Here is a 57,671-nt window from a genome sequence, read left to right on the forward strand (position 1 = left end):
TTGATTTAAGTTTTTAGTCAGCCTTTCTTGCTTGTGCTTCGTTTTAAAATCCTGCTTTAGAACTTAGTCAGGAAGGAAAGTTCCTCTTTAGAAAAGAAAGACTTAGGGAGATTGAGAAAGCAATAAAGCAATTAAATCGCTGCCAGTACACTCACCATGACTGGTGCTAACAGTGACAAAATAAATCCACTGACCATAGCATGCGGAATAAAATCGTGACCGCATGCCTGCTTAACCATCGGTAAAGTCACATCCATTGCAGTTGCACCCGCTGCGGAAATGGCCGATCTTGGATATCTCCAGCCCATACAATACATCAGTAAGATGGCAAAAATTTCTCTAAACAGGTCATTCATTAGTGCAATGCTGCCAAGTTCTGCATTTCTGAGTTCTGTCACGACAACGCCTGACATTGAGTAAAATCCATAGCCTTGTGACAGCATGATCAAATCTTTCAGGCCAATCTGTGTGTTCCAGAATGAATACAGCATAACTGCGAATAATGAACCGAAGATGCAACCGCTCGGAACAAGAAGAATTTTGATATTTAACCAGGAACGATCCAGTGGCGAATAAGCCAGATCTAAACCAATGAAAAACATAAATATCAGTAACAAATGCCAGGTGCTAATGTGCAAGGACAGATCAAACAGACTCAAGCCAGCATGTAAAAAGTATCCGCCTGCGAGTGCCAAAAAAGCATAACTCATATTCACTAAGGATTTAATTACCAGATCAAGGGATACTCTGCCTGAACTGGGAAGAAAACCAGCCCACTTGAACAGCAAATAGCAAATAGCAAAAGCGCCGAGTGATGTCAGAAAGGCAATGCTGATGGATGTACTCAGAATCTGTAGGGGATGCTGTAATTCATCCACAAGCTGTGAGAATTCAAAGGCAATCGCAATCAGTAACACATAGCTAAAATAAGGTAAGAGCTTGAAACAGATTTTAATCAGCGATACTGGAATCCGTTTCGCCAAAGCAAAACCGAGTGCCAAACAGAGAAGAAGCTGAAAGATGAGCCAAAGCGATTGCATAAGTTTAATAGATTGAAAAAATTATCTTTAAATTATGCCATCGCTTGATGCTAGATGGTGAAAAGCTTTTAGCTAACTTTATTGAATAATCGATAATCTGCGGTATTGGGTTTCTTGGTTTTCAGCCAGTATTTCCAGGTATAAGTCGGCCATAGGGCAAAATTCTTGCCACCTTCCTGCTGATACCAGCTGACACAGCCAGATTGCCATACGGTCTGTTCAAACATATGTTGCACCTGCTGATTAAATGTATCTTGCGCCTGCTCTTTGACCATAATGGCATCGCTATGTGATTGATCGACCCGCTGCATGAGCTGCAAGATATAGTCAACTTGTGCCTCAATCATAAAAATCACAGAGTTGTGTGCCAATAGGGTATTTGGGCCCAGTAATTGAAACAGGTTTGGGAAACCTTTCATGCAAATTCCATAATAACTTTCAGCCCCCTGTTTCCAGACCTCATTGAGCTGTAGATTATCCAGCCCAGTACATTGAAAATTCTTCATATAGATGCGTGGATCGGTAATGAACCCGGTGCCATAAATCAGACAGTCAATTGGCCGCTCCTGACCATCTTGGGTAATGATGCTATTTTCAGTAAGTTCCTGAATCTTTTCAGTCACCAGTTCTACATTCCTGCGGTTAAAAGTCGGGAAATAGCTATTGGAAACCAGAATACGTTTACAACCCATGATGTAATCCGGAGTGAGTTTTTGAGCTAACTCAGGATCTTTAATCTGGTATTTGATGAACAGTTCTGCCAGTTTCTGGGTGTATTTCATGATTCCGGGTTTAACGATGGGGATGACCCGCGATTCATTTGACCAATATAAGCGGGCACGGTGCAGTTTTCGGAACCAGTCATATTTTTCAAATAGTGTCTTTTCGAGAGGGTGATAGACACGTTCATCGCGAGGAATGATCCAGGCTGCAGTACGTTGCATGACATAGAGTTGTTTGCATTGTGGGGCAATTTCCGGAACATATTGAATGGCGCTGCCACCTGTGCCAATCGATGCGACATTTTTGCCATTTAAATCATAAGCATGATCCCATTGTGCAGAATGAAAGACTTTCCCTTGAAACTTCTCAATACCGGGGATAGGTGGAATCTGGGGAATATGTAAAGGCCCTGAAGCAAATATGACAAATTGGGCTTCCAGGATACTTTGATCTTGTAACTGCAATTGCCACAGACAGCGCTCTGCCTGGTAATGCGCTGAAAGGACTTCAGTATTTAAGCGGCAGAACGCACGCAGCTTATAATCGTTTACCAGATCCTGAATATAGGAAAATATCTCGGGTGCTTCGGCATAGCGTTTTGACCAGTTACTTTTCGGAGCGAATGAGAGGGAATATAAATGTGACTGCACATCACAGGCTGCGCCAGGGTACTGGTTGTCTCGCCAGGTTCCACCAAATTCATGGCCTTTTTCCAGCAGAATAAAATCATGGATGCCTTGCTGCTGTAAACGTATTGCCATGGCAATACCGCCAAAACCGGCGCCAATAATGGCGACTTTGGTAAAGGGTGGCGAGCGGGTGGCACTTGTATTTTCCAGCATCATTGCATTCCTTGCTTATTTTAATAAGAGATTATTATCATCATTCACTGATAAAAGATTAGACCTAAAATTGATCTAAACGGCAATAGCAGTACACTTATTTTTATAGTACAACTAAGACTATCACATTGTATTTGTATGGTTATGAAACGTTCTGTTCTCAGTCTGATGTATTTGATTCAAGGTATGCGCAAGGCGGGCATAGACGTCGATCAGAAGCTGCAAAACATTGGACTGCGTGTCGATGCCTTTGATCCTGGCTCGATTATTCATCCGAGTCTGGAACATGATGTACTTAAGGTGGTAGGGCAGGAAATCGAAGCTGAGCAGGGATTATTGATTGGCCAGCATTATGCATTGGCAGGTTATGGTCCGTTGTTGATGTTACTGGTTACCAGTCCGACGGTACGTGATGCGCTGCATCAGGTGATCCGCTTTCAACAGTTGACGCATTTGACAGGACAATTGGGTTTGCAACAAAGCGAGCATCATAGCGCGTTGTGTTATCGACCGAAAAATCTGGAAGATGGTCTGGGTGTGTTGCTGGCACAGGCGGAGATTTCGGGAACTTTCAAGTTTATCCGTGATATCTACAAAATGATGGGCCTGTCCAAACCTGATTTACGGATCGAGTTACCATTTGCCCATCCGCAAGAGCCGAATACCTTAAAGGTCTATCATGATTATTATGGGACACAGGTTCAGTTCGATGCACCAAGTGCGGCATTCTGGTTTGATGAAGCAGTTCTGGATATTAAAATTCCGTCTGCGGATACGGTGACCTTTGCGCTGTATGAAGCCAAGTGTTTTGCTGAATTGCAACGTTTGCAACAGGATGAGCAGACACCGACAGTGGTGCAGCGCGTTCAGGATTATCTGGAAATACAAAGTGGTTTGATGCCGAGCATGGCCGAAACTGCGCAGGCGCTAAATATTCCGGAGCGAACCTTGCGGCATCAGTTACAGCAGTGTGATACCAGTTATAAACAGATTCGCGAAGACATTATTAAAGATAAAGCTTTGCGATTGATTGAATATAAACAGTATTCAATTGAAATGATTGCTGAGTTGTTGGGCTATTCCGAGCCGGCTGCTTTTAACCATGCCTTTAAACGCTGGTTTGGGCAAAGCCCTCGGCAATATGTGAAATAGCCTAAGCTTGTTTATGCCAAAGTGTTATAGTGTGTTGATTAAACTCCGCTATAATTAAATTGATCCCAAATAGTACGAAACTCTATGTCCGATTTTAATTCACAGCACAGCACCGCCTTTAGTCCGATTTCTCCTGCAGAACGTTATGCACAAGCGATATCTTCGGGACAGTTTATGCCTGATGATGCACAGGCAATGGCAGTACATGAACTGAATCGTGTCTGGCTGGAATTGATTCAGCGTTTTAAGGCCTCGAAAAAAGCCTTTCGCCGTTTTCGCCGTCAGACTTCTCCCAATGGCGTGTATATGTGGGGTGGTGTCGGTCGTGGCAAAACCTGGTTAATGGATCAGTTTTATGATTCGATTCCATTTCGCCGTAAAACCCGGATGCATTTTCACCACTTTATGCAGCATGTGCATCGTGAATTAAATAAGCTCTCTGGGCAGCGTAATCCGCTGGATCTGGTCGCGGATCAGATTTATAAAGACGCGGTGATTATCTGTTTCGATGAGTTCTTTGTATCCAATGTCACCGATGCCATGATTCTGAGTGATCTGTTCCAGAAACTGTTTGAACGCGGGATTACTTTGGTTGCAACTTCGAACATTGCCCCAGATGGTTTGTATAAAAACGGGATTCATCGTGACCGTTTCCTGCCGACGATTGAACTGGTCAAGAAAAACTGTGTGGTGTTAAACGTCGATGCCGGCGTCGATTACCGTTTACGCGTATTAAAACAGGCGCAGTTATTCAAATTCCCATTAACCCATGATCATAAAAACTGGATTGCGCAACGTTTCAGCGCTTTGACTCAGACGCAAACCTGCTCTGAAGAGCCGATTATCATCAATAACCGTATTGTGGAAACTGTGTCACATACCGAAGATGTATTGTGGTGCGAGTTTTCTGAGCTGTGTCTGAAACCACGTAGCCCGGCTGACTTTATTGAAATTGCCAATATTTATAATACGGTTTTAGTCAGTAATGTGCCGCACCTGACCGATTTCCTCAATGATGGGACGCGCCGTTTTATTTATCTGGTCGATGAGTTCTATGACCGTGGTGTCAAACTGTTATTGACCTCGGAAGACAATATTGTTGATATTTACCAGGGTGAAAAACTGGTCTTTGAAATTGAACGGACGCGTTCACGTTTGCTGGAAATGCAGTCGGATGAATATCTGAATTCTGAACATCGTCAGATTCAGAAAACTATCTCGAGTGAGTAGGAAGCAGAATAAAAGCGCTGGTCATTGACCGGCGCTTTTTTATAAAAATAAGCAGGTAAATGATCGACAATTAGGGCCAAACATGGCTTAATCTTGATCTAAATATGATCGTGTATAACTAGAATGCATAATTTTTACTCGAAAATCTGAACTTAAGTCTAATTTCTACATTTCGAAAACTTTATACACTGTCATTAGGGTATTTAGCAGAATGATATCTCAATGCGGCTGAGCGACGTCTGATATGTTTATGAGGGTACTCATATTATGAAAAATGCTCAGTATTTAGCAATTTGATAATACTATTCAGCTAGATTTTAATCGGTATACTAGAATCTCTTGTATAAAAAGTAGCAATATCAGGAAAGACAATGACTGCACGTATTCAAAAAGGCAAGTTAGCGATTGCTAAAGAACTTTACGATTTTATCGAAAATGAAGCACTACCAGGTTCTGGTTTGGATAGTGAAACTTACTGGAAAAACTTTGAACAAGTCGTTGTTGATCTTAGCCCTAAAAATAAAGCACTTTTGGCTAAGCGTAATGACATTCAAGCGAAAATCGATGAATGGCACCGCAATAACACATTTGAATTACAAGCTTACAAAGCTTTCTTGACTGAAATTGGCTACTTGTTACCAGAAGTAGAAGATTTTCAAATCAGCACTGAAAATGTAGACGAAGAAATTGCCGTATTGGCCGGCCCACAGCTGGTGGTACCGGTACGTAATGCACGTTACTGCCTCAACGCAGCCAACGCACGTTGGGGTTCTCTCTACGATGCACTTTATGGTTTCGACGTGATCTCTGAAGAAGATGGCGCGGAAAAAGGTAAAGGCTATAACCCGAAACGTGGTGAGAAAGTTGTCGCATTTGCGAAAAACTTCCTTGACGAAACTTTCCCATTGGCACAAGGTTCACACGCAGACGCAACTCAATATGCAGTTGATGGCAACGCACTGGTTGTAACATTAAAAGATGGTTCTACAACGACTGTTGCGGATAGCGCTAAATTTGTTGGCTTCAATGGCGAAGCGTCAGCACCGACTGAAATCGTATTTAAAAATAACGGTCTGCACGTTATTGTGCAAATTGATGCAACGAGCCCGATTGGCCAGACTGATGCCGCTGGCGTAAAAGACGTAGTTCTTGAAGCTGCAGTTACCACCATTCAGGATTTGGAAGACTCGATTGCAGCGGTTGATGCTGAAGAAAAAGTGGAAGGCTATCGTAACTGGTTAGGTCTGATGAAAGGCACTTTAGAAGAGTCCATTCAGAAAAATGGTAAAACAGTTACCCGTACACTGAATGCAGACCGTACTTTCAAAAATGTGGAAGGTGGTGAAACCAAGGTTCATGGTCGTTCATTGATGTTGCTGCGTAATGTCGGTCATTTGATGACAAACCCTGCCATTTTGGTCGATGGTGCAGAGATTTTTGAGGGCATCATGGATGCCTTGATTACACCATTGTTGTCTTTTGCCGACATCAAAGGTGAAAATACCATCAAGAACTCGCGTCAAGGTTCAATGTATATCGTTAAACCAAAAATGCATGGTCCTGAAGAAGTGGGATTTGCCGTTGAATTGTTTGAACGTGCGGAACAGGTACTGGGTTTGCCTGCAAAAACTTTAAAAATCGGGATTATGGATGAAGAGCGCCGTACTTCTGTAAACCTGAAGAACTGTATTGCACAAGCCAAAGACCGTACTATTTTCATCAATACAGGCTTCATGGACCGTACCGGTGACGAAATCCATACCTTTATGGAAGCAGGCCCATTCGTACGTAAAGGCGAAGTCAAAGGTCAGATCTGGTTCCCGGCTTATGAAAACCGTAACGTGATGATCGGTCTGCAAGCAGGTTTACGTGGCAAAGCGCAAATCGGTAAAGGCATGTGGCCAAAACCAGATATGTTGCTCGACATGTATAAAACCAAAACTGAACATCCGGAAGCAGGTGCGAGCTGTGCATGGGTGCCATCACCAACAGGTGCGGTAATTCACGCGATTCACTATCATCAGATTAATGTTGCGGATCGTCAGCAAGAGTTATTGGCAACTGAAGCCTTGTCACTAGATGACTTGTTAACGCCACCATTAGCAACAGACACTAACTGGTCTGAAGAAGAGAAAACCAAAGAACTTGAAAATAACTGTCAGGGGATCTTGGGTTATGTGGTTCGCTGGGTAGACTTAGGTGTAGGTTGTTCTAAAGTACTCGATATCAACGATGTCGGGTTAATGGAAGACCGTGCGACTCTACGTATTTCTTCACAGCACGTGGCGAACTGGTTGCGTCATGGTGTGGTAAGCCGTGAGCAAGTAGAAGAAGTGATGCAGCGTATGGCGAAAATTGTAGATCAGCAAAATGCCAATGATCCGTTGTATACGCCAATGTCTGCAGACTTTGCCAACAATATTGCATTCCAGGCAGCGTCTGACCTGATCTTTAAAGGTGGTGAACAGCCATCAGGTTATACCGAGCCACTTTTACATGCAGCACGTTTAAAGTTAAAAGGTTATACAGGTGACTAATCCCGTCTAACTTAAAAAAGCCTCTTCGGAGGCTTTTTTATTGTCTAATGGTAAGCGGCTGTCTTTCTGACTAGAAATTTTTCAGTTGAACTCTTAAAGTGGAGCAAAGCTTGCGAGGAACAATAAAATGATGACGGTATATCAGGACTTAGACCAGCAGTTTATTCATGGTCAGTGGCAACATGGAACTTCAACCAAAATCATAAAAAATATCAATCCTTTTACCCAAACCGAAATTATGAGTCTTGCAGCTGCCAGCTCTGTCGATGTAGACAGTGCGTATACGGCAGCAGAACAGGCTTTTCAACAGGGTGTTTTGAATTCCATTGAAGTCCGTAAAACAGTATTGCAAAATTTAATTAATATTATTCAGCAGCGCCGTGCAGAAATCATTGACTGGCTGATTATTGAATCAGGCAGTACGCGCATTAAAGCCGGCCTTGAGGTAGATGCTGCCTTGGGGATTATTCACGAAAGTCTGGCATTTCCAGATCAGCTGAAAACTGAACAGCTCGAAAGCAAAGATCCAGTACGGAAAAGTTTGGTCTTGCGTAAACCTTTAGGCGTGATTGCAGTCATCAGCCCATGGAACTTTCCATTTCATCTGTCCTTGCGTTCAGTGGCGACAGCGATTGCCTGTGGCAATACGGTTGTCTTGAAACCAGCCAGTGATACGCCGGTGACTGGCGGTACATTAATCGGGAAATTATTTGAAGAAGCCGGTTTGCCTCCGGGTGCATTGAATATTATTGCCGGTGCTGGCAGTGAAATCGGGGATTATTTTGTCGAGCATTCAGTGCCAAAAATGATTTCATTTACCGGCTCGACTGAAGTGGGGAAAAGTGTCGGCAGTAAAGCTCTGGCCAGTTCCAGAATCAAACGTTTGGCACTGGAACTGGGCGGCAATGCACCCTTGGTGATTCTGGATGATGCCGACCTTGATCTGGCGGTTGAACTGACCTTGATGGGGCGTTTTATGCATCAGGGACAAATTTGCATGAGCACCAATCGGGTTGTTATCGATGCATCTATTCATGATGCTTATGTGGATAAGCTTCTGGATCGGGTCAAAATGATTCCAGTGGGCGATCCGAATCTGGAAGATACCATCATCGGGCCGATCATTAATCGGAGTCAGGTCAAAAAGCATCAACAGATCATTCAGACAGGCAGCGAGCAGGGCGCACAGCTGGTATATGAGGGCGGAATTGAAGGAAATCTGGTCTATCCGCATATTTTCATTAACGTCGCAGCCGATTCTGATTTAGCACAACAAGAAAGCTTCGGTCCGATTTTACCGATCTTAAAAGCACGTGATGAGGCCCATGCTTTAAATCTGGCCAATGCAACAGAGTTCGGTTTGTCCAGTGCAGTCTGTACATCAAATATCGAACGCGGCAGCGCTTTTGCGGCACAACTGGATATTGGCATGACCCATATTAACGGGATCAGTGTTGCAGATCAGTCTAATGCACCCTTTGGCGGCGAGAAAAACTCAGGACTCGGACGTTTTAATGGTCGCTGGATTTTTGAGGAATTTACCCGGACACACTGGTTGACTATACCGAATTCATGATACTCAAATCTATATCAATATTACAGGTTTGGCTCAGACATCAGGTTATAATCGAGTGGTCGAATGATTTACATTAATCCGCCATGTGTGCCAACTTTAAACCTTTAAGCTTAGAACAATTGCATAATCTGGGGTTGCCCGAAATTCCCTTTGAATATCCGGAAGAGGTCTATCCCAATTATGCTACACCGCTGTTATTTCATTCAGCTCAAGGACTGGAATGGCGGTTGGTAAATTTTGGCCTGATTCCAAAATGGGCAGAAGATAAAAGTATAGCTACCAAGACCTATAACGCCAGAAATGAAACTTTATTGCAAAAGCCAACCTTTACTGAAGCCACTGCCAAATGTCATTTTGGGGTCATTCCTGTTGCCGAGTTTTATGAGTCCAAATATTTTGACAATAAACCACAGCGTTGGGGTATAAGACGTCAAGATGGTCAGGCGACTTTTATTGCGGCAGTATATGAGATTACACGAGTACAAGGGGAAATTGTACGATCTGCCAGCATGATCACCATGGATGCCATTGACCATCCGATGATGAAAGAATTTCATGAGCCTGGAAATATCAAACGTTCGGTGATCGTAATTCCGCATGAGCGACTACAAGAATGGCTGACACTGAGTCATCCGGATATTCGGAGTTTTGTACACGGCTTTCCGGAAGAAGAGTTTGAATGTTCACATGTCCCCAAAGAAAAAATCAAAAAAGCCAGCCCACAACTGAACTTTTTTGATTCTTAGAAAGCTCCGGTGAATTATTTATTATTGAAAGTATGCCAATTCGCCAGCGTCTATTTAAAAATAAAAAGTAGGGCTTTTAACGAGCCAGGTTTTTAAAAATATGACGTAAACTTTCCATGGTTTTTTCAATTTGCAAAGGCGTCAAGCCTTCAAATGACTGCTCTAGTACTATATTGGTCAGATCATTGATCTTATGTGTCATTTGCATGCCTTTTTCGGTCAAAAATACCCGGGTAATTCGTGCATCATCTTCACATGAATAAGTCTCAACCAGACCCTCATCTTTTAAGCGATAAACAATTTTAGTGGTGGTCGACATTTTAGATACGACCATCTCTGATAAGTCGGATACACTCGCATGCGGTTTGGATTTTAAGGCAAGAAGGATACGGCGGCGCGAATTGTCGACACCATATTTTTTAAGTGCGTGATCGACATTAAGTACATATTGAGCATGAACCTGAGTAACCCAATAATAGGGAAAGTTTTCTAAATTAAATTCTTCCGTACACGGTAAAAATTTTGCATATTTCTTAGTCATGAAATGTTCCTTGTATTTATTTTTCTAGGGCCCGTCCATTTTATGAAAAAGTTTATGCATGTTTCAACCTTTATTTTAAAAATGTTAAAGAGATTGTACTTTTTAGTTTTTCTTAATAGCCTCAGAAGTCGAGCAGTTCTGCATATGCGCTGATTCAGGACAGAGAATGGCCATTTTAAATCGGATGAAAGGCAATAATATTTTGTGTAAAATTAATACTTAATTGTATATTTCTGAGGCGGAATCATTTTCCGCAATGGTTTGTCATTCGACAGCATGATTCGCTTATCGGCCAAAATGCAATCACTCTGATTTTAATCAACCAGACAATTTTGCTGATGGATCTATGCAGTTATGCGGAGGAATTTCCCCATCAAAAAATTCAAGCCCTATTTTAACTGATTGCTTTTTTAATCGGTATATATTTGATGGCTGAATTTTTAGTTCACTTTAAAAGTGGTTGAGCTAATGAATGGTAATTACTGCATATTTTTAATTAAAGTAAAATAATTTGTGAAGAAAAAATTAAGTTTAATGCGTTTTATACACACTGATTAATGAAAAAAGTCTAAGGAAAATCATAATCATGTAATTTTTTTATAAATTAATACATTACAAAATACTCAGTTTATGCATAATGGAATGGTCTTAAGTTACATAGGTTAAATTTAATGGATCCCTCGCCGTGCGTTGATCTTCCATCTCTATTTCTAGCTTACTCGAACGGGGTAGTTCTCTAATGGAATTTTTATTAGATCCCGGAATTTGGGTAGGTTTAATTACTCTTATTATTCTTGAAATCGTTTTAGGTATTGATAACCTAGTCTTTATTGCCATTCTGGCTGAAAAACTTCCTCCTGAACAACGTGATAAAGCTCGTGTCATCGGTCTTTCACTCGCATTATTGATGCGTCTGGGCCTGTTGTTTGCCATTGCTTGGCTGGTCACTTTGACTCAGCCGCTGATCACCCTGTTTGACTGGACCTTCTCTGGTCGGGACTTGATCTTGTTATTTGGTGGCTTGTTCTTGGTGTATAAAGCCGTCACAGAGTTACATGAAAAGATAGAAGGTAAGCCTGAAGTCAAATTGACCACTAAGGTGGTTTATGCAAGTTTCACTGCTGTTGTTGCCCAAATTGTGGTTTTAGATGCTGTATTTTCTTTAGATTCAGTGATTACTGCAATTGGTATGGTCGACAATATTTACGTCATGATGGCTGCAATGATTGTTGCGATGGGTGTAATGCTACTGGCATCGAAACCATTGACCAATTTTGTAAACCGTCATCCAACCGTGGTGATTCTGTGTCTAAGCTTCCTGCTTTTGATTGGTATCAGTCTGATTGCAGAAGGTTTTGGTTTCCACATTCCAAAAGGCTATATCTATTCGGGTATTGGTGTCGCGATCTTGATCGAAGCGTTCAACCAGTTCGGCCAGCGTAATGCAGCAAAGCATGAATCTAAGATTCCTTTGCGTCATCGTACGGCTGATTCCATTTTGAAGTTAATGGGCGGCAAGCTGGAAACCACTGATACTGACAAAAATGAAGCTCAAGAAGCCTTTGCAGATGAAGAACGTTACATGATTGGCGGGGTATTGACCCTTGCAGAGCGTTCAGTCGCTTCGATCATGACACCGCGCAGTCAGATTTCATGGGTCGATCTAGAGGATAGCCCGGAACAGATCCGTGAAAGAATTCTATCTGTTCCCCACAGCCTGTTTCCGGTATGTCGTGGCAGCCTGGATAAGGTGATTAGCATCGTACGTGCCAAGGAATTACTGGATGTGCTGGAAGAACCGGAAGAGTTAAAAGCCCTGATCAAACGCCATCGTCCAATTTATATCTTTGAAAAGATGAAAGTTATTGATGCGATCAATACTTTGCGTACCTCTAAAGGCTCTTTGGTCTTGGTGAGCGACGAGTTTGGTAATGTACAGGGTCTGATCTCACCACTAGATGTATTTGAAGCCATTGCCGGTGAGTTCCCGGATGCAGACGAACAACTTGATTTGGTCAGAATTGACGATTCCCACTGGATCGCTTCAGGTATGCTGGATCTGTATCAGCTTGAGCTTGAACTCGGCATGATTGATCTGATTGATGAAGATGCTGGTTATATCAGTGTTGCGGGTCTGATTCTGGATAAAACCAACAGTGTGGTCGAAGTCGGTACTGAATTGGATTATCAAGGTGTACAGTTCAAAGTCACTGAAATTGAAAGCAATCGTATCAAATCAGTCAGTATTCATTACGCGGCTTAAACACTTGCTTTGTTCAAATCTTGAAGGTCAGTTGCTCTAGTGGCAGCTGACTTTTTTTAATGCATCTTTTCTCAATTGTCCTTATTAAAACAAAGTGAGGTCATTGTTCAGACAGATTTTTTATCATTCGATGCAGACTATCCTTCAAGTTGGATATTGAGCTGAATGGCTTGATATTGCACTAGAGTTTTAAGTCTAAAAGCCAGATTCGTAATGTAGCATAAGCAGAATCACATACTGGATATTGATCAATAGAGCCTGTTAATTAAAGCTTAAAAGTAACATTCAAATCCTGCTGGATAATTAAATTATAATTCACATGATTTCAGTTGGATCATGCAAAAACAGATCAAACAAAATTTTGATCTCTTTGGCGGAAATCGGTAGATAAATTACATTAAGTTATATGAAGCCTGTTCAGTTAACCACCGATTATGCTCAAAATAGTTTCAGCGTAGGATTCAGAAACAACCTATCTCTTCAGAGATTAGTAGAAAATGTGAGCGATGTACAGCTAAAAGTGGGGTGTCAGGTCTATGCAAACCTGCAAACACCCCTTAAAGCTGCTAGCAAACTAAACTGCTCCCGGCAAAATTTGAAAGTTGGCGTATTGTCGGATGCTTTCAGTATTAAGTTGATGGACTTCATCCAAAAAAGCCACATTAAAACTGCTAAGCTGTGGCGCACGTTCAAAAGCCCGTTGACCTGCAATTGCAAAATGCACATGTGCAGCGAGTGCTGCGATTGCGGGAGAACTTACAGCACTATAGGCTGCAATCAGTGCACCAAGTGCACAACCGGTGGCCGTGACTCGCGGTTGTAAATATGATCCGCCTGATACCTGTATTACCGGATAATCTCTGGAAATGATGTAATCAGATTCACCGGAAATCGCGACACAGTCACAATGCGCCAATAAGCTTTGTGCCTGTAAATAAACATCGGCACTATTGATGGTACTGTCCACACCTTTGGATTCGATCCGCTTGCCAGCCAAAGCACCAATTTCAGAGGCATTGCCCCGTAAAATTGTCGGATGGGAATTGAGCAACTGATCTACCGTATTCGAGCGCCAATGCAGTACCGTTCCATAACCAACCGGATCCAGTACCCATGGTTTTTTCAGACGATGTGCCGTTTCTGCAGCAATATGCATGGCCTGTACTTGTTCGGTGGTCGGCGTACCCAGGTTGAGATTGATCGCAGCTGCAATTTTGGCAAAGCTTTCGGCCTCAAAAGGATTATCGATCATGGCGGGGGAAGCATTGGCAGCCAGCACCACATTGGCCACATAATTACTGGCCACGGCATTGGTCATGATATGCACCAATGGCTGATGTTGCTGTAACTTTAACCATGCCTCGCAGATTTGATCCAGAAGCGTGTGCTGTAGTGCTTGCGTAGAAGTATTCATAATGATCATCTGTCAAAAAGGAATCTAAGTCGTATCTTCGCTCAGCGGGTAAAATAATGGTCCTGATGCTTACAGCTACGGCAGAACAGGCTGACATAGTCACTGGCATCATAATCCACCGAAAGCTCCTGTGAACCGCAGTGCATACAACGTTTCTGCGAATAAAATTTCAGGCGCGGTTCAATTTTATGCCATGAGCGCCAGACCGGCTGAAAGAAAATATTCTCATCATAACCCAGGAAGCGATAAAACAGGATTTCACTCATCTTGCTGAAGGCCAGTTGTGGCGGGCGTGGCAGGGTAGAGGTTTCCCATTTTTCCGTGACAGAACGTTCCCGATACTGTTGTAAGGTTTTTTTCAGCAGATTGGTATTAATAAAATTTTCATTGCGTGGCTTAAGCGCTTTTTGCTTATATAGATATTCCAGTGCGGTCTGTACCAGATAATAAATCTGTCCCACTGCCAAGACATCTAAAAGGCGATAGCAAAAGGTCTGAAAGCTCTGATTTCCGGCAATCTGCACATTCCAGCTACGACAGTAAAATTGCGCAAACTGAATGATCTCCTCATATAGCAGACAATACAGGGCATCTTTGACTTCATCTGCACTTTTAAAGGGCACACCTTGACTCAGGTTCTGATAAAACCAGTTGCGTAGTTGCTGGGTAATGCTGAACAGGCTCGGTTCAGAATAGCCATCCAGACGTACATTAATATAATAGTGCTGATTTTCCTGTTGCACATCTTTGGGAATTAAAATCTGTTCTCTGAGCATATTTTTGATCAGACCATGTTGAAACAGATAATTCGGACTGATGGAAAAATAGCGAATATGATGCCAGTCGATATATTCGCGGTGCTGGCTATATTCCTGTACTTGTTCATCTAAAATCGAAAGTAAAAACAGTTTATTGATAAAACTGAGCTGATTGAGCTCAGGAACCGGCCGGTCCTGTTTTTTATGATAGAGACGATTTTCCTGTAAACGGACTTCCTTGAGCATGCGTTTACGCTGGGCCAGACACTGTGCGCAATAACAATTATTTTTTTGATCCGGATGAAGCTGATGCTGGCAATGGCTGCATTCATGGTAACTCATCTCCTGATCATACTGTTCCGCCTCAATCCAATACATCGATGCCTTACATAGCGGGCAGTGGGTGCTTTCATCAAGCTGTTTTTGCAGAACACTGAATACCATGGGCGCGAGCAACTTTAGAATGGACGGGCATTTGATTATACACCGCTGATGCGAGGCAAATGTAGTTGACTGATGCTATTTTACGTCAGCAAAAAATATACGCGCACATGAAAAGAGCTACCGAAGTAGCTCTGATCTTAAAAACATGAAATGACGGGTTTTAGACTGGGCATGGTAAGGTTTCGTCTTGCTGTCCGCGATGTTTGGCGTGAATTAAGGCCTGAACTTTTTTAGAGGGCACTTTCTTGGTACCGAGTGCATCGTAGCTGTTGAGAATGGCAGTCACTTCATGGGCCTGAAGCGGAATACCTTCACAGCTCATCAACAGTGCAATGACTTTATGGTCAATATTGGCCTGATCCAGTGTTTGCAGGGTTTTGATATTTTCCATTCGTACAATATGTTTTTTTAAGTACATGGCTCACCTCATGGCTATCATTATTCTTTAATTTTAAGTGCGGAGAAATACAGCTTCACTCTAGCAAGAAGTATGCTTATTTTTTAATCTGTATTTGTGAAGTATAATTTGGATATCAATATATATCATCAAATCAGATATTTATAAAAATGTAAGAAATTATGATTCTGGCTGTTTATTTGGCATAGATATTTCTTAAGCTTAATCGAATGCTGCGCAATTAGGCAAAATGCATTGAAAGTGGTGCGTACAATGCCCATATTAGAGCGAACAATACAAATGCACAGACAGCGTTTCAAACTTGGCGTATGATTTTGACATGAACAATGTCGAACAAGATAAAGATTAGGACAGGACATGAATATTGCGGCAAACCCGGTGATCGAAGCGGATCAAACCATTTATTTAAAAGACTACCAAAAACCCTCCTTTATCGTCGATTCTATCGAGCTGAATATTCAGGTCTATGCGGATCATACGCTGGTCAGCAGCAAACTGCAGATGCAGCGTCAAACTGCCGGTGATCTGGTCTTGCTCGGACGAGATCTGGAACTGCAATCGATTCAGTTAAATGGTCAACAACTCAATGCCAGTGATTACAACCTGGATGCTGAGCAACTGCTGATTGCCAATACACCTGATCAGGTATTGCTTGAAATCGTGGTGAAAATTCATCCGGAAAGCAATACTATGCTGGAAGGTCTGTATCAGGCCAGTTCAGATCTGTTTGTAACCCAAAATGAGCCAGAAGGTTTCCGTAAAATTACCTTCTATCCAGATCGTCCGGATGTGTTGTCGGTCTTTACCACGCGTGTCGAAGCAGACAAGAAATATCCTGTTTTACTTGCCAATGGTAACCTGCTGGAAACCGGGGAAGTCGATGCCAACCGTCACTATGCCATCTGGCAGGACCCGACCAAAAAGCCAAGTTATTTGTTCGCCTGTGTCATTGGTGACTTGGCGGTGATGAAAGATTCCTATGTCACGTCAGAAGGCCGTAATGTGGCACTGGAAATCTATGCAGAAGAAAAAGATATTCCAAAATGCAAGATTGCCATGGAAGCGCTTAAACATTCCATGCGTTGGGATGAAGAGCATTATGGCCTGCCATATGACCTTGACAATTACATGATCGTGGCCACCAGTGCATTTAATATGGGTGCCATGGAAAACAAAGGTCTGAATATCTTCAATACCTCATGTGTGCTCGCCGATGAAGAATTTACCACTGATGCTGCGATCATGCGGGTACAGTCGGTGATTGCCCATGAATATTTTCATAACTGGACTGGTAACCGGATTACCTGCCGTGACTGGTTCCAGCTCTGCTTGAAAGAAGGCTTGACCGTGTTCCGTGACCAGTCTTTCTCGGAAGATTTACAGTCGGCTGCGGTACAGCGTATTGATGATGTGGCGGTTCTGAAGGCACATCAGTTCCCGGAAGATTCTGGCCCGCTATCCCATCCACCACGCCCGGATCATTTTGTCGAAATTAACAACTTCTATACCGCAACCGTCTATGAAAAAGGGGCGGAAATTAACCGCATGATGGCGACCTTGCTGGGCAAGGAAAAATTCCGCCAAGGTACCGATGAGTATTTCCGCCGTCATGATGGTCAGGCGGTAACGGTGGAAGACTGGGTATCTGCACTCACCGCAGGTTCAGGGGTGGATCTATCCAACTTCCTGACCTGGTATAACCAGCCGGGTACGCCTAAACTTGAAGCAAAAGCTGAATATGATATAGAGACACAAATTTATCGTCTCAGCTTGAAGCAAAGCCTGAAAACCCATGCCAAATATCCGAATCTGAAAGCGGTACCTATTCCAGTGGCTTTGGCGCTGTTTGATGCCGAAACCGGTGAGCAGTTGAAGCTAAACTCTGAAGCACTCTTTGAAAATGGCGTCAAAGATGGGGTGTATCTGTTTGATCAGGAACAAGCCACGATTGAATTTAGTGGGGTAACAGCAAAACCGGTGGTATCCTTGCTGCGTAATTTTTCTGCGCCAGTCAATCTGGACTTTGACTATTCAGAACAAGAATTGGCCTTCCTGCTGCAATATGAGACCAATGGTTTTAACCAGTGGCAAGCCACTCAAACGTTATTAGAGCGTATCTTGCTGGATGATCAGCCTGCGGATATTTATATCGCGGCGATGTTGAATACCTTGCCGGGTGTGATTGAAAAAGATCCGCTGTTGGCATCACGTCTGTTTGATGTGCCGTCTGAAGGTTATTTGGGCAGCCGTATTGATCAGGACTATAATCCGGTCATGATTCAGGAAAAGCGTGAGGCTTTGCTGCATACGCTGGCACGTGCCTTTGGTGAAACAGCCAAAGAGACGTATCTTGATCTGGATCCTGATCTGCAATCTGAATTCTCGCAAGCGATGGGTGTACGTGCTTTAAGAAACATCATGTTGACGATGATCGCCCGTCAGGGAGATGCATCTGCCTTTGATTTGGCTTATGAGCAATATCACACAGGTAATATGTCTGAACGTTTGGGCGCCCTGAAAGTTCTGGTCTGGAACGATGCACCACAAGCAGAAGAAGCTTTGGCAGACTTTTATAGCCGCTTTGAAGACGAAGCTCTGTCTTTAGATCAATGGTTTATGGTGCAGGCAGCGCATCCAAAAGCAACCGATGCAACCATTGCCTATCTGACCCAGCATCCTGATTATGATCTGGCTGTACCAAACCGGATCCGTGCTGTGAGCGGCGGTCTGAATGCCAATCCGGTGAATACCTGGAGCTTTGGTGTGCAGCATTTTATTGGTCTGGCGAAATATCTAGATCAGAAAAACCCAATTGTGGGCTCACGTCTGCTGCAAGTATTGTCACGCTGGTACACCCTTGCTGAGCCGCAACGCAGTGAAGTCAAGGCGCAACTTGAAGTATTGAAGCCACTGGTCAAATCTAAAAATGTGTCTGAGACATTAAATAGTATGCTAAGTATATAAAATTCAGTCTCTATCAAAAAACCGGATCATCAAGATCCGGTTTTTTATCTGTTTTGATTTTAAATGGCCGGTTTAGATACATTTGAAATACGCTGATGCACTATGTGGCAACCAAAGCGTGTACAGTATTGCTATACGGACAAGAGTACTGATTTATTAAGCTGTAAGCAGGGTAAAAGGATCTTAGAGATCCACTTACTGGAGGTCATTTAAGATATGTTAGTGAAAATTGAAGATGGTTTTTATTTAAATAGCCAGCATATTATTGCCGTACATGTCAGCAAGAATCCTGAAAATGGCTTACTTGAAATCTCGATTCAATATACACCTCATTCTGTTCAGCAGGTCGGGGAATACAAGAAAGTATTTCAAAGCCAGCTTGATGCAGAAATCTTCTTGAGTGAGCTGAATCAAAAGCTTCGCTAAAAGCCTGCTCAGCTCAGGCTTTCATCAATACCTGTTATTGTCTGACCACCAGTACTGGAATATCAGAAAGTGCCAGCACATTTTGCGCCACACTGCCCAGCATGAGTTTTTGCAAACCTTTACGGCCATGTGAACCCATAATAATGACATCAGTCGGTGATTCATTTGCAGCCTGTAAGATTCCTTCTGAAGGTGCCATACCATGCAGGATTTTTGTCGTGACCTGTATGCCTTCACGAACAAAGCTCTGTTTCAGGTCATTTAAGCGATCAAGCGCATTTTGTTCTGCATGCATAAAGTAATCTGTGACTGCTGGAGCAACTTTATAAAAATCTACGCCCTTAAAAGGGTCAACCGCAATGACACTGAGTAAGGTGACATGGCTATGAAATACTTTGGCCAGTTCGAGGGCATGTTCTGCGGCAGCATAGGAAATCGAGGACTCATCGAGTGCTACGAGAAGATGATCATAATTATTCATGGTGCTTCCTGATATTTATTATTGCAGTAAGGAGAATAGGGGTTAGGTGGGTGAATCTCCATAACGTACGGTTTGGTTTGAAATCAAATATAGAAAACCGAGTAATGCGCACCTTGAAGATGCGCAAAGCTTTGATTATTTTTTCACGATCAGAACCGGAATTTCACTGGCACCTAAAACATCCTGTGCAAAGCTGCCCAGAATCATTTTCTGGAAGCCTTTACGGCCATGAGAACCCATAACAATCAGATCTGCTTTTACTTCATCAGCAGTTTTGGCAATGTGTTCGGCATTGACCAGACCTGTGACGATCCGTGACTGAGCTTCAATACCTTCAGTCGCTGCAATCGCAGTGGCTTCTTTCAGGGCATTTTTGGCATTGGCATGCGCCTGTACAAAATATTCCTTCATGATAGATGAGCTGTAATAGAAATCAGCTTCAGTAAAAGGATCTTCTGCAATCAGGCTGATCAGGGAAAGCTGGCCACCAAATGCTTTGGCAATTTTTGCAGCATGTCGTACTGCGGAAAAAGAAATTTCTGAGCCGTCTACCGGAACTAAAATATGCTGATAGGCCATGATTTTTTTACTCCAAATGTTTATTGTTCGCTTCTGATTCATTGATAGCACAGTGACTCTACAGGTGCAATTGCAAAACCTAAAAAAATGAAAAAACTCATTAAATTACAACTATTATTCACATAAAACTGTAAAGAAATGGGCAAATAAATCCGAGCAAAAAACTGGGGATTTTCACCTCTGCTGCCAGAACGAACTGGATTAAGTTTTTGGTTTTTGAGCATTTCAGTTAAACTGCCTGCGCTTGATTTTTGTCAATATAGGGAAATTGAAATTGTGAGATATATCGCGGTAAATCTTGTGCTGGTCAGCTCGATGATGTTAGCGGGCTGTCAGAATACCGTACAAAATAGCAGGCTAATTGCCAGTGCCTTCAATATGACCACGGGCCTACAACAAAAAGTGATGGATCGTTATGCTCCTGAAACTGTTCGGGTACAGAACAATATCGTGTACCAGCCGCTACAGGATTTAAGCTTCGATCTATATCAACCGCAGAATATTCAGAATCTAGGCCCGAGACCGACCATTGTCTGGATTCATGGCGGTGGCTGGATTTCAGGTTCCAAGGCACATGCCCGCGGCTATTTTAAGCTATTGGCAGCGCAAGGCTATAACGTGATTTCTGTACAATATCAGTTTGCGCCTCAGGCGACTTATCCGAGTCAACTTCAGCAAATTAATCAGGCGTTGGCATTTATCAACACGCATGCCGAGAACTACCACATTGATGCAGCACAACTGTATTTAGCCGGAGATTCTGCCGGTGCCAATCTGGCCAGTCATTATGCCGCATTGTTGACCAATCCAGAGTTTTCACAACAATCCAATTTCAGTCCAAATATTCAGCCAATGCAGCTCAAAGGCTTGATTTTGCATTGTGGTATTTACGATCTACAGGCCTTTGTGCAAAAAGCACCGGATGAAATCAAAATGGTCGAATGGGGCGTTTATAATCTGGTACAGGCTTATACGGGCGAGCAGAAAGATGATGTCGAATTTTTAAAGCAGATTTCCCCGATCCAGCATATTTCAAATGCTTATCCGCCGGTGTTCATCAGTGGCGGTAATAAAGACTTTCTGACCGATACTCAGTCCTTACCTTTTGTAGAGACACTCAAGGCCCGGAATATTGCAGTGACCGAGGTATTTTATCCGGAATCTAAGGCCTGGCTGATTCATGAATACCAGTTTTTTATGGGCAAAAAAGAGAGTCAGCAAACCTTTATTCGCACCCTTGATTTTCTGCACCAGCATTCATTGTAAAATAAGCATTATTTAAAGTTTAATTTTCTATTTTAATTGGCTTGTTATTCAAAGCATGAATACTGAAATTTTGGAGATGGAAAAATGAATCCTGTATCGTGGGCCTACCTGTTACTGGCACTGGCGATTGTCGCCGAAGTCACAGGCTCTACATTTTTAGTAAAATCTGAAGGCTTTAGCAAATTATGGCCGTCTTTGGCAGTCGTGGTTTTATTCTGTATGGCTTTGTTGCATAAAGGTTTGAAAGGCTGAACTCCTCTAAGTAATCCAAATTTAAGAGACAACTTGGGTATGCGGGCGACCTAATTCTGTGAATTTATTCAAGACTGCCATGCGTGCATGGATCTCATTCACCTGACTTGGAAAACTCCGCGCTGTTAATTTATCGCCTAATAATTTGATGCAATGCATCTTGGTTTCAACCAAACTTCGACGGTGATAACCAGACCACTTTTTCCAAAGCGATCTGCCTAGCCGTTTGACTGTCTTTAATAATTCGTTCCGCTCTATAGACCTCGCTTGCTGATCCTTCCAAGGCTTTGCATTCTTTCTAGGTGGAATGATCGCATGTGCATCTCGATCTAAAATGACTTGTCGGCAGTGCTTTGTGTCATAAGCACCATCTGTATAAACAGAATCAATTGGTTCATCCAAGGGAATTTGAGCAAGTAAATCTTCGAGTACTTGAGAATCACTGACATTATTTGTGGTGAGTTGTACTGCACGTATTTGCAGGGTTTTAGCATCTATAGCAATGTGAAGCTTACGCCATTGGCGACGATATTCAGCCCCATGTTTCTTGCGTTTCCATTCACCTTCACCAAGAAACTTCGAACCAGTAGAGTCTACGAGTAGATGCAGTCCATCACTACTTTTTTGATAGCTAATCGCAATATCAATATGCTTTTGTCTACGACAAAGGGTGGAATAATCCGGAGCTGTCCAATCTAATCCAGAGAGTTTAATCAGACTTTGAACAAAACCTGTGACCATACGTAAAGAGAGTCGGAATAGTAATTTGATCATTAAGCAGCATTGAATCGCTGTATCGGAGTAGGTTTGATTTCGACCTTGCTTGCCTTGTGATTGTGCATACCACTGAGTCTTTGGACCAAACCAAATGGAAATATTACCTCGGTTAATTAAGGCTCGGTTATAGGATGATCAATTGGTTGTACGGTAGATTTTAGAGGCAGGCTTATTCATTTTGAAATTATATTGCTGAATAAGCCTTCCATGCTGGCTTTATGCAACAAAGCCATTCTGTATTGCATTTTATTTATTGTCGCAAGTGATTAAAGTCATTCCATTGGGAATCGCTTATGCCATCTGGGCCGGTGTGGGAATTGTTCTGACTGCAATTGTGGGTTATGTACTTTTCAAGCAGACGCTCGATGTGCCTGCACTTATTGGCATTGCACTGATTATTTCCGGTGTACTCGTCATCAACCTTTTTTCCCAGACCGCAGGACATTCATAAAAGGCAGACATGATCGCTGCTCTTATTTGTCATTTTATTCTAATGATCAGTCATCAATTTTAAGTGACTTGAGGCTTGAGCTTAAATAGAAAATGAACCATTAATCCCAGTAATAGGCCCCAAAAGGCTGAACCAATCCCGAAAAACTGAATATTGGATGCGCTGAATAAAAAGGTCATCAGTGCCGCTTCACGTTCATGGCTTTGCTGAAAAGCCAGCGCGATGTTATGCCCAATGGTGCCGAATAAGGCAATTCCGGCCAGAATAGTAATCAGGATTGCTGGAAATGCCATCAGGACACTGGTCAAGGTCGCTGCAAATAGTCCCATCAAAATATAAAACAGCCCACAACTCATGCCTGCAATATAGCGTTTCTGTGGGTCGGGATGAGCTTGAGTATCCAGACTCACTGCCGCACTGATCGCAGCAAGATTGACACTAAAGCAGCCAAAAGGTGCCAGTATCGCCTGACTTATACCGGTCCAGCCTAAAATACCGTTTACCTTGGGTGGATAGCCATAGCTTTTAATTACTGCCAGTCCGGGTAGATATTGCGAAGCCAGATTGATCACCAACAGTGGTAAAGCCAGCCCTAGAACAGCTTGTAGACTAAATTCAGGTTGGATCCAGACCGGCTGGGCCATACTCCAGTTTAAACTCGGGATTGTAAAATCGATAAAGAAAGGGCAGAGCGCAATTGCGGTAAATACGGTAATCACGATGCTATAGCGTGTGCTGATTTTTTTTGAGATCAGATAAATGGCCAGGACACTGAGTACAAATTTCCAGGACTGTTGCAGGCTACCAAATACTGAAATACCAAATTTTAGCAATACTCCAGCCAGCATGGCACTGGTTAAACTTTGTGGAATAAAATGAAAAATACGCTCAAAAATTCCTAAGAATCCCAGCGCAGCAGTCAACAGTCCACAAATCAGAAACGCACCAATCGCTTCACCGAGGCTGTAATGACCCGCAGACGCAATGATCAAAGCTAGTCCCGCCGTTGACCAGGCAGTAGAAACAGGATACTGATATTTCCAGGACAGCCACACACCAGAGATACCTATGCCGATTCCCAGTGCCCATAACCAGGAACTGATTTGTGCCGCATTGGCGCCTAAGCTTTGTGCAGCTTCAATCACCAGTACAGCAGAAACACTAATGCCAATCAGGCAGGTAATCAGGCCGGCAATGACCGCAGTAAGAGACAGATCTTGTAATAGTTTTGGCATCGTCCATGACACAATTTTAAAAAGCGTTTAAATCATACGCTTTTCACGTATTTAGACAATATCTGTTTCAAGCTTTTATAAGGTAGAGCTGGCTAGCTTCATCCCAAAACCACAGAATAAAATGCCGACTATGGCCACACAACTGGCTGTCAGTTTGTAATGCTGGTTGAAATAGGAGGCCAGTTTTACCCCTGAGAAAATCAGAATGGACAGATAGGTCATGCTAATCAATTGCAAGATCAAAGCCAATAGAATGAAAGTCAATGCCGGATAAGGATAGCGAGGATCAACAAATTGCACAAAAAATGACAGATAAAACAGAATCGCTTTTGGATTTAAAATACTGATGGTCAATGCAGTACGAAATGGCTGAATAGACGAAGCTTTAGCATCAGCCGCATTCATCTGCGGAATCGTCACTTTTTCTGTTGGACGAATGGTTTTATAGGCGGCAATTAATAACTTCATCCCCAGATAACTCAGGTAGATGGCGCCGATAATCTTCAAAGTAATAAACAGGATTGGAAAAGCATGCAATAAAGATGCAGCCCCCAAAGCAGTACATAAAATCAGAATCATGTCACCGGTATACACTCCCAGAGCACCTAAATAACCTGTCTTGATACCAAAACGTGAGGCAATGGACATGACATAAAGGGAATTGGGGCCGGGCAAGAGCACAATTAAGGTGGTACCAATGATAAAGGTACTGAGATCTGTAATACCAAACACGAAGAATTCGCACAAGAAAAAGCCGATGCGGCATTATAGCAACATCGGCTGGTAAAATTTCTAAGATTTTAGCTTAGCTTTCAACGGGATTGAGAAAGGTTTGACCTAATAGCGCAGCCAGTTGCTCACGCGCTTTGATGAAACCCTGAATACCGCCTTGTAACAGTTCACTGGCCATTTGATCCTGCTTCAGCTGTTCCAGAAATGCTGCCTGACTGATCGGACTCAGTTCACCCTGCACAGTAATAGCTGTCGCTGAAAGTTGCGGCTGAACTTTACGTTGATCATGGTTCAGTTCTGCCAGTAGATTTGGTGCAACGGTAAGAAGGTCACAACCGCTCAAGCCCAAGACCTGATCGATACTGCGGAAGCTGGCGCCCATAATTTCGGTTTGAATGCCATGGGCTTTATAAAACTCATAAATACTTTTAACCGATAACACGCCAGGATCTTTTTCGATTGGATAAGCATCCACACCTTCAGCCTTCTTGTACCAGTCCAGAATCCGGCCAACAAAAGGTGAAATTAAAGTAACTTTGGCATCAGCGCAGGCATGGGCCTGATGCTGGCCAAATAACAGGGTCAGGTTGGTATGAATGCCTTCTTCTTCTAAGGTTCTTGCGGCCTGAATGCCTTCCCAGGTTGATGCAATCTTGATCAGGATGCGATCGGAGTCAATCCCATACTGCGCATATAGTGCCAGTAACTCTTTGGCTTTTGCGATGGTGGCAGCAGTATCAAAAGACAGGGAAGCATCGACTTCAGTCGAAACACGCCCTTCAATTAATTTCAAGATTTCAACGCCGAATTTGACGGTCAAAATATCAATGGTACGTTCAATTAGGGCATCATCCGCATAGCCTTCCTGCTGCGCCTGCTGATAGGCCGCTTCAATCAGGGCCTTGTTCTCAACTTGACTGGCCGCTGCTGTAATCAGTGATGGATTGGTGGTTGCATCCAGAGGACGAAATTTTTCAATTGCGCTCAAGTCACTGCTATCCGCCACAATTGTGGTCAAGTTTTTTAATTGGTCTAATGCGGTTAATGTCATTACGATCTAGTTCTATGGTTATTGCTTATGCATACTTTTATATCATAAACCCTGTATTTACCAAGTAGACTGAAGTGGTGTTTCTGTGATTATTTGCTACTTTTACGCTGATTTCGCAGATGATTAATCAAAAAATGAGCAGCTGTGCCCAAGTTGCTTTCCCGACTCCAGACCAGATCGATAAAATATTCAAACTTTGGGGTGAAATCGAGCAGATTCAGCACTTGCAGATTTTGCTGTAAATTCGGCTGTTTTTTTAGCATTTCCTGCGGGAGAACACCCCAACCCAAACCCTGTTGAATCATGCTACAGGCAGAATGATGATTGTCAGTGCGCCAGTAATGACGGGAATATAATAATTCAGGTTTAATATTACGGTCACGGCTCGCCACCACAATTTGACGGCTATTTAGAATTTGTTCAAAGCTGACCTGATCGTATTGACTCAGTACATGCTGCTTGGCTGCGACAGGAATCAAGACTTCACGCTTTAATTCCACAAACTGTTCACGTGCATCGAGTTGTTCCCGCTCAAACATTAATGCCAGTTGTGCGCTACCATCCAAGAGCATCTGTTGCGCATCTTCCTGAGGTGCACCAAAGACATTAATCTGAAGCTCGGGAAATTGCTGTTCCACCAGAACGACATAATCAGTCCAGCGCGTATGCAGTAATTCAGAAACGATGACGATATTCAGTTCAGACTCCAGGCCTGAACTTAGGGCAAGCGCATGCTGTTTCCACTGATTCATTTCGATTAACAGCTGTTCTGTTCTTTCATACAGTGTCTGTGCCTGCTCCGTTGGCACAGGTTCACGCCCAATACGCTGGAACAGTTGCAGATTCAGATCAATTTCTAAATTCGCAATTGACATGCTAATGGCAGAGGGAACTTTTCCCAATTTTCGTGCAGCTGCAGAGAATGAACCGGTTTCCATCACAGTTTTAAATACAGTGAGTTGTTCCTGATTAATATTCATGTAATCTTATCTATCAATTTTATTGAAATATTCTAACTCGATTAATCAGTTTAAAGAACATAATATGCGCGATTATTGATAAAAAACCGAGTAATGAAAATGTTGATTTCCAAAAGACGACTTGTGCATGCGCTTAGCTATGAAGTCATCCTGTTGGTGATCATTGCGATAGCTTTGAGTCTTATTTTTAATATGCCGCTAGAAGTCACAGGTGCACTGGGAATTGTGATGGCCGTGACCTCTGTCATCTGGAATATGCTGTTTAATCATTATTTCGAAAAATTTGAAGCGAAACGTCAACTGAAACGAACGATTCGAGTGCGTATTTTACATGCGATTGGCTTTGAAGGTGGTTTAATGCTCGCCACCATTCCAATGGTGGCCTATGCGATGAACATGGGACTATGGCAGGCGATTGTGCTCGATTTTAGCCTGACCTTGTGTATTCTGGTATATACCTTCATTTTTCAGTGGTGTTATGATTCGATAGAAGAAATGCTTGGATATCAGCCTGAGCATCGAAAAATATAATAAGAAAAGCATAGAAAAAAATAAAGCACAGCTAATGTTACTTGTGCTTTATGTGGGGAATCTAGTAAACAGCAGTATTTCTTTGACACATAGCACACTTATTCGACTTTGTATTCATCTTAAACCCCTTTATAAGAGCAGAAGTTTTTATGCATTTGCATCTAAGGGGAATTATGAAGTTAAAATATAGCTTGTTGAGTTTAAGCATTGCCTTACTCATGACTGCTTGTGGCGGTGGTGGTGGTGAGAATGACAGCCATGCATCTAAGCCTGGGTCAGGTACGGTTGGCTCTAATCCATCAACAGGAAATAATGCTCAATTTACCAAAATTTCAGAATTTAAAGTCTTGGATGTGGGTTCGGAACTTACTGCTCAAGATTTCGGTTTAAGTACATGGAATCCTACAGCCCTGGTACGAACTGGTGATGTATTGTATATCGCCAATAGCCAATCAGAATCAAAAATTTTACGTTATGATTTAAAACAAAAACGTGCGCTGAGTGCAATTGACCCATTAAAAATTGAAGGCTTAGCAAAAAAATGGGACAGTCTTGCAGATATCGAAATCCATGCAGAACGCTTATATGTGGCCAGTTATGGTTCTAACCGTGTCGATATTCTAGATATTTCACAGCCTCAACCGAGCTTTGTGATGGCGCTAGGAACTGGCGTTTGGTGGGGCGATACAGTGAACCATGCTTTAGTTCACAGTAATGCTGTTACCGCAGATGACCGCTATATCTATGTCCCCGATATCGAAGGTCGTATTAATGTCTGGCGTCAAAGCGATGCTATTGCACAAAACCATTTAAAAGCGAAAAAGTTTGCTCGGCTCAGTCTTCCTGATTGTGGTCGTAACTGTAATGCACGTATGGAAGTCATGCGAGATCATCTGTATACCAGCCTTCCAAACGGTAAAACTTATGTGCATGACATTAACCAAATTCGTGAAAATGACACTCACATTGCACCTATTTTGACAGAGTCAAATCTTGCGACCCTTTTACACCGTCATGATGACGGTACTGTGTATACCGCAAGGAATGATGGTTCGATAGCAACATATCCTACTCAGGAATTTGGCTTAAAATCAATTCTGCCAAAGCACAATATCGACCAATTCAAAAAATATATCCTGAAAGGGCAAGCTGAAAGCAGTCATATCGAAAGAGCAGGTGATGTTGCGGTGTATGGCCAACAGTTGATTCATTTGTCTAATCAAAGGGTTAAGCTCTTGCCAATGGTCACATTACAGCAAAATAAGACCAAACAGCTGAGTTCTGCATTATTGTTGACTGAATCTAAAGCACAAAATCAAACACTTGTATTGCAAGATGGTGAATCTTGGGAGGCGCTGACCAATAGTGCTGAACGTCATGTGTATATGAATCGGATTTTATCGGCAGAGCTGAGTAGCAACGCTTTAACGCTTAAAAGTTATAGCGCTGTTCCTGTTCGAAATTTACAAATTCGCGCCAAAATCCGTCATTCAGATGATTGGGTTATACTTGCAGATTTAGATGAGCTTACGCCATTTTCCACTGCAAAATTTAATATTAAATTGAATGATCAATCCCGCTTCCCGCTTGCAGATGGCAGTGGTTCAATTCAGTTGGCAGGTTTAAGTCAGACCACGCTGATACCAAGTGATATTTTCGATTTACATGTGACTTCTGAAACAGACGAGCATGTGAAAAAGCTCAATAAAATTCAGGCAAAATGGAAAATCTATTTTGGTAAATATGACGAACCAGGCAAATGGTGTCGAGTAACGCCTGTCTATGCGCGTGAATGGGTCATCATGATGACGAACTTAGCATACATGCTCAGTACCCCTGAATTTGAAAACCTCTGGTTTAATCATAAAGCAGTGATGGGCCATGATTTCTTTGGTAATGCAGGTCAAGTCGATGGGCCAAACGGTATTTATATGCCTGAAGACTATGTTCGTATCTACAAAGAGATTTTAAATCGTAACGAGATTAATCTTGGTATTACCAATATGGGTGGTGGTCTTGGTGGCGGTACCGTGCTGGGTGTCGATACTTGGCTATTCTATGGTCACTATCGTTTATCAGGTTTTCGTATTATTGCGCATGAATTGGGACATCATTGGGGGGGACATAATAGCGCATGGGCGATGTCATCACATGGCTTCGAGCCGATGGTGGATTGGTTGAACTTCTACTTCCAGCGCCGTCCTGGTTCACTGCCTTATATGGATCCAAATGTTAACGCATTCCACCTCACTCCCGATGCAGCGCTATGCCAGGGGGTTAATCAAAACATTGTGAGGGGGGTAGCATCAACAGCACCTTGGAATAAAGTTGACGAATACTTTAAAAATAATCCAATGCCAATACAGTAGGTAAAAGGTATAAAAAAAGCTCCTCAATCGAGGAGCTTTTTTGAATCAAGGTAGCAGCTTATTTTTCAATAATCGCTGTAACACCCTGACCACCGGCAGCACAGATCGATACCAGTACACGACCTGAACCTTTTTGAGCAATCAGTTTGGCTGCCGTCGCAATAATACGACCACCAGTTGCTGCAAAGGGATGACCGGCTGCAAGTGATGAGCCTTTCACGTTCAGTTTTGCACGGTCAATTGAACCGAGTGGCGCATCCAGACCTAAACGCTCTTTACAGAATGCTGGATCTTCCCATGCCTTTAAAGTAGACAGCACTTGAGAAGCAAATGCTTCATGAATTTCATAATAGTCGAAGTCCTGAAGTTTTAGGCCCGCACGTTCCAGCATGCGAGGAACAGCATAAGCAGGTGCCATCAATAAACCTTCTTTCTTCTCGACGAAATCAACTGCTGCAGTTTCCTGAAAAGTCAGATAAGCCAAAACTTCATGACCATTGGCTTTTGCCCATTCTTCAGACGCTAGCAGAATGCAAGAAGCACCATCTGTCAGTGGGGTAGAGTTACCCGCAGTCATGGTACGCGCATCGCCCTTACCAAATGCAGGTTTAAGCTTCGCCAGTTTCTCCACTGAAGAATCAGCACGCAGGTTATTGTCACGCTCTAAACCCAGGAATGGCGTGATCAGATCATCAAAGAAACCTTCTTCATAAGCTGCTGCCATTTTCTGGTGTGAAGATGCAGCAAGTTCATCTTGCGCTTCACGGGAAATACCCCATTCTAGTGTGGTAATCGCCTGATGATCACCCATAGACAAGCCAGTACGTGGCTCACCATTTTTAGGTGCGTCCATCAATTCTTTGATATTAATTTTGGTCAAGGCTTTTAAACGGTCTTTGGCAGTTTTGGCAATGTTCAATTCAAGCAGCGCTTTACGTAAACCGTCACCAAATGCAATGGGCGCATCAGAGGTGGTATCTACACCACCGGCAATTCCTACTTCAATTTGGCCCAGTGCAATTTTGTTTGCCACTAAAAATGCAGCTTGTAAACCCGTACCACACGCCTGCTGGATATCATAAGCTGGGGTTTCTGGTGCCAGTGCCGTATCCAGAACACATTCACGAGTCAGGTTAAAGTCACGGCTATGCTTCAGGACAGCACCTGCAACCACTTCACCGACACGTTGACCTTGCAGATTAAAGCGCTCTACCAGACCATTTAATGCTGCGGTCAGCATGTCCGAGTTAGAGGCAGTAAAATAGGCACCATTCGAACGTGCAAATGGAATACGGTTGCCACCAAGAATAGCAACGCGGCGAACTGTGTTTTGGCTCATATTATTATCCTGTTGAACAGAAGGCTGTGTTTTTGAAACTGAATCTGTTTGAGTTGATGTCGTCTGACTGCTACTGCTCGCTGTACGACGGGTACGCGGAGTTTTAGCCGGACTTTTAGCTGCAGCAGCGGCTGTATCCGTGTTTTTAGTGCTACGCTTAGCACGCGTTGATGATTTTGACACAGCTGGAGATGCGGAATTCTCGACTGCTGGATTTTCTTGAGTTGTTTTGCTCATAAGGCTTTTCCAAGCAAATTGATCGTCTTCTTGTGGCTTACATTAGCATAGATGAGTATATGCTGTATTGACTACAATGACATTGCAGACTGCGCTCAGGTCAAGTCATCTGCCAGATATCTCAAGTATGATTGGGTAGAATCTGGTAGATCTATTGCAATATAAGTATCTGGCATTATATTGAAGTTAAAGGATAACTTTAGATCGATCAAAAATTAATTTGTATGAGAGATAATAAACATGACTGATCAGTACCAAACTTTCGCAAAATCTCCTATTGGTAAATTTGTCATTAAAAATCTGGGCCTGCCATCCCCAATTTCCCTAGACCGTTTCGAGTCTTCAACGCCAGTGGTAAAAGGCGCTGTGTTATTCGGTGCTGCACCTGCGAGTGTATTGACCGGTTCCATTGCTCAGGTGCTGGCAAATATTCATGCCAATAGCTATGCAGGCAATAATGCGGAACTGCAACAGGCAGCGGCGAAATCGGGTCTGAACCTGAATGCATTTAATACTGGCGATAAAGAATCCAGGTTTAAAGTGGTTATTTTTGATGCTTCTGGTATTGAAAATTCAGAGCAGTTGAAATCACTTTATGAATTCTTTAATCCGATTGCGCGTCAGATTCAAAGTTCTGGTCGTGTGGTCGTGATCGGCACAACACCTGAATCTGCAAAATCTGTGAGTCAGGCCATTGCACAACGTGCGCTCGAAGGTTTTGTCAAATCTGTGGGCAAAGAATTTAAAAAGGGTATTGCAGCCAACCTGATTTATGTCGATGCAGGTGCCGAAGCCAATCTTGAGTCTGTGCTACGTTTTGCAATTTCTCCACGCTCTGCCTATGTGTCTGGTCAGGTTATTCGTGTATCGGCAGCAGCACAAGTAGACTTGGACTGGAGTAAGCCACTGGCAGGAAAAACGGCAGTAGTAACTGGAGCAAGCCGTGGTATTGGTGAGGCGATTGCTCATGTGCTGGCACGTGATGGCGCACATGTGATTTGTCTGGATGTCCCACAACAGCAGGCGGATCTGGATCGTGTCGCTGGTGAAATTGGCGGCTCTACACTAGCGATTGACATTACTGCAGCCGATGCGGGTGAGAAAATCAAACAGGCGGCAGCGGCGCAGGGTGGTCTGGATATTATCGTGCATAATGCCGGGATTACCCGCGACAAGACTTTGGCCAATATGAAGCCTGAGCTTTGGGATCTGGTCATTAACATCAACCTGTCAGCAATTGAACGCGTCAATGATTACTTGCTCTGCAACGATGGTCTAAATGCAAATGGCCGTATTATCTGTGTATCTTCTATTTCAGGTATTGCAGGTAATCTGGGTCAAACCAACTATGCAGCCTCTAAAGCAGGTGTAATTGGTGTGGTGAAATTCACAGCACCGACATTAAAAAATGGTATAACCATTAATGCTGTGGCACCGGGTTTTATTGAAACGCAAATGACAGCAGCAATTCCATTTGCCATCCGTGAAGCTGGACGCCGTATGAACTCCATGAGTCAGGGTGGTCATCCTGCTGATGTGGCAGAAGCGATTGCGATGTTTGCCTCGACTGCCTCTTCAGGTTTGAATGGCAATGTGGTGCGTGTGTGTGGTCAGAGCTTGTTAGGGGCTTAATTTAGAATCCCCCTAAATCCCTCTTTGCAAAAGAGGGGACTACTCCTCCCTTTGTTAAAGGGAGGTTGGGAGGGATTTATTTAAAAAGATATTCTTCCTTCTTTTAAAAAGAAGGACGTCATAAAGATAAATATTCCAAAGGTTCAGTATGAATACTCGCCATTTTAGTCAACTTCCAAAACCTTATTTAGCCTATCCAAAAGTGATTCAGGGCTTGATTTTTAAAAAGCTAAAAGCTGAAAAAGTTCTACCGCAAGTTGAATATGTGGTGGATTCATTCAAGGTCGATCAAAAGCATCTGAAAGCCTATAATGAAGTTTGTGGTTTTAAAAATAATGGCTATATTCCAGCCATTTATCTAACAGTTCTTTCACAAAGCCTGCAAATGCATATGATGACGGCTGAAGCTTTTCCTTTTCCGGTTCTCGGTCTGGTGCATATCCGCAATCAGGTCAAACAGTATCGTAAAATCGGAGTCAATGAATCTCTCACATTGTCTTGCAAGTTTGGTGAATTGCAGCCGCACGATAAAGGTGTACAGTTTGATTTCATCACCACAGTAAAAGTCGGTGATGAAGTGGTGGTGGAAGCCTTGACCACTTATCTGTCCCGTCAAAAGAGTAAAGGCAAAGCTGCAGCCAAAATCGTCGAAAACAAGACACCCGATTATGAGCTGAATGCTGAATGGGAAATTCTAGAAAATACGGGTCGCCGTTATGCCATGACATCCGGCGACTTTAACCTGATTCATATTCATGCCCTAATGGCTAAGGCATTCGGATTTAAACAGGCGATTGCGCATGGTATGTGGACCAAGGCTAAAGCTTTGTCCAGCCTGGCATTGCCCGATGCCTATGAAGCAGATGTCTGGTTTAAACTGCCCTTATATCTGCCTTCCAAAGTGCAATTCTTAACCGCGAAAGCAGCTAATGATACGGAAATCCTGATTCGTAATAGCAAAAATCAGAAGCCGCATGTCACAGGAACTGTGACCGCAATTTAAAGTACGATAAAAGCCTGAACCTGATTTAGGCTTTTTTGTTTTTAAGAAATCAATATTCTATGGATAGAATGATGCAGCCACTCAAAGATTATTTATTTGCGGATACAGCCCATTACCAAGGAACGGTAAATGAAAATTTCCGTGACCTTGCCCGTCAGTTTAGTCGCCTACAGCATGCTCGCACAGAGCAGGGTGGTGCGGCACTTGTTGTCTATTTTCAGGGACAAAAAGTCGTCGATATTTATACCGGGAAAAAATCGGAATCTGAGGCTTGGCAAACCGATACCATGTCGCTGTGTTATTCGACGGGCAAAGGTGTGCTGGCGACACTGGCACATATTCTGGCCAGTCAGGGCCTGGTTGATTATGACCAGCCTGTTGCAGAATATTGGCCTGAATTTGCGCAAAACGGTAAAGAAAATATTACTCTGGCGCATATGCTGAGTCATCAAAGCGGATTGTTTGATATCCGTAATATCATTGCCGACGCCACTGAAATGGCCGACTGGCCGCAGATGCTAGACCGAATTGCCGCGGCTGAACCACGTTTTCAAGTTGCAACAGATGCGGCCTATCAACCGCTGACCTTTGGCTGGCAGGTCGGTGGTGCATTAGAAAAAGCGACAGCTAAAACTTTAACTGAACTGATGCAGGCATATCTGGTTCAGCCTTTGATGTTGAATGGTGCTTATTTCAGTGTGCCGACCAATGAATTAGCTCGGGTAGCACTGCCGATTTTTAAAGCTAAAGCAGCCAAGTCTCAATCGCAGCCTGCGAAAAAAACAGGATCAAGAAAACCGAATCTGATGGAGCGGGCTTTGATTTGGAGTGGACAAGATCCGCAGGATTTTCAGGATGCGATGATTCCCAAAGGAATGAGGAATTTCAGTTTCTTTAGTGAGCAAGGCCTGCAAGCAATCATTCCATCCGCCAATGGAGTATTTACCGCAGAGAGTCTGGCAAAAATTTATGCCATGCTGGCCAATCGCGGCGAATGGCAAGGACAGCAATTGATCTCGCCTGAAGTTTTTCAGCGTCTCAGTCAGATTCAATGCAAAAAACGCGATCGAGTCATGCCTTTGCCGATGCACTGGCGATTGGGTTATCATCGGGTGCTTACTTTAGGTAAAGCTTCGCAAGGTTTTGGTCATATGGGCTTTAATGGTTCGGGAGCCTGGTGTGACCCTGAGCGCAATTTAAGTTTTGCCTATACCCATAATTTCCCGACAGGTTCATTGACCGGAGATTATCGTCTGTGGGGTTTGACACAGGAAACCTTACGCTGTGCTGATGCCGTCCTGACTGGACGTAAAGGTTGGCGCTAAATATCCCTGATTGGGGAGTTTAGTAAAGTCCTTAAAATATGTTATTTTGGCGTGACTCCCAGTCTGTGGTATGAAGTGATGAAAAAAGTGCTGATGATTCCTCTGGTCGCAAGCAGTGCCTTGTTTGGCTGTCAGGATCAAAACCAATCGACCGCAAATACTGCTATTGAGGCTAAAGCTCAGATTCCTGCCTGGGTCGGGAATTATCAGGGCACCACACCCTGTATGGGATGTTTTTCAAGTTGTGACGATTGTCCGGGTATGGCTGTTGCTTTGAGCTTGCATGACGATCGGACTTTTACGTTATCACGTGAAAGCTTGAGTGGGCATAACCCGGTTGAAACCATTACTGGGCCGATTCGTTTTCAGGATGATACGCAACAAAAGATTGAACTGCTGAATGTTAATACCCGCAATCTGGTTTATGTGGATCTGAAAAAGCAGGTTCTGGAAATTCGTGAAGATCAAACAGGCAAACGCTACCAGATGCAAAGTGACTTTATCCTGTTTGAATCGGTCTGATTTTAAGAAAATATATGTTTTATATCCCTTTTTCAATGATTTTGATCAAGGGATTTTTATTGTTTATAAACCGGCATTCATTTCACTATTTACTAAAAAAACAGTATGCTTAGACCTGTAAAAAGGAGCATACATGTATCAAGTACTTGCGCGAAAATACCGTCCTCGTAATTTTAATGAATTGGTGGGGCAAAACCATGTTTCACGTGCTTTAACCAGCGCGCTCGAACGTGGCCGTTTGCACCATGCCTATTTGTTTACAGGAACGCGTGGTGTCGGAAAAACCACGATTGCACGTATTTTGGCGAAGTGCTTGAACTGTGAGACCGGTATCACCTCGACACCGTGTGAAGTCTGTGCGACTTGTAGCGCCGTCAACGAAGGACGCTTTATCGATTTGATCGAAATCGATGCGGCCTCACGCACCAAGGTTGAAGATACTCGCGAGCTGCTCGACAATGTGCCTTATGCACCGACTCAAGGTCGTTTTAAAGTTTACCTGATTGATGAAGTGCACATGCTGTCCACGCATTCTTTCAATGCTTTATTAAAGACTCTGGAAGAGCCACCTGCGCACGTCAAGTTCCTGTTTGCTACGACCGACCCACAAAAGCTGCCAATTACAGTAATTTCACGCTGTTTGCAGTTTACTTTGCGCCCATTGGCTGTTGATGAAATTACCGAGCATCTGGCCCAGATTTTAGGCCAAGAAAGTATTCAGTCGGATCAGGATGCCATCTGGCAAATTGCCGAATCTGCTCAAGGTTCTTTGCGTGATGCCTTGTCTCTGACCGATCAGGCGATTGCCTATGGTCAGGGTGCGATTCAGCATCAGGATGTCAAAGACATGCTGGGCTTGATTGACCGGACCATTATTTATGATCTGATTCTGGCGATTCACCAGAACCAGAAAGCACAGGTCAGTCAGTTGTTGCTGCAATTCCGTCAGCAGGCTTTGGATGTGTCACTGGTTTTAGATCAGTTAATTTCGACTTTGCATGAACTGGCTTTATTACAATATCTGCCTGATTTAAGTCTGAAATATAGTGCTGAAATCAATCAAAAGATCATGCAATTATCCGGTCTGATTTCGGCTCAGGATTTACAACTGTATTATCAAGTTGCTTGTAAGGGACGCGCTGATTTACAGTTGGCTGTGACTCAGGAACAAGGTTTTGAGATGACGGTGCTACGCTTATTGGCATTCCGACCCTTACAGCCAAGCGAGGTTCCAGTCGTTCATGAAGCCGCAACTCAACCAATAGCAGCTTCTCCTACACGTCTACAACAGCCCGTTCAGACACAATTGCAGTCTGAAACAGTCACAGCAAAAACATTTGAAGCGGAACCAGTGTTTGATGATTTCTCTCTGGACGATGAGACGGATGAGGAAGCTTATACGCCATCAATGCCTGAACCATCTTCAGATGATTTTCTCCATGAAGAAAAGTCCACTAATGATCATGCACCTGAGCCTGTTCAACAGGGAGTAATTCAGACAGCGATTGAGGAAGTACAGTCTAGTGATCAGATCGTTTTTGATCCAAATGACGACAAAGGCCTGTTTGGTTTTGATGAAATCGAGAGTAGCGTAGAAGCACCGGCGACAAGCAGCAGCTCGGATGATTTCCTGCTTGAAGAGTTTATTCCTGTAGATGCTGTTACTCATGTCGAAGCAGCACAAGAAATATCTGCTGATGAGGAATTTAGTCTTGCCTCACCGGAATTGGAACTTTCACAGGAAACGATTGCTCAGCCTGTGATTGAAGAAGTCGCTCCGATTCAGACTGCGCTACCGGATGACATTTCCCAAGATTTAAATACGCAGAATCTGATGCCACAGGATATTTTAAAAATCCCTGAGCAAATGTTAGAGGGTGAGTGGAGCGTCGAAAAATGGGAATACTGGTTCCGTAACAGCCAGCTTTCTCCAGCAGTGCAGGAACTGGCACAGTATGGTGTCATGAGCGGACAGATTAATGGCCAATCCGTTTTTCATATCCCTGAGCAATACCAGCAACTTTTGACACAACTGCAACATACTCTGGAAGCTGCTTTACAACAGCAGTGGCCGCAAACTCATTTCCAGGTGAAATTTGAAAGTGTGGACCAGCTAACACCCTATACCATGCAGCATCAGCGGAAGGCTCGTGCCTTTAAACGCGCTGAAGAGCTGTTACATACAGAACCTGTGGTACGCGATCTGTTACAAGAGTTCGATGGCGAACTGCAAAATATTCAGCTGAAATAGACTGGATTTTAAGGCACAACAAATCGAGATAAGGCATCCCGCATTTCGGCTGAAATCGGGGTGCTTTTTCGTGTCTCACGATCGACAAATACATGAACAAAATTACCCTGAGCTGCGGCTGTATCCGAATTGCGTTTAAAAATGGCCAGATCGTAGCTCAGTGATGAATTTCCCATGCTTTCAATGGCCACGCCCACTTCAATAATTTCCGGATAAGACAGTTCCTGATTAAACTGGCAGTTGGAGCTGACCACCAGCCCAATCATCGGAGAATATTTCGGATCAAAAGCCGCTTCCTGAATCAGCAGGGCATTGGCTGCGGTGTCAAAATAACTGTAATAAGTCACATTGTTGACGTGGCCATACAGGTCATTGTCTGCCCAGCGGGTCTGAATGGGCAAGAAAAAGGCATAGTGTTCGCGTTGTTTGATCGTGGCTTTCATCAGGATTCGCTCCTCAGCTAGACAAGGCTTAGGTGGAAATAGATTTAGGCATAAATCGCCTGATAAATCTGGTAAGCATCATCCAGCTTGAGTTCGCGTGGATTGTTCTGCAACAGCCGGCTTTGTTGCATGGCATCTTCTGCCATAACCATCAACATCTGTTCTGGTACATTCAACTGCTTTAATTTTAAGGTTAAGCCGCTCTGTATCAGATGATTATTAAAATGATCAATAAAAAGATCGGTCAGTCCATCATGACAACCTTTACTATGTGGATCTAACCAGGTCATCAATTCGGCATAGAGCTGTTTGGCTACAGGTGCATTAAATTTTAAGACTTCGGTCAGCACCAAAGCATTGCTATGTCCATGCGACAGATGAAAATGCCCACCGAGTGGATAAGCCAGCGCATGCACGGCGGCAACCGGTGCGTTGGCAAAGGCTTGTCCGGCCAGCATGGAACCGACCAGCATATTTTGACGGGCATCTAGATCATGACCATCTTGCAGAACACGTTGCAAATTGGCATTCAGTAATCTTAAGGCCTGTTTGGCCAGCATATCCGAATAAGGATTTTTCTTGTGTTTTGAGGTATAGGCTTCAATGGCATGTACCATGGCATCGATTCCGGTGGCAGCGGTAATCTGTGCCGGCAAATTCCGAGTGAAAGTCGCATCCAGAATAGCAATATCGGCATAGAGAATAGGCGCGACAATGCCGCTTTTGGTGGTTTCACCTGTAGTAACAATCGAAATTGGTGTGACTTCGGAGCCCGTTCCGGCTGTGGTGGGAACCAGAATTAGAGCTAAACGTGGCCCGGTGGCATTATCGACGCCATACAGATCGGAAAGCGTCTGATGCTGCTCAGGATGCGCCAAAATCGCAATCAGCTTGGCCACATCCATCGAGCTGCCACCACCAAAGCCTAGCACCACATCAATCTTTTCCTGCTTTGCAAAAGCTGCTGCTTCAAGCACTACGTTATCGGGCGGGTCAGCCTGAACATCTGAGTAAATCACATAATCCAGACCGGCAGATTCAATAATATCCAGAATCGGCAGATGTAATTGCTGCTTCAGCATACCCGGGTCAGTCACCAGTAGAAGACGTTGATAACGGCCATTTTTTAGAATTTTAAATAATTCCTGAATCGTGCCTAGTCCGGCAATGATATTGGGGACGGTTTGAAACTGAAAACGATTCATGGCGATATCCTTGATTTTTTTATTGCAAATACGAGATTATTCTATGGTTGTGAGATAGGAATCAGTATATAAATAACTTAACATAAGAATCCTTAAAATAAAGTAGCTCTGAGGTTGTTTATGTCATCCAGAACGCCATACAAGGTGTTATGTGTTTGTTTGGGAAATATTTGCCGCTCTCCCACGGCAGAGGTGGTACTCAGACATTATTGTGATGAACAGCAACTGAATATTGTGGTCGATTCTGCTGGAACCAGTAATTATCATCCGGGCAAGGCCCCAGACCTGCGTAGCCAGCAGCATGCACTGAAACGTGGCTATGATCTGTCAACGCTTCGCGCACGTCAGCTGACCACGCATGATTTTATTGATTATGATCTGATTCTGGCAATGGATCTGGAAAACCTATCTAATATCCAGAATATACAGCGTCTGGCCGAAACTGAGTTCGGTCATTTACGTGCACGCGTTGCATTGATGAGTGAGCATGATCAGGATTATCCACAACAGGCCTTGCCCGATCCTTATTATGGCGAAGCGGATGGTTTTGAACGGGTGCTCGATCAGTGTGAGTCCAGCAGTCAGGCATGGGTTGAAATTTTCAAACAGAATGTACACAAGGTTTAAGCAATGCAGATTCAAACTCAGGTTCAACTTAAACCCTTTAATACCCTAAATTTAGAAGCCATTGCTTCACACTATGCCCATATTCAATCGACCGATGATCTGCTGGCGGCTCTGGATTTTGCTGAACAGCAACAGTTAAATGTGCTGATTCTGTCAGGTGGCAGCAATATGTTGTTGCCTGAACAGATTCACGCACTGGTTTTGCATATCGATATTCAGGGCATTGAGATGCTGGATGGCGATGATCAGTCGCAACGTTTACGCGTGGGCGGCGGGCAGGGCTGGCATGACTTCGTGCTCTGGACTACAGCACAAGGTCTGTATGGTTTACAAAATCTGGCCCTGATTCCTGGGCGTGTTGGTGCATCGCCGGTACAGAATATTGGCGCCTATGGCGTCGAAGTTGGCGAGTTTATCGATTCGGTTGCAGTCTATGATCGTCAGCTCAAACAGTTTGGCTCGATTAGCGCAGCAGATTGCCAGTTTGCCTATCGACATAGTATTTTTAAAGATGAGCCAAACCGTTATGTGATTACCCATGTGACTTTTAAATTACTGAAACAGCCAGATTTGAAACTGAATTACGGTGACTTAAAGACAGCCGTCGGTGATACGCTTACAGCAGAAAACCTGCAACAGCAAGTGATTCAGATCCGTCAAAGCAAATTACCTGATCCGCAAGAATTTCCCAATGTAGGGAGTTTTTTTAAAAATCCGCTGGTAGATCAGCCGGTCTTTGACCAGATTGCGGCATCTTTCCCGAATTTACCCCATTACCAGCAAGCCAATACTCAAGTTAAACTGGCGGCAGGCTGGCTGATTGATCAGGCTGGCTGGAAGGGCAAACAGTTGGGGTCTGTCGGCATGTTTCATAAACAGGCGCTGGTCTTGGTGAATTATGGTCAGGCCTCTCTTACCGATGTGCGTAAAACTTATCGTGCAGTACAGCAGTCGGTCTGGGAAAAATTCAAGCTGCTGCTGGAACCAGAACCTGTATTGTTTGACCAAAATGGATTGATCCGTTCTCATCAGGATGAAAAATGATATGAATAAAACCCATTGGATGGTACGTTTGCTACAAGTGGTCACTGGACTGTTTGTACTATTCGGCTGTCTACTGGTGTTGGTTTATACCCCTTTTTACTCGCAAATGATCGTCAAGGGCTTAAACCAGTTTGTATCTTTAGAACTTAATGAAGTAGCAGCGCAAAGCCAGAAAATGGCAGCATTGAGCGAGCATGAAAATCTGGAACCTGGCTCCGATTTATGGATTGCCCGTCAGGCATATTTAAAGGTCATGGAAAAGGATATCCAACAAAACAATTCTGCCAACCTGATTCTGATTCAGGCACGTTATAAAGCGCTGCAACAGGTCATTGAAGAACATCAGCGTGAGCAGCAAAGTCAAAAGGCAGAGCAAAGTCCGCCTGCTCAAGTTCCATTATTATATTCACAAGTACCGACAGAGCCGGTTGATCCGACTGCAAATGTTCGGAAGTTGCTGGACTGGGACAGCAATGAAAACAAAGAACGTATTGAACAATATATTGAGTTCCTGAGTACGCATCCTATAGAACAAGAAGAGGCCAGCTCGGTACAAGAAACCGCTGAAGAGGAAATTCAGCAGGACCTGGCTTTACTACAAGATCAGCAACAAGTGAAACCGGCGAATAGCTCCCAGCCTTATGCCATTGTGGTGTTGGGTGGCGGTTTAACGCTAGATGAAAAGGGTGAAGAGATTGTGGTCAATCACTATACGCGTTTACGTCTGGAAACCACGCTGGCGGTAGAAAAACATTATCAGTTACCGATTGTGCTGAGTGGTGTAGAAGCGCCGTATATGCAGCGCTGGTTGAAAAACCACGATGTTGATGCCAAATTGCTGGAAGATCGCAGCATGAATACCTGTGAAAATACCCGTTTCAGTTCATTATTATTACAAAAGAAAGGTGGAGCACCGACTGTGATTCTGATTACGGATCGTTATCATATGCCACGGACCCGCCGTTTATTTGCTTTAAATGGCATACAAACCATTCCGGTAGAGGCACCGATGCCGAAGCCTTTGACACGATGGCGTCCAAGTGCGCAAAATTATGATCATAGTCGTCGTGCCAATTATGAAATGTTGGCGACCATGCGCGATATGTGGTTTGGATCTAGTGACTGTCGGGAGGTGCCATAATGTCTGATATCCCATTTTTAAATCCCACGATCCTGAAGCAACTTGATTTACCCATCCCAAGCCGGGATATAACGCCACAACTCTTGCCGCCGTTAAACCTGAATCGTAGTGATGAGCCGCCAATTGATCTGCAATCCTATCGCAAGCTGTATGGCTTTGATTTATTGGACTGCAAACACTGGCAAGGCTACGTACAGATGCCATTGTTTAAATTACATGTACAGGTATTTGAACCAAACCTGAAAAATACCCGCTTTGACAAGATTCAGGGCACTGCTTTCTTGCTGCATGGTTATCTGGAACATAGCGGGATTTATCAGCCGATTGTCAAAGAGCTGCTGGAGCAAGGTTTTAGTGTATTGACCTATGACCTGCCCGGACATGGTCTGAGTGATGGTTCACCTGCCAGCATTCAGAATTTTGATCATTATCAGCAGGTTTTGCATGCCGTACATCGCTATGTACAACTTGCCTCGCAATTGCCCAAACCTTGGGTGGGAATTGGACAGAGTACCGGTGGTGCAATCTGGATGCATCACTTACTCGAATTTGCACAGCGCCGCGAAAATCCTTTTGTAGAACGGGTTTTGCTGTTATCGCCGCTGATTCGTCCTGCGAAAACAGCCTGGTGGCATAACTCGGTCGGGCTGGGCATTATTAGCCGGATCAAGCGTGAAGTTCCCCGGCATTTCAGACGCAATAACCATAATCCGGAGTTTCTGCGTTTTATCCGGCTTAAAGATCCGTTACAGCCGCGGATGATGGGTATGGACTGGATTCTGGCGATGTCGCGCTGGATGCTGGAAATGGAAGCGCGTCCGGCCTGTCGTATTCCGGTCTGGCTGGCACAGGGTGCACAGGATCAGACCGTAGACTGGCGCTATAATATCGAATTTATCCGACGTAAATTCCGTCTCCAGACCTTACTGATGCTGGAAGAAGGTTCGCATCAACTGATCAATGAACGCGCGGATATTCGTGCTGCATTGACCGGCTTGATTCCTGCCTTTCTACATGCACAGGGCAGTAAAACCTATTATTGATCTACAATTCAATGTGAAAAAAGGCGTTTGATTAAACGCCTTTTCTAATTTAACTGTATTGAGTTAAAATTTATCCAGTTTAGCCAGGTTCCACATCCGGAAGTAGAAGTTCTCCTCATCCTTATTTTCACAGGATAATAATTCTCCCTCTTTCAACCAAAAATGAATCTGCGCAAAGTTCTTTATTTCGTGATTATTCACACGTTGTGCCAAGTGATGTGCCTTAATCGCCGAAGGGTGTTTCAGGCCTGCAGAAGCAATCAGTTCAGACAAGGCGTGTAAGGTGTTTTTATGATAATGAAATACGCGTTCTGCTTTGGTGGGCACATGTAAGGCCTTTTGACGATCTTTATCCTGTGTGGTGACACCTACAGGACACTGGTTGGTATGACAGCTTTGAGCCTGAATACAGCCGACGGCAAACATAAAACCACGTGCCGAATTCACCCAATCTGCCCCAATCGCGAGCGTGCTGGCAATATCAAATGCACTAATAATTTTACCACTTGCACCAATTTTGATTTTATCTCTTAAACCTGCACCAACAAGGGTATTATGCACAAATAGTAAACCTTCTCTTAGGGGTGCACCGACAAAGTCGATTAACTCAATGGGTGCAGCGCCCGTTCCACCTTCAGAGCCATCGACGACGATGAAATCGGGATAAATCTGGGTGTGCAGCATGGCTTTGACCATACTCATAAACTGCCAGGGCTGCCCCAGACATAGCTTGAATCCGACCGGTTTTCCGTTGGAAAGTTCACGTAATCGTTGGATGAAATTCATCATTTCAATCGGGGTGCTAAAGGCGGGATGACTAGAGGGTGATACGCAATCATGTTCACGGCTGATGCCCCGGATTTGGGCAATTTCTTCCGAGATCTTGCTTTTAGGTAAAATACCGCCATGTCCGGGTTTAGCCCCTTGTGATAACTTGATTTCAATCATTTTTACTTGCGGTAATTTGGCTTGTGCCGCAAAGCGTTCCGGATCAAACTGTCCATCTAAGGTACGGCAGCCAAAATAACCACTGCCAATTTCCCAGACCAGATCGCCCCCATATTCAAGATGATAGGGGCTGATACTGCCTTCACCGGTATCATGGAAAAAATCACCTTTTTGAGCACCGAGATTCAGCGCACGGATTGCATTGGCACTCATACTGCCAAAGCTCATGGCTGAAATATTTAAAATGGAAGCAGAGAAGGGCTGTGTACATTGCTCATTGCCGATCAGGATACGGAACGTTTGTGGATCGGCCACCTTACATGGCGTCAAAGAGTGACTGACAAATCTATAATTGTCTTCATAGACATTGAGAATTGAACCGAAAGGTTTATCTGAATTTTCATTTTTCGCCCGCTGGTACACCAGACTACGTTGCATACGGGAGAAGGGCAGTGCATCGCGGTCGGCTTCAATAAAATATTGACGAATCTCCGGACGAAATTCTTCGAAGATAAAGCGGAAATGTCCCATGATGGGGTAGTTTTTCAGAATAGAATGCTTGTTTTGCAGTACATCATACAAACCCAACAGGCTCAGGAGAATACTCAGAATCCACAGGGTATTCACCAAAGTTTGCGGCATAAAATAATAGATATAACGCGGCGAATAACCGATATGGAATGTGGTAAAAATCACTGCAATCAGAATGCAGGCAAACCAGACTGAATGGCGGGAAAAGAAAGTATTGAGCAGCTTGTGACGTACTAATTGAGCAGGGTTAGCCATTGTAAAATTAAGTCCCTATTTCTACTTCTATAGGGCTTTATGATGTGCAGAGCCAGGTATCTTATGCAAGCATAGAATTGTTATTCAATTTTATAAACTTGCCAAAAATCATACCCAGACAGGCAATCAGTCAGTAGCAATTGCAGATAAATTTTGCGGAAAAATTCCTATAGAAAAAATATGCAAAGCACATATATTCTATTTATTTCACAGGCAGTGTGAATGCTTTTATAGTCGATTTATCACCCATACAGGAGTTATAAACCATGACAAAAAAATCCATTCGCTTTAATAATGCCGAACTGGCTTGCTCATGTCTCAGTTCTGTTTAAATATTGAGGTTTCATCCAATCTGCATTTCGGGGTATTAGAGAAAAGCAGGTTGGTACAACGGTAGACCACCAGAACAATCATAAAAATACAAGCATAATTCTCCAATCCCCAATCTGGGGATTTTTTTATTCTGGAATTATTAAAGCTGAATGAAATCCATTTGGTTAAGGGTTTTCCTCATCCATCTGGCTAACTGCATTGGACACCATACTGGGTTCAATATGTTTAATCTTTTTACCAAAGCTGCGCAGCCACCACACCAGTTGTGAAGTAAAAGGAACCGTTGCACTAATCAGCGACATACCATTGTCCAGTTTTTCAATCTTCTGATCTTTACTGAGCTGACTTTCCTCAAAATAATGTGCATCCGATTCCGACATGCTCAGTTTTAGCATGACATTTTCAGTAGGGTGATTGAAATCCACCCGGAAGCCCAATGCACCAGAATCGATATAGTCATCAATATCAAAATTCACCGGATGCAGGGCACGTGAATTGAGAACTACTGCCGATTTAAAACGGTGCAGGGCAAAGGTCTGAATATCAGATTTGTCATGACGGGTACAGACCAGATAAATGATGGAGCCTTTTTGCACCAAAGCCAGTGGATTGAGGATATAAGTCTTTTCTTCGCTGTTGTGACCGCGGCCCTGATAGACACATTCCAGCTGTTTGTCCTGCAACAAGCCTTCATATACCGCCTGCTGTGCAGTCTTATCCACGAAAGGTGGAATGAGCGGTTGGGTGGCTGGCACAATCCGTACCCGATTAATCCATTGGCGGACATTGTTTTGCGAGGACAGACTGCGGCGTGCCAGATCAAACCAGGGATTCATTTCTTCGATCAGGCTCGGTGGCAGCAAATGTTTTAAATGTTCTTCGACCATCATAAAGGTGACCGCCTGTGAGCTGGTCATATGCGGCAAGCTTTGCAGCGGTGCATCTGAGCGCCAACGCCAGCCTTGTGGTGTGGTCTTGCTGCTTTCGATTGGAAAGCGCTGCGCAATCTGGTTCAGGTCACGCTGAATGGTACGCAGGCTGATATCAATTCCTTCGCGATTCAAGATTTCCTGTAATTCACGTGTTCCCATCCATTTGCCGGTAGAAAGACGCGACAAGATTTGCCATTGGCGATACAGGCTATTCGAGGTTTCTTTTTCTTGTGCTGACATAATTTATTTTGCTGGCGATAAAGAGGATGGGATTTAGGCTTAGACTAACACAATAAAAAAACTCTCATTTTTTCGCAAGTCTTTCTGCGCAACAATTGTCCTACAAACTAAAAACAACTTGGTAAGAAATGGCATTGAGTTCAGGGCGCATTTATTAGATTAATGGTAGTCGCAATATAGGTTCAATGGCATGGATATTGCTTTGATTTAATTATAATAGATGATAAGACGAGGTTTGTATGCTTAAAGGAAATCGGGATACAAATGTAATTGAAAAAATTGATAATTTTAGTTCCCAAAATCTTGGGAAAAATTTTATAGAGGCTAAAACAGCAACGGTATCGACTACAGCAAATCCACAACTTTTATTTCAACAGTTGTCTTCAAAATTCTTTAATGAAATGCAGGATGAGCAAGTCATGTCCAGTCAGGCAAGTCAAAGACTGGAAGAATGGTTATCCCAACACACGCTGGATGAATTGAATGCTCTGAATCAGGTGGCAAAAGAACATTTTTTACATCATGGCATTAGCTTTACGGTTTACGAAGATAAAGAGGGGGTAGAGCGAAGCATTCCTTTCGATATCATTCCACGAGTGATTGACCGCAAACAGTGGAATATGGTGGCTCTGGGGTCGGCACAACGCGTGCGCGCACTGAATCTGTTTTTACATGACATTTATCATCAACAGGATATTTTAAAAGCCAATATCATTCCTGAACTCCAGATTTTGACGCATGAGGCTTATCAGCCGCATATGTATCAACATAGCCTGAAAGGCAGGATTTATAGCCAGATTAGTGGCATTGATGTAATACGTGATTCCAAGGGCGAATTTTATGTCTTGGAGGACAATCTTAGAACGCCATCGGGTGTCTCTTATATGCTGGAATGCCGTAAGATTAGCCAAAAGCTGATGCCGAAAATATTTGAACAGTCCAAGATTGCTGGAATTGAACAATACCCGCAGCTTTTAAAAGAAATCCTGATCGAAAACGCCCATGTCGACAAACCCTTTGTCGTAGTGCTGACGCCGGGGCGTTTTAATAGTGCTTACTATGAGCACGCCTTTCTCGCAAGAGAAATGAATGTACCGTTGGTAACATCACGTGATCTTTTTGTTGATGACTCGAAGGTTTATGTAAAAACTATACGTGGTCGCCAAAGAGTCGATGTTATTTATAGACGGGTCGATGATGCTTATCTCGATCCATTATGCTTTAAACCGGAGAGTACCCTGGGTGTACCTGGCTTAATGTCAGCTTATTTACAAAATAATGTCCTGATTGCCAACGCACCGGGTACAGGTGTCGCAGATGATAAATCGATTTATCCATATGTCGATAAAATGATTCATTTTTATTTGGGTGAACAGCCAATACTAAAAAATGTTCCGACGTATCAATGTCGTAATCAGCAAGATTTAAGCTATGTGTTGGCCCATCTGGACCAGCTGGTGGTAAAAGAAGCTCAGGGTTCGGGTGGTTATGGCATGCTGATTGGGCCACAGGCTTCGAAACAGCAAATTGAATTTTTCAGGGAGAAAATTTTAGCTGCGCCGCATTTGTATATTGCGCAGCCAACTTTGGACTTATCGGTTAGTCCGACTTTGACCAATTTTGGTATTGCTGAACGTCATATTGACTTGCGCCCATTTGTCTTAAGCTCGCCTTACCGTACTGAAATTGTGCAGGGTGGCTTGACACGTGTAGCGATGCAGCCCGGTTCACTGGTGGTGAATTCATCACAGGGTGGCGGTATTAAAGATACCTGGGTAGTCGACAATTTACATTCATAATATTCCAAAGAAGGAAAATGTCATGGTTTTGCTGAATAGCAATGCACAACATATTTTTTGGTTAGGGCGTTATTTATCTCGCACTCATTTTTTATGTGCGCGCTTTCCATTTTTAGAAGACGAAGCAGCTGTGGCCTATGCCCATGCTTTTTGTTTACCCGCTTTTGATGCCAGTTCCTTAAATGAATTGGTACTAGATTCAACTCAGACCGCATCTTTTAGCCAGCAGTTTAAAGTGGCTAAAGATAATATTCAGGAACTACGCGGAGTATTGTCTGCATCAGGCTATGCAGAACTAATGAAACTGATCAAAACTGCAGACAAAAATGCTGGTTATATTTGTGAAGTGGTGACTGAATGTGAAGATATTCTGGAAGCTGAATCTGCCGATATTTTTCTGTTCTTTAGCCTGGGACAATGTGTCGAACAGCTCGATCATCAGTTACGACTCGGTGAAGAAACCAGTACGACACTGTGCAAGATTGATGATGTAGTCAGAATTCTAGTGGAAATGGGCTGGGGTGATCTGGAGCAATACTGGGAACAGTTGCGTACAGAGCCGAACCGGATTCAGTTCTATCAGTTTAGCGACCATATTCATCAACTGTTTGAGGCAGATGTATGAAATTGATGGTGAATCACCAAACGCATTATATGTATACAGCTGAGGTGAGGAACAGTATTCAGTACATCAAAATGATGCCATCGAGCAATGCGCATCAACGGGTGCATTCCTGGGATATTAGTGTACCGGGGAATAAAGAAATCCGAAAAGATGCCTTTCATAATCTGTGGATGACCTGTAACCAGCGTGAACCTTATTATTCCTTAACGATCATGGCGCAAGGGATTGTCGAGCTGAATCCCGCGCATCAGACTGGACTGAATGATTCAATCAATCCCAATATTTTTTTACAGCCAACTGAATCAACGCAATGTAATGCAGCAATGAAAGATTTTGCACAAGCTCATGTCCCTGCATTAAACCGTCAACATCTGATTGGACTGGCACAGGCCTTGCTGGAACATGTCCCTTATATTTCCAATAGCACTTCAGTGCAAGGCTCTGCCATAGATGCCTTTGAAGCACGTCAGGGGGTCTGTCAGGATCATAGTCATATTTTCATTGCCATGTGTAAATATCTGGGCTTGGCTGCCCGCTATGTTTCTGGCTATTTATATGCACAAAATGCTTCACATCTGGCCAGTCATGCCTGGGCAGAGGTGTTTGTAGAGCAGACATGGTATTGTTTTGATGTGAGTAATCTGCTGTTTAGTCCAAGCTCGCATATTTATGTGGCCATTGGGCGGGATTATTGGGATGTAGCACCGGTACGTGGTGTGAGGGAGAAGGGCGGGGTGGAATCCATGCATTCCATTGTTCAGGTACTAGGATGTTAATAAGGACAAAAGAATGACGTATTGTTGTGCGCTACGTTTAGAGCAAGGTATGCTTTTTATTAGTGATACACGGACCAATGCCGGAGTAGATCATATTTCTGTCTTTCGCAAACTGTATACCTTTGGTATTCCTGGGGAGCGTATGATCGTCATACAGGCCTCCGGAAATCTGGCCACAACACAAGCCGTAATTGGGCGTATCAAAAATCAGCTAGAATTGAAGCAGGAACCCAATATACTCAGTCTGCATACCATGTTTGATGTGGCTGAACTGATCGGGAGCACGCTTAAGAGAGTCATCGCCAATGTCACCAGCGACATTTTGGAACAGAGTAATTATTATTGTAATTTACTGGTGGGTGGTCAGCTCAAAGATCAAGAAATGCAGCTCTATCATGTGTATCCGCAAGGAAATTTTATCTGTGCCACGCGGGATACGCCGTATTTCCAGATTGGCGAGAGTAAATATGGCAAGCCGATATTGGATCGCGCCTTGACTTATGATATGCCGCTGGATGAAGCTCTGCGTTGTTCGCTCATTTCATTTGCATCGACCTTACGTTCCAATGTATCGGTCGGTATGCCACTCGATGTGCTGGTGTATAAAAAAGACAGTTTAATGATGCCGAGGGGTAAACGTATTGCCGAAGATGATGAATATTTCACGTCGATCAGCCGGCAATGGTCAGACACCTTGAAAAAAGGACTGGCAGCGCTACCTGTTCCATCGAATGAATATTTTCTGTAAAAGGTATTCTGGTTCAGTTTTTTCGCGTACAGTATGAACTTCTGTGCACCAGCATAATAAAAATAGATAAGTTAGCGCATGTACCAATTTTGTTACGCCAGTAAAAGTACGTCTTCTAAAGTTGATTTGCTTGAAGATCTGACCAATATCCTGAAAGAAGCACGTGATTTTAATCATCGCTATCAAGTCACAGGAGTGCTGTATTTTGCCGATGGTTATTTTTTTCAATGTCTGGAAGGTGAGTGTTTAACCTTAAAAAGTCTGCTGCTCGAGAGACTCAATAAAGATCCTCGCCATCATGATATTAAATTGTTTGAGACCAAGGAAATCGAATATCCGAGTTTCCCCGACTGGTCGATGAAGTATATTTCTAAACGCAGTCAAATCCAGCAATTCTGTCAGGACATGGGATTTAATGACTTTAATCCTTTTGCCTTTCAGCAACATCATGTCGATGCTTTATTAGAGAAATTGAGTTTAGAGCAGGCTGAAGAACAAAAATCAGCTTAAATAAAAAGCCCAACTTCTGTTGGACTTTTTTGGCTCTGAGGATCAACTCAAATAACTTTACGTAGCGGACGATGACTGAGTCTGCATAACAGTTCATAACCAATGGTGCCATTGGCTTCAGCAACATCATCGACCAAACGGGTATTCCCCCAAAGTTCGACTTGAGTACCAGGTTTTACCTGCATAGCAGTTACATCAATCGCGATCATATCCATTGCTACACGACCAATGACACGCGTTTGCTGGCCATTAATCGCCACATAGTTCTGTTTCAGGAAAGCACGAGGGTAGCCATCACCATAGCCAATTGAAACAATCGCAAGTGTCATGTCTTGCTCAGCTGTAAATGTTGAACCATAACCGACATGCTCACCTGCCTTGATATGGTTGAGCGCAATCACTTCGGCAGTAAAGGTCATGACTGGTTTTAAATCCAGATCATGCACATCACGATCTGCAAATGGAGTCGCGCCATAAAGCATGATCCCGGGACGGACAAAATCAAAATGCAATTCTGGATATTTATAAATGGCTGCTGAATTACAGCATGAACCCATCAATGGTGCACAGTCATTTTTAATTTCTAAGAATTGACGGATTTGTTCATCATTCAGCGGGTGATCAGCATCGGCATTGGCAAAATGCATCGCCAAAACACAAGTAAAACCTTCAGCTTTGAGTTGATTGATAACGTCTTTAATTACATCAATTTTAAAGCCAAGACGGTTCATCCCGCTATTCAGCTTGACCCAGACTTTCAGGTCTTTGGCGATATAAGCATCTTTATGTGCCAAGAGCCAATCGACCTGTGCCTGCTGATGCACAATCACTTCAATATTCTGATCAATCACGATTGGCATTTCGTCTGCAACAAAAACACCTTCGATGAGCGTGATCGGCTGTTGATAACCCAATTCACGAATTTCCAGGGCTTCTTGTAAGCATGCGACACCAAAAGCATCGCTTGCACTTAAGGCTGCTAGGCAGTCTTTAACTCCATGTCCGTAAGCATTGGCTTTGACCATACTGACGATTTTAGCGGTTGGGGCAAGTTGTTTGACACGGTTTAAATTATATTGCAGTGCTGCACTGTCAATATAAACTGTAGCTTGGCGCACCCTAAATTACTCCTGGAGGGACGATGGAAATCTGATGATTGAGCTTGTTTACTCTTCATCATCATACTGAGCATAAAACTCAGGTGAGAGATTACTAAAACGGGTATATTGACCTTCGAAAGCCAGACGTACCGTACCAATCGGGCCGTTACGCTGCTTACCAATAATAATTTCAGCAGTGCCGGCTTCCTTTGATTCCTTGTTATAAACCTCGTCGCGGTAAATGAACATGATCAAATCGGCATCCTGCTCGATTGCACCGGATTCACGTAAATCGGACATCACCGGGCGTTTATTGGGGCGGTTTTCCAGGGCGCGGTTTAACTGGGAAAGTGCAATGACAGGGCACTGCATTTCTTTAGCCAGTGCTTTTAAGCTTCGTGAAATTTCCGAAATCTCACCGACACGGTTGTCGCCCATACCGGGTACTTTCATCAACTGAAGATAATCGACCATGATACAGCCGAGTTTGCCACCATGCATTTTGGCAATACGACGGGCACGGGAACGTAATTCAGTTGGTGGCAGGGCAGAGGAATCATCGATATACAGGTTTTTTTCCTGTAAATGCACAATGGTACTGGTCACTTTAGACCATTCATCACTGTCCATTTTACCGGCACGTAAATGCCCCTGATGCACACGGCCAAACGATGAAATCAAACGCATGGCAATCGAATCCGCTGGCATCTCCATGGAATAGACCAGCGCCGGCAGGTTGTTATTAAATAAAACGCTTTCGACCAGGTTCATGGCAAAGGTGGTTTTACCCATGGACGGACGCGCCGCGACAATAATCAGGTCGCCGGATTGCATGCCGGAAGTTTTGTTATCCAGTTCCACAAAACCAGTAGTTAAACCGGTAATGCTGCCTTCCATTTGCGACAGTTCATTTAATTTATCAAATACGTCTGCGACCACCGAGTTGATCGGCTTAGGGCCTTGCGCTTTGGCATTGTTATTATGCTGTTCAGCAATTGAGAAAATATTCGTCTCAGCCAGATCCAGAATTTCACTCACTGTGCGGCCTTTGGTGTCATAGGCATTTTGTAAAATTTCGGAGCTGACTTTAATCATGCTACGCAGGGTAGAGAATTCTTTAATTTTGCCTGCATAGGTTTCCAGATTATAGAAACTTGATGGCGAATCTGCCATCAGCTGCATCAGATATTCTTCACCACCAATGGCATCGAGTAAATTCTGTTTGATGAGCCAGTCATGCACCAGAACCGCATCATAAGGTGAGTTTTCTTTAGAGAGCTGCTCAATGGCACGGAAGATATATTTATGTCGGGTCGCATAAAAATCATTTTCAGTCAGCACATCACCGACCTGTTCAAAAGATTCGGCAACGGTCATTAATGCAGCAAGTACGGCTTGTTCAATCGCTAAATTGTGCGGTGGAGTACGAAATTCCTTGAGATTGCTGTTCTCAGTACTGATTTCGATATTAGCGCTGGTCGGCTTTTTGCTGGCATTCGCCTGTGACATATAAATCCCTGATTTTAAATACAATGGTTAAACATTATCGGAGATGAATAGCTTTTATTCACTACGACATGAAATCATACGCGTTCTGAAATCAAATGCGAAGGGTAAATTTTCATTTGTATGGGTAATAAAATAATTTTTAAGCAGGAGATACCTGTCATTTTTTTATAGATAAAAAAAGAGCATGCTTTCGCATGCTCTTTTTGAGGCGAGAAATTACTCAGCTACGATAGTAACCAGAACTTCTGCAGTAACATCATGGTGCAATTGGATTGCGATGTTAAATTCGCCAGTGTGACGAAGTGCGCCATTTGGAAGACGTACTTCTGCACGGTCTACTTCTAGACCAGCATTTGTCAACGCGTCAGCGATGTCACGAGTACCGATAGAACCGAATAGTTTACCTTCGTCACCAGCTTTCGCAGTGATTACGATATTTACTTCGTTCAATTGGTCAGCACGTGCTTGAGCAGCAGCTAAAACATCAGCTTCAGCTTTCTCAAGTTCAGCACGACGAGCTTCAAAAGCAGCAGTGTTTGATTCTGTTGCAGCAACTGCCATACCTTGTGGGATAAGGAAGTTACGGCCATAACCAGCTTTAACTGATACTTTATCGCCTAGTTTACCTAGGTTTTTAATGCGTTGTAATAAGATAATATCCACAGCTCAACCTCACTTATGATTGTCAGTGTAAGGGATCAAAGACAAGAAGCGAGCTTGTTTAATAGCTAGCGCCAATTGACGTTGGTAACGAGCTTTAGTACCTGTAATACGGCTAGGAACAATCTTGCCGTTTTCAGTGATGTACTGTTTTAAAGTGTCGATATCTTTGTAGTCGATGTACGTAACGTTCTCAGCTGTAAAGCGGCAGAACTTGCGACGACGGTAAAAACGTGCCATGTTATGTTCTCCTTAAGCTTCAGCAGAGTCTTGAGCGTGTTGTGCTTCTTCACGTTGAGCTTTACGCGCACGTTTTTCTTCAGCACTTTTCGCCAATAGTGACTCTTCAGTGATTGCGTTTTCACGACGGATGATAAGGCTACGAATGATTGCATCGTTATAACGGAACAATTCTTCAAGCTCATCAAGAGTAGTCTGACCACACTCAACATTCATAAGAATGTAGTGAGCTTTGTGGATCTTGTTGATTGGGTAAGCCAATTGACGACGGCCCCAGTCTTCAAGACGGTGGATTTGACCTTCAGCTTCTTTGATGTGAGTTAGGTAGCGTTCTACCATACCAACGACTTGATCGCTTTGATCAGGGTGTACTAAAAGTACGATTTCGTAATGACGCATTGTCAGCTCCTTACGGTTTGGACAGCCCCAATTTAAGTAAATTGAAGCAAGGAGTCACAACCAAGGTTGTGTCGCAGTGTTTGCGAAGGGTGAATTGTAGAGATTTTCGAGGATAATTTCAACCAGATAAGCCATTTTTGTGAAATTATATCTATTGCCAGATTCTCTTATCAAAAAATCGTTATATTTTTAATCAGGCTTAAACTGCTTAAATTTATTAAATATACTGTTGATCATATCAACCGACTCTTTCTAGGCAGGAATTGGCCTAAACCTATGAATGTGACTCTAAAACAAAAATGAGTGAATTTCACAGAAGATAAGAAAGGAGGGGACGAGCGCTTAAAGCTGAAATTTTGATTCTGCAAACAGATGCTCGGAGTGGGGGGATAAAATCAAAATAAAAAAAGATAGAGGCGAACTCTCTATCTTTTTAAAAAAACACTATCTGTGTAGATGGCGCAGTTGAAGTAAAGCTAAATACAATACTGATCACGGTAATCAGGATGACAGAGAACAGAAAATATTTCTTTGCCCAAAGCTGATCATTTTCAGCTTTAAATCCAATGACACCGATATACAACCAGTAAATGCACAATAGATTTAAAATGACTGCATACAACCAATTGGCATAGCCATATACAAATAATGCATTCATGGTCAGGGTGAATAACACCACATACAAAAGTGATTCGATCTTGGTACGATGAATCGAGCGCGCCACAGGCAAAATGGGAATGCCTGCATTTTTGTAATCATCAAAGCGGTAAACCGCAATTGCCCATGAGTGAGGCATTTGCCACAACGCATAACCTAAAAAGATCAGTAATGCACCCAGGTCAAATTGATTGGCCACAGCGGTATAGCCAATGACAGGCGGAGCTGCACCAGAAATACTGCCGACTACAGTTTGATGAATTGTGGTTCGTTTTGTCCATAGGCTGTAGAAACCAACATATACAACAAAACCAATCACCGCGAAAAGAAAAGCGTACGCATTTACCCAGAACCATAAAATGCTAAAACCAATGAGGCCTAAGACCAGAGCAAAAGCCAGGGCAACAGGTTCAGAGATGGTTTTGATGACCAGAGCACGATTTTGTGTGCGCTGCATTTTTTGGTCGATGTCCTGGTCAATCACGTTGTTGACCACACATCCTGATGCTACGACAAGCGTAGTACCGAGAAGGGTAATAAGCAGGAGAAGGAAATCTACAGAACCTTGAGTGGCTACGAAGTAGCCACCCAAAGTGGTAACAAAGTTACCGAAGAGAATTCCTGGCTTAGTCAGGAATAAATACTTTTTCAACATGACGACCAGTTTAGATCATCATGTTGTAGTGTAGGTAATTCATGATCCATACAGAACCTACTAAAAGAATAGCGATGGTTAAGATGGTATACACGAACGCAATCACGTTCCAGCGTTGCTCTGAAGAAGAGTTCATATGCAGGAAGTAAATTAACTGCACAAGAATCTGAGCAACCGCAGTAATCGCAATTACTGCAATCAAGATACCGCGTTCAAAACCGCCTGCCATCACCATACCGAATGGAATTACGGTAAGGATGACAGAAAGTACGAAGCCAATTGTATATTGCTTAACGTTACCGTGTGATGCACCAGCTGAGTTGTGATCGTGACTCATTACAGAACTCCCATCAAGTAAACTACGCTGAATACACAGATCCAAACGATGTCAAGGAAGTGCCAGAACAAGCTTAGGCAAGCTAGACGACGCGTGTTTGCAAGAGTCAAACCATATTTCTTGATTTGAACCATTAACACGATCATCCAGACCAGACCAGAAGTTACGTGAATACCGTGCGTACCTACCAAGGTAAAGAACGCAGATAAGAACGCACTTGTGCTTGGACCGTGACCCGCATGAACTAAGTGATTGAACTCATATAGTTCCATGCCGATGAAGATAGCACCGAATACCCAAGTAATCGCTAACCAAGTCAGTACTTTTGCAACGTCTTTTTTGTATGCAGCAAGAACTGCAAAACCAAAGGTTACAGAAGAGATCAAGAGAGCGAAGGTTTCAGTCAGAACGAAACCTAAAGAGTCGCCAAACAGGTCTCTCGCACTTGGAGTACCCACAGGAATGTGGCTACTTAAAACAGCGAACGCAATGAAGAGTGTACCGAACAGGACAAGGTCACTCATCAAGTAAGTCCAGAAACCAAAGACGGTGATGTCAGTATCATCGTGATGATGCTCATCGTGTCCGTGGTTATCGTGATGAAGTACTTCAGCCATTGTCTTAGTCCTTCTTCAAGTGTTTTTCAAGAATCGCATAGCGTTCGTTTTCAATACGCTCAACTTCAGCAGCAGGAACATAGTAATCCACTTTCTTGGTGAAAGAAGACACGATGAAGCTAATGATAGAAGCAATGAACGTAACAACTACTAACCACCAGATGTGCCAGATTAAACCGAAGCCCATTACAGTGATGAACATCGCGATAA

Annotated in this window: 52 protein-coding genes and 3 pseudogenes (2 of these 55 running past the window's edge); 28 read left to right on the forward strand and 27 right to left on the reverse strand. The window is 43.4% G+C overall.

Annotation, left to right across the window (positions count from 1 at the left end):
* A protein-coding gene (locus FTU90_RS08480; RefSeq protein ID WP_180072314.1) for a hypothetical protein crosses the window boundary here: on the forward strand, positions 1–17 show its 3' end. 220 nt of this gene lie to the left of the window's left edge; 17 of the gene's 237 nt are visible here — the last part of the coding sequence; its start codon lies off the left edge, out of view; the stop codon is at positions 15–17.
* Between the two features lie 114 nt (positions 18–131).
* On the opposite strand, the gene FTU90_RS08485 is transcribed toward FTU90_RS08480, so the two are convergent.
* Together FTU90_RS08485 and FTU90_RS08490 are read right to left on the reverse strand one after the other, a co-directional pair.
* A complete protein-coding gene (locus tag FTU90_RS08485) occupies positions 132–1,040 on the reverse strand; it encodes a lysine exporter LysO family protein (protein WP_180072316.1) in 909 nt (302 codons plus the stop codon).
* 68 nt (positions 1,041–1,108) lie between these two features.
* Positions 1,109–2,608, reverse strand: coding sequence for an NAD(P)/FAD-dependent oxidoreductase (locus FTU90_RS08490; RefSeq protein ID WP_005097304.1), 1,500 nt, complete (start codon positions 2,606–2,608; stop codon positions 1,109–1,111).
* A 141-nt stretch (positions 2,609–2,749) separates the two neighbouring features.
* On the opposite strand from FTU90_RS08490, the gene FTU90_RS08495 reads away from it, so the two are divergent.
* The 5 genes from FTU90_RS08495 (at position 2,750) to FTU90_RS08515 (ending at position 9,846) form a co-directional block, all read left to right on the forward strand.
* Entirely contained in the window at positions 2,750–3,757 is a 1,008-nt protein-coding gene (locus FTU90_RS08495; protein WP_005097302.1) for an AraC family transcriptional regulator, read from the forward strand.
* A gap of 84 nt (positions 3,758–3,841) precedes the next feature.
* Positions 3,842–4,987 carry a cell division protein ZapE gene (gene zapE / locus FTU90_RS08500; RefSeq protein WP_100329613.1) on the forward strand — a complete coding sequence of 382 codons (1,146 nt, stop codon included), beginning with the start codon at positions 3,842–3,844 and terminating at the stop codon, positions 4,985–4,987.
* A gap of 371 nt (positions 4,988–5,358) precedes the next feature.
* Positions 5,359–7,524 (forward strand): malate synthase G, encoded by a 2,166-nt coding sequence (locus FTU90_RS08505; protein ID WP_180072318.1) that lies wholly within the window; start codon positions 5,359–5,361, stop codon positions 7,522–7,524.
* A 127-nt stretch (positions 7,525–7,651) separates the two neighbouring features.
* On the forward strand, positions 7,652–9,100 hold the full coding sequence (locus FTU90_RS08510) for an aldehyde dehydrogenase family protein (RefSeq protein WP_100329611.1): 1,449 nt from the start codon (positions 7,652–7,654) through the stop codon (positions 9,098–9,100).
* Positions 9,101–9,183: 83 nt separating this feature from the next.
* Positions 9,184–9,846, forward strand: coding sequence for an SOS response-associated peptidase family protein (locus tag FTU90_RS08515; RefSeq protein WP_180072320.1), 663 nt, complete (start codon positions 9,184–9,186; stop codon positions 9,844–9,846).
* 76 nt (positions 9,847–9,922) lie between these two features.
* Here the strand turns inward: FTU90_RS08515 and FTU90_RS08520 are convergent, their stop codons facing one another.
* Positions 9,923–10,387: a MarR family winged helix-turn-helix transcriptional regulator gene (locus tag FTU90_RS08520; RefSeq protein WP_005097294.1), complete on the reverse strand. Its 465-nt coding sequence runs from the start codon at positions 10,385–10,387 to the stop codon at positions 9,923–9,925.
* A gap of 739 nt (positions 10,388–11,126) precedes the next feature.
* On the opposite strand from FTU90_RS08520, the gene FTU90_RS08525 reads away from it, so the two are divergent.
* The gene (locus tag FTU90_RS08525) at positions 11,127–12,650 is read left to right on the forward strand and encodes a TerC family protein (RefSeq protein ID WP_180049081.1); all 1,524 of its coding nucleotides are present in this window, start codon (positions 11,127–11,129) and stop codon (positions 12,648–12,650) included.
* A 574-nt stretch (positions 12,651–13,224) separates the two neighbouring features.
* On the opposite strand, the gene thiM is transcribed toward FTU90_RS08525, so the two are convergent.
* The 3 genes from thiM to FTU90_RS08540 all read right to left on the reverse strand — a co-directional run bounded on the left by thiM (position 13,225) and on the right by FTU90_RS08540 (position 15,684).
* Positions 13,225–14,073 carry a hydroxyethylthiazole kinase gene (gene thiM / locus FTU90_RS08530; RefSeq protein ID WP_180072322.1) on the reverse strand — a complete coding sequence of 283 codons (849 nt, stop codon included), beginning with the start codon at positions 14,071–14,073 and terminating at the stop codon, positions 13,225–13,227.
* Between the two features lie 32 nt (positions 14,074–14,105).
* Positions 14,106–15,266: a hypothetical protein gene (locus FTU90_RS08535; RefSeq protein WP_035337723.1), complete on the reverse strand. Its 1,161-nt coding sequence runs from the start codon at positions 15,264–15,266 to the stop codon at positions 14,106–14,108.
* A 160-nt stretch (positions 15,267–15,426) separates the two neighbouring features.
* Positions 15,427–15,684: a hypothetical protein gene (locus tag FTU90_RS08540; RefSeq protein WP_005097289.1), complete on the reverse strand. Its 258-nt coding sequence runs from the start codon at positions 15,682–15,684 to the stop codon at positions 15,427–15,429.
* Positions 15,685–16,041: 357 nt separating this feature from the next.
* Here FTU90_RS08540 and pepN point away from each other — a divergent pair, with 357 nt between their 5' ends.
* Both pepN and FTU90_RS08550 read left to right on the forward strand, forming a co-directional pair.
* Positions 16,042–18,648: an aminopeptidase N gene (pepN, locus tag FTU90_RS08545; RefSeq protein WP_180072324.1), complete on the forward strand. Its 2,607-nt coding sequence runs from the start codon at positions 16,042–16,044 to the stop codon at positions 18,646–18,648.
* A 216-nt stretch (positions 18,649–18,864) separates the two neighbouring features.
* Positions 18,865–19,074, forward strand: a complete 210-nt coding sequence (locus FTU90_RS08550; RefSeq protein WP_005097285.1) for a hypothetical protein — start codon at positions 18,865–18,867, stop codon at positions 19,072–19,074.
* Positions 19,075–19,108: 34 nt separating this feature from the next.
* Here the strand turns inward: FTU90_RS08550 and FTU90_RS08555 are convergent, their stop codons facing one another.
* Together FTU90_RS08555 and FTU90_RS08560 are read right to left on the reverse strand one after the other, a co-directional pair.
* Positions 19,109–19,555 carry a universal stress protein gene (locus tag FTU90_RS08555; RefSeq protein ID WP_005097283.1) on the reverse strand — a complete coding sequence of 149 codons (447 nt, stop codon included), beginning with the start codon at positions 19,553–19,555 and terminating at the stop codon, positions 19,109–19,111.
* A gap of 135 nt (positions 19,556–19,690) precedes the next feature.
* Positions 19,691–20,134 (reverse strand): universal stress protein, encoded by a 444-nt coding sequence (locus tag FTU90_RS08560; protein ID WP_005170452.1) that lies wholly within the window; start codon positions 20,132–20,134, stop codon positions 19,691–19,693.
* Between the two features lie 315 nt (positions 20,135–20,449).
* Between FTU90_RS08560 and FTU90_RS08565 the strand changes: the two genes are divergently transcribed.
* Positions 20,450–21,400, forward strand: coding sequence for an alpha/beta hydrolase (locus FTU90_RS08565; RefSeq protein WP_218945081.1), 951 nt, complete (start codon positions 20,450–20,452; stop codon positions 21,398–21,400).
* Positions 21,401–21,484: 84 nt separating this feature from the next.
* Positions 21,485–21,625: pseudogene (locus tag FTU90_RS08570) on the forward strand (SMR family transporter); the annotation flags it as partial.
* A 48-nt stretch (positions 21,626–21,673) separates the two neighbouring features.
* Here the strand turns inward: FTU90_RS08570 and FTU90_RS08575 are convergent.
* Positions 21,674–22,606, reverse strand: a pseudogene (locus tag FTU90_RS08575) (IS5 family transposase).
* Positions 22,607–22,661: 55 nt separating this feature from the next.
* Here FTU90_RS08575 and FTU90_RS08580 point away from each other — a divergent pair.
* Positions 22,662–22,880: pseudogene (locus FTU90_RS08580) on the forward strand (SMR family transporter); the annotation flags it as partial.
* Positions 22,881–22,939: 59 nt separating this feature from the next.
* Here FTU90_RS08580 and FTU90_RS08585 read toward each other — a convergent pair.
* The 4 genes from FTU90_RS08585 to FTU90_RS08600 all read right to left on the reverse strand — a co-directional run bounded on the left by FTU90_RS08585 (position 22,940) and on the right by FTU90_RS08600 (position 26,878).
* Entirely contained in the window at positions 22,940–24,115 is a 1,176-nt protein-coding gene (locus tag FTU90_RS08585; protein WP_100355360.1) for a benzoate/H(+) symporter BenE family transporter, read from the reverse strand.
* Between the two features lie 75 nt (positions 24,116–24,190).
* Positions 24,191–24,847 (reverse strand): leucine efflux protein LeuE, encoded by a 657-nt coding sequence (gene leuE / locus FTU90_RS08590; RefSeq protein WP_005097277.1) that lies wholly within the window; start codon positions 24,845–24,847, stop codon positions 24,191–24,193.
* 73 nt (positions 24,848–24,920) lie between these two features.
* Positions 24,921–25,898 (reverse strand): transaldolase, encoded by a 978-nt coding sequence (tal, locus tag FTU90_RS08595; RefSeq protein WP_005170457.1) that lies wholly within the window; start codon positions 25,896–25,898, stop codon positions 24,921–24,923.
* A gap of 89 nt (positions 25,899–25,987) precedes the next feature.
* Entirely contained in the window at positions 25,988–26,878 is an 891-nt protein-coding gene (locus FTU90_RS08600; RefSeq protein WP_005170459.1) for a LysR family transcriptional regulator, read from the reverse strand.
* Between the two features lie 99 nt (positions 26,879–26,977).
* Here FTU90_RS08600 and aceI point away from each other — a divergent pair, with 99 nt between their 5' ends.
* Both aceI and FTU90_RS08610 read left to right on the forward strand, forming a co-directional pair.
* On the forward strand, positions 26,978–27,409 hold the full coding sequence (aceI, locus tag FTU90_RS08605) for a chlorhexidine efflux PACE transporter AceI (protein WP_005170461.1): 432 nt from the start codon (positions 26,978–26,980) through the stop codon (positions 27,407–27,409).
* 173 nt (positions 27,410–27,582) lie between these two features.
* On the forward strand, positions 27,583–29,778 hold the full coding sequence (locus tag FTU90_RS08610; RefSeq protein ID WP_180072328.1) for a beta-propeller fold lactonase family protein: 2,196 nt from the start codon (positions 27,583–27,585) through the stop codon (positions 29,776–29,778).
* Between the two features lie 58 nt (positions 29,779–29,836).
* On the opposite strand, the gene FTU90_RS08615 is transcribed toward FTU90_RS08610, so the two are convergent.
* Positions 29,837–31,354 carry an acetyl-CoA C-acetyltransferase gene (locus FTU90_RS08615; protein WP_180072330.1) on the reverse strand — a complete coding sequence of 506 codons (1,518 nt, stop codon included), beginning with the start codon at positions 31,352–31,354 and terminating at the stop codon, positions 29,837–29,839.
* A gap of 240 nt (positions 31,355–31,594) precedes the next feature.
* On the opposite strand from FTU90_RS08615, the gene FTU90_RS08620 reads away from it, so the two are divergent.
* From FTU90_RS08620 to dnaX, 5 genes are all read left to right on the forward strand, one after another.
* Positions 31,595–32,986 carry a 3-oxoacyl-ACP reductase gene (locus tag FTU90_RS08620; protein WP_180072332.1) on the forward strand — a complete coding sequence of 464 codons (1,392 nt, stop codon included), beginning with the start codon at positions 31,595–31,597 and terminating at the stop codon, positions 32,984–32,986.
* 148 nt (positions 32,987–33,134) lie between these two features.
* A complete protein-coding gene (locus FTU90_RS08625) occupies positions 33,135–33,989 on the forward strand; it encodes a MaoC/PaaZ C-terminal domain-containing protein (protein WP_180072334.1) in 855 nt (284 codons plus the stop codon).
* A 71-nt stretch (positions 33,990–34,060) separates the two neighbouring features.
* On the forward strand, positions 34,061–35,314 hold the full coding sequence (locus FTU90_RS08630; RefSeq protein WP_005097266.1) for a serine hydrolase: 1,254 nt from the start codon (positions 34,061–34,063) through the stop codon (positions 35,312–35,314).
* 78 nt (positions 35,315–35,392) lie between these two features.
* Positions 35,393–35,836, forward strand: a complete 444-nt coding sequence (locus tag FTU90_RS08635) for a copper resistance protein NlpE N-terminal domain-containing protein (RefSeq protein WP_180072348.1) — start codon at positions 35,393–35,395, stop codon at positions 35,834–35,836.
* A 133-nt stretch (positions 35,837–35,969) separates the two neighbouring features.
* A complete protein-coding gene (gene dnaX / locus FTU90_RS08640) occupies positions 35,970–38,087 on the forward strand; it encodes a DNA polymerase III subunit gamma/tau (protein WP_180072336.1) in 2,118 nt (705 codons plus the stop codon).
* 8 nt (positions 38,088–38,095) lie between these two features.
* On the opposite strand, the gene FTU90_RS08645 is transcribed toward dnaX, so the two are convergent.
* Both FTU90_RS08645 and FTU90_RS08650 read right to left on the reverse strand, forming a co-directional pair.
* Complete coding sequence (locus tag FTU90_RS08645; RefSeq protein ID WP_005170474.1) at positions 38,096–38,530, reverse strand: thioesterase family protein; 435 nt, start codon at positions 38,528–38,530, stop codon at positions 38,096–38,098.
* A 44-nt stretch (positions 38,531–38,574) separates the two neighbouring features.
* Positions 38,575–39,735, reverse strand: coding sequence for an iron-containing alcohol dehydrogenase (locus tag FTU90_RS08650; protein WP_005170476.1), 1,161 nt, complete (start codon positions 39,733–39,735; stop codon positions 38,575–38,577).
* A gap of 120 nt (positions 39,736–39,855) precedes the next feature.
* On the opposite strand from FTU90_RS08650, the gene FTU90_RS08655 reads away from it, so the two are divergent.
* The 4 genes from FTU90_RS08655 to FTU90_RS08670 are packed head-to-tail and all read left to right on the forward strand — an operon-like array spanning position 39,856 to position 43,590.
* The gene (locus FTU90_RS08655) at positions 39,856–40,362 is read left to right on the forward strand and encodes a low molecular weight protein-tyrosine-phosphatase (RefSeq protein ID WP_005170478.1); all 507 of its coding nucleotides are present in this window, start codon (positions 39,856–39,858) and stop codon (positions 40,360–40,362) included.
* 3 nt (positions 40,363–40,365) lie between these two features.
* On the forward strand, positions 40,366–41,406 hold the full coding sequence (murB, locus tag FTU90_RS08660) for a UDP-N-acetylmuramate dehydrogenase (RefSeq protein ID WP_005170480.1): 1,041 nt from the start codon (positions 40,366–40,368) through the stop codon (positions 41,404–41,406).
* Between the two features lies 1 nt (position 41,407).
* Positions 41,408–42,547 (forward strand): YdcF family protein, encoded by a 1,140-nt coding sequence (locus FTU90_RS08665; RefSeq protein ID WP_100535329.1) that lies wholly within the window; start codon positions 41,408–41,410, stop codon positions 42,545–42,547.
* Positions 42,547–43,590 (forward strand): alpha/beta hydrolase, encoded by a 1,044-nt coding sequence (locus FTU90_RS08670; RefSeq protein WP_180072338.1) that lies wholly within the window; start codon positions 42,547–42,549, stop codon positions 43,588–43,590. Before FTU90_RS08665 ends, FTU90_RS08670 begins: the two co-directional genes overlap by 1 nt.
* 63 nt (positions 43,591–43,653) lie before the next feature.
* On the opposite strand, the gene FTU90_RS08675 is transcribed toward FTU90_RS08670, so the two are convergent.
* Both FTU90_RS08675 and FTU90_RS08680 read right to left on the reverse strand, forming a co-directional pair.
* Positions 43,654–45,324, reverse strand: a complete 1,671-nt coding sequence (locus FTU90_RS08675) for an FMN-binding glutamate synthase family protein (RefSeq protein WP_005097253.1) — start codon at positions 45,322–45,324, stop codon at positions 43,654–43,656.
* A 497-nt stretch (positions 45,325–45,821) separates the two neighbouring features.
* Positions 45,822–46,829 carry a YafY family protein gene (locus FTU90_RS08680; RefSeq protein ID WP_005097252.1) on the reverse strand — a complete coding sequence of 336 codons (1,008 nt, stop codon included), beginning with the start codon at positions 46,827–46,829 and terminating at the stop codon, positions 45,822–45,824.
* Positions 46,830–47,068: 239 nt separating this feature from the next.
* On the opposite strand from FTU90_RS08680, the gene FTU90_RS08685 reads away from it, so the two are divergent.
* The 5 genes from FTU90_RS08685 (at position 47,069) to FTU90_RS08705 (ending at position 51,287) form a co-directional block, all read left to right on the forward strand.
* Positions 47,069–48,628: a circularly permuted type 2 ATP-grasp protein gene (locus FTU90_RS08685; RefSeq protein ID WP_100535296.1), complete on the forward strand. Its 1,560-nt coding sequence runs from the start codon at positions 47,069–47,071 to the stop codon at positions 48,626–48,628.
* Positions 48,629–48,650: 22 nt separating this feature from the next.
* Positions 48,651–49,253 (forward strand): alpha-E domain-containing protein, encoded by a 603-nt coding sequence (locus tag FTU90_RS08690; protein WP_005097250.1) that lies wholly within the window; start codon positions 48,651–48,653, stop codon positions 49,251–49,253.
* Complete coding sequence (locus FTU90_RS08695) at positions 49,250–50,029, forward strand: transglutaminase family protein (protein WP_005097249.1); 780 nt, start codon at positions 49,250–49,252, stop codon at positions 50,027–50,029. The genes FTU90_RS08690 and FTU90_RS08695 overlap by 4 nt, the downstream gene beginning before the upstream one ends.
* Before the next feature lie 13 nt (positions 50,030–50,042).
* Positions 50,043–50,777, forward strand: coding sequence for a proteasome-type protease (locus FTU90_RS08700; protein ID WP_005097248.1), 735 nt, complete (start codon positions 50,043–50,045; stop codon positions 50,775–50,777).
* A gap of 78 nt (positions 50,778–50,855) precedes the next feature.
* Positions 50,856–51,287 (forward strand): BLUF domain-containing protein, encoded by a 432-nt coding sequence (locus FTU90_RS08705; protein ID WP_005097246.1) that lies wholly within the window; start codon positions 50,856–50,858, stop codon positions 51,285–51,287.
* Positions 51,288–51,334: 47 nt separating this feature from the next.
* Here FTU90_RS08705 and alr read toward each other — a convergent pair whose 3' ends face one another.
* The 9 genes from alr to cyoB form a co-directional block, all read right to left on the reverse strand.
* Positions 51,335–52,405 (reverse strand): alanine racemase, encoded by a 1,071-nt coding sequence (gene alr / locus FTU90_RS08710; RefSeq protein ID WP_180072340.1) that lies wholly within the window; start codon positions 52,403–52,405, stop codon positions 51,335–51,337.
* A gap of 48 nt (positions 52,406–52,453) precedes the next feature.
* The gene (gene dnaB / locus FTU90_RS08715) at positions 52,454–53,896 is read right to left on the reverse strand and encodes a replicative DNA helicase (RefSeq protein WP_180072342.1); all 1,443 of its coding nucleotides are present in this window, start codon (positions 53,894–53,896) and stop codon (positions 52,454–52,456) included.
* A gap of 216 nt (positions 53,897–54,112) precedes the next feature.
* Positions 54,113–54,559, reverse strand: coding sequence for a 50S ribosomal protein L9 (gene rplI, locus FTU90_RS08720; RefSeq protein ID WP_004645413.1), 447 nt, complete (start codon positions 54,557–54,559; stop codon positions 54,113–54,115).
* A gap of 9 nt (positions 54,560–54,568) precedes the next feature.
* Positions 54,569–54,796 carry a 30S ribosomal protein S18 gene (rpsR, locus tag FTU90_RS08725; RefSeq protein WP_005097242.1) on the reverse strand — a complete coding sequence of 76 codons (228 nt, stop codon included), beginning with the start codon at positions 54,794–54,796 and terminating at the stop codon, positions 54,569–54,571.
* A 12-nt stretch (positions 54,797–54,808) separates the two neighbouring features.
* Entirely contained in the window at positions 54,809–55,195 is a 387-nt protein-coding gene (rpsF, locus tag FTU90_RS08730) for a 30S ribosomal protein S6 (RefSeq protein ID WP_004278789.1), read from the reverse strand.
* A gap of 433 nt (positions 55,196–55,628) precedes the next feature.
* Complete coding sequence (gene cyoE, locus FTU90_RS08735; protein WP_005097240.1) at positions 55,629–56,507, reverse strand: heme o synthase; 879 nt, start codon at positions 56,505–56,507, stop codon at positions 55,629–55,631.
* Between the two features lie 10 nt (positions 56,508–56,517).
* Positions 56,518–56,844 carry a cytochrome o ubiquinol oxidase subunit IV gene (locus tag FTU90_RS08740; protein ID WP_005097239.1) on the reverse strand — a complete coding sequence of 109 codons (327 nt, stop codon included), beginning with the start codon at positions 56,842–56,844 and terminating at the stop codon, positions 56,518–56,520.
* Positions 56,844–57,461: a cytochrome o ubiquinol oxidase subunit III gene (gene cyoC, locus FTU90_RS08745; protein ID WP_005097238.1), complete on the reverse strand. Its 618-nt coding sequence runs from the start codon at positions 57,459–57,461 to the stop codon at positions 56,844–56,846. Before cyoC ends, FTU90_RS08740 begins: the two co-directional genes overlap by 1 nt.
* Before the next feature lie 4 nt (positions 57,462–57,465).
* Positions 57,466–57,671 carry the 3' end of a cytochrome o ubiquinol oxidase subunit I gene (gene cyoB / locus FTU90_RS08750; RefSeq protein ID WP_074383225.1) on the reverse strand. It continues 1,783 nt past the right edge of the window, so only the last 206 of its 1,989 coding nucleotides appear in the window; the start codon falls outside the window, past its right edge; the stop codon is at positions 57,466–57,468.

Origin of the sequence: Acinetobacter sp. YH12200 (genome assembly GCF_013418175.1) — a bacterium.
Lineage (GTDB): Bacteria > Pseudomonadota > Gammaproteobacteria > Pseudomonadales > Moraxellaceae > Acinetobacter > Acinetobacter pseudolwoffii.

Coding starts and splice junctions, on each gene's coding strand:
- FTU90_RS08485 (WP_180072316.1), bottom strand. CDS start 1,040: ATGCAATCGCTTTGGCTCATCTTTCAGCTTCTTCTCTGTTTGGCACTC.
- FTU90_RS08490 (WP_005097304.1), bottom strand. CDS start 2,608: ATGATGCTGGAAAATACAAGTGCCACCCGCTCGCCACCCTTTACCAAA.
- FTU90_RS08495 (WP_005097302.1), top strand. CDS start 2,750: ATGAAACGTTCTGTTCTCAGTCTGATGTATTTGATTCAAGGTATGCGC.
- zapE (WP_100329613.1), top strand. CDS start 3,842: ATGTCCGATTTTAATTCACAGCACAGCACCGCCTTTAGTCCGATTTCT.
- FTU90_RS08505 (WP_180072318.1), top strand. CDS start 5,359: ATGACTGCACGTATTCAAAAAGGCAAGTTAGCGATTGCTAAAGAACTT.
- FTU90_RS08510 (WP_100329611.1), top strand. CDS start 7,652: ATGATGACGGTATATCAGGACTTAGACCAGCAGTTTATTCATGGTCAG.
- FTU90_RS08515 (WP_180072320.1), top strand. CDS start 9,184: ATGTGTGCCAACTTTAAACCTTTAAGCTTAGAACAATTGCATAATCTG.
- FTU90_RS08520 (WP_005097294.1), bottom strand. CDS start 10,387: ATGACTAAGAAATATGCAAAATTTTTACCGTGTACGGAAGAATTTAAT.
- FTU90_RS08525 (WP_180049081.1), top strand. CDS start 11,127: ATGGAATTTTTATTAGATCCCGGAATTTGGGTAGGTTTAATTACTCTT.
- thiM (WP_180072322.1), bottom strand. CDS start 14,073: ATGATCATTATGAATACTTCTACGCAAGCACTACAGCACACGCTTCTG.
- FTU90_RS08535 (WP_035337723.1), bottom strand. CDS start 15,266: ATGGTATTCAGTGTTCTGCAAAAACAGCTTGATGAAAGCACCCACTGC.
- FTU90_RS08540 (WP_005097289.1), bottom strand. CDS start 15,684: ATGTACTTAAAAAAACATATTGTACGAATGGAAAATATCAAAACCCTG.
- pepN (WP_180072324.1), top strand. CDS start 16,042: ATGAATATTGCGGCAAACCCGGTGATCGAAGCGGATCAAACCATTTAT.
- FTU90_RS08550 (WP_005097285.1), top strand. CDS start 18,865: ATGTTAGTGAAAATTGAAGATGGTTTTTATTTAAATAGCCAGCATATT.
- FTU90_RS08555 (WP_005097283.1), bottom strand. CDS start 19,555: ATGAATAATTATGATCATCTTCTCGTAGCACTCGATGAGTCCTCGATT.
- FTU90_RS08560 (WP_005170452.1), bottom strand. CDS start 20,134: ATGGCCTATCAGCATATTTTAGTTCCGGTAGACGGCTCAGAAATTTCT.
- FTU90_RS08565 (WP_218945081.1), top strand. CDS start 20,450: ATGATGTTAGCGGGCTGTCAGAATACCGTACAAAATAGCAGGCTAATT.
- FTU90_RS08585 (WP_100355360.1), bottom strand. CDS start 24,115: ATGCCAAAACTATTACAAGATCTGTCTCTTACTGCGGTCATTGCCGGC.
- tal (WP_005170457.1), bottom strand. CDS start 25,898: ATGACATTAACCGCATTAGACCAATTAAAAAACTTGACCACAATTGTG.
- FTU90_RS08600 (WP_005170459.1), bottom strand. CDS start 26,878: ATGAATATTAATCAGGAACAACTCACTGTATTTAAAACTGTGATGGAA.
- aceI (WP_005170461.1), top strand. CDS start 26,978: ATGTTGATTTCCAAAAGACGACTTGTGCATGCGCTTAGCTATGAAGTC.
- FTU90_RS08610 (WP_180072328.1), top strand. CDS start 27,583: ATGAAGTTAAAATATAGCTTGTTGAGTTTAAGCATTGCCTTACTCATG.
- FTU90_RS08615 (WP_180072330.1), bottom strand. CDS start 31,354: ATGAGCAAAACAACTCAAGAAAATCCAGCAGTCGAGAATTCCGCATCT.
- FTU90_RS08620 (WP_180072332.1), top strand. CDS start 31,595: ATGACTGATCAGTACCAAACTTTCGCAAAATCTCCTATTGGTAAATTT.
- FTU90_RS08625 (WP_180072334.1), top strand. CDS start 33,135: ATGAATACTCGCCATTTTAGTCAACTTCCAAAACCTTATTTAGCCTAT.
- FTU90_RS08630 (WP_005097266.1), top strand. CDS start 34,061: ATGCAGCCACTCAAAGATTATTTATTTGCGGATACAGCCCATTACCAA.
- FTU90_RS08635 (WP_180072348.1), top strand. CDS start 35,393: ATGAAAAAAGTGCTGATGATTCCTCTGGTCGCAAGCAGTGCCTTGTTT.
- dnaX (WP_180072336.1), top strand. CDS start 35,970: ATGTATCAAGTACTTGCGCGAAAATACCGTCCTCGTAATTTTAATGAA.
- FTU90_RS08645 (WP_005170474.1), bottom strand. CDS start 38,530: ATGAAAGCCACGATCAAACAACGCGAACACTATGCCTTTTTCTTGCCC.
- FTU90_RS08650 (WP_005170476.1), bottom strand. CDS start 39,735: ATGAATCGTTTTCAGTTTCAAACCGTCCCCAATATCATTGCCGGACTA.
- FTU90_RS08655 (WP_005170478.1), top strand. CDS start 39,856: ATGTCATCCAGAACGCCATACAAGGTGTTATGTGTTTGTTTGGGAAAT.
- murB (WP_005170480.1), top strand. CDS start 40,366: ATGCAGATTCAAACTCAGGTTCAACTTAAACCCTTTAATACCCTAAAT.
- FTU90_RS08665 (WP_100535329.1), top strand. CDS start 41,408: ATGAATAAAACCCATTGGATGGTACGTTTGCTACAAGTGGTCACTGGA.
- FTU90_RS08670 (WP_180072338.1), top strand. CDS start 42,547: ATGTCTGATATCCCATTTTTAAATCCCACGATCCTGAAGCAACTTGAT.
- FTU90_RS08675 (WP_005097253.1), bottom strand. CDS start 45,324: ATGGCTAACCCTGCTCAATTAGTACGTCACAAGCTGCTCAATACTTTC.
- FTU90_RS08680 (WP_005097252.1), bottom strand. CDS start 46,829: ATGTCAGCACAAGAAAAAGAAACCTCGAATAGCCTGTATCGCCAATGG.
- FTU90_RS08685 (WP_100535296.1), top strand. CDS start 47,069: ATGCTTAAAGGAAATCGGGATACAAATGTAATTGAAAAAATTGATAAT.
- FTU90_RS08690 (WP_005097250.1), top strand. CDS start 48,651: ATGGTTTTGCTGAATAGCAATGCACAACATATTTTTTGGTTAGGGCGT.
- FTU90_RS08695 (WP_005097249.1), top strand. CDS start 49,250: ATGAAATTGATGGTGAATCACCAAACGCATTATATGTATACAGCTGAG.
- FTU90_RS08700 (WP_005097248.1), top strand. CDS start 50,043: ATGACGTATTGTTGTGCGCTACGTTTAGAGCAAGGTATGCTTTTTATT.
- FTU90_RS08705 (WP_005097246.1), top strand. CDS start 50,856: ATGTACCAATTTTGTTACGCCAGTAAAAGTACGTCTTCTAAAGTTGAT.
- dnaB (WP_180072342.1), bottom strand. CDS start 53,896: ATGTCACAGGCGAATGCCAGCAAAAAGCCGACCAGCGCTAATATCGAA.
- rpsR (WP_005097242.1), bottom strand. CDS start 54,796: ATGGCACGTTTTTACCGTCGTCGCAAGTTCTGCCGCTTTACAGCTGAG.
- rpsF (WP_004278789.1), bottom strand. CDS start 55,195: ATGCGTCATTACGAAATCGTACTTTTAGTACACCCTGATCAAAGCGAT.
- cyoE (WP_005097240.1), bottom strand. CDS start 56,507: ATGTTGAAAAAGTATTTATTCCTGACTAAGCCAGGAATTCTCTTCGGT.
- FTU90_RS08740 (WP_005097239.1), bottom strand. CDS start 56,844: ATGAGTCACGATCACAACTCAGCTGGTGCATCACACGGTAACGTTAAG.
- cyoC (WP_005097238.1), bottom strand. CDS start 57,461: ATGGCTGAAGTACTTCATCACGATAACCACGGACACGATGAGCATCAT.